This is a genomic window from Zobellella taiwanensis (genome assembly GCF_003012795.1).
GTDB classification, from domain to species: domain Bacteria; phylum Pseudomonadota; class Gammaproteobacteria; order Enterobacterales; family Aeromonadaceae; genus Oceanimonas; species Oceanimonas taiwanensis.
Genome location: NZ_PXYH01000024.1, coordinates 1 through 57,243, shown reverse-complemented (window position 1 = coordinate 57,243; position 57,243 = coordinate 1). Strand labels below are relative to the sequence as shown.

General features: G+C 62.5%; 48 protein-coding genes and 4 tRNA genes (1 of these 52 only partly in view). 33 read left to right on the top strand and 19 right to left on the bottom strand.

What is annotated here, in order from left to right; translation table 11 throughout:
* A protein-coding gene (locus tag C7I36_RS14730) for a PilZ domain-containing protein (RefSeq protein WP_245880132.1) crosses the window boundary here: on the bottom strand, positions 1-543 show its 5' portion. It extends 54 nt beyond the left edge of the window; 543 of the gene's 597 nt are visible here — the first part of the coding sequence; it begins with the start codon at positions 541-543; its stop codon lies off the left edge, out of view.
* A gap of 68 nt (positions 544-611) precedes the next feature.
* Between C7I36_RS14730 and C7I36_RS14725 the strand changes: the two genes are divergently transcribed.
* The 3 genes from C7I36_RS14725 to lolE are packed head-to-tail and all read left to right on the top strand — an operon-like array spanning position 612 to position 3,740.
* A complete protein-coding gene (locus C7I36_RS14725) occupies positions 612-1,823 on the top strand; it encodes a lipoprotein-releasing ABC transporter permease subunit (protein ID WP_106454451.1) in 1,212 nt (403 codons plus the stop codon).
* Positions 1,816-2,499: a lipoprotein-releasing ABC transporter ATP-binding protein LolD gene (gene lolD / locus C7I36_RS14720; RefSeq protein ID WP_106454450.1), complete on the top strand. Its 684-nt coding sequence runs from the start codon at positions 1,816-1,818 to the stop codon at positions 2,497-2,499. The genes C7I36_RS14725 and lolD overlap by 8 nt, the downstream gene beginning before the upstream one ends.
* Positions 2,499-3,740: a lipoprotein-releasing ABC transporter permease subunit LolE gene (gene lolE, locus C7I36_RS14715; RefSeq protein ID WP_106454449.1), complete on the top strand. Its 1,242-nt coding sequence runs from the start codon at positions 2,499-2,501 to the stop codon at positions 3,738-3,740. The genes lolD and lolE overlap by 1 nt, the downstream gene beginning before the upstream one ends.
* A 45-nt stretch (positions 3,741-3,785) precedes the next feature.
* Here the strand turns inward: lolE and C7I36_RS14710 are convergent, their stop codons facing one another.
* Together C7I36_RS14710 and C7I36_RS14705 are read right to left on the bottom strand one after the other, a co-directional pair.
* Positions 3,786-4,340, bottom strand: coding sequence for a DUF2062 domain-containing protein (locus C7I36_RS14710; RefSeq protein ID WP_245880131.1), 555 nt, complete (start codon positions 4,338-4,340; stop codon positions 3,786-3,788).
* Entirely contained in the window at positions 4,289-4,801 is a 513-nt protein-coding gene (locus tag C7I36_RS14705; protein ID WP_106454448.1) for a DUF2062 domain-containing protein, read from the bottom strand. Before C7I36_RS14705 ends, C7I36_RS14710 begins: the two co-directional genes overlap by 52 nt.
* A gap of 27 nt (positions 4,802-4,828) precedes the next feature.
* On the opposite strand from C7I36_RS14705, the gene C7I36_RS14700 reads away from it, so the two are divergent.
* The 8 genes from C7I36_RS14700 to C7I36_RS14665 all read left to right on the top strand — a co-directional run bounded on the left by C7I36_RS14700 (position 4,829) and on the right by C7I36_RS14665 (position 12,500).
* Positions 4,829-7,018, top strand: coding sequence for a DNA internalization-related competence protein ComEC/Rec2 (locus C7I36_RS14700; RefSeq protein WP_106454447.1), 2,190 nt, complete (start codon positions 4,829-4,831; stop codon positions 7,016-7,018).
* A gap of 27 nt (positions 7,019-7,045) precedes the next feature.
* On the top strand, positions 7,046-8,797 hold the full coding sequence (gene msbA, locus C7I36_RS14695) for a lipid A ABC transporter ATP-binding protein/permease MsbA (protein ID WP_106454446.1): 1,752 nt from the start codon (positions 7,046-7,048) through the stop codon (positions 8,795-8,797).
* Positions 8,797-9,759 carry a tetraacyldisaccharide 4'-kinase gene (gene lpxK / locus C7I36_RS14690; RefSeq protein ID WP_106454445.1) on the top strand — a complete coding sequence of 321 codons (963 nt, stop codon included), beginning with the start codon at positions 8,797-8,799 and terminating at the stop codon, positions 9,757-9,759. The genes msbA and lpxK overlap by 1 nt, the downstream gene beginning before the upstream one ends.
* Positions 9,749-9,937: a Trm112 family protein gene (locus C7I36_RS14685; RefSeq protein WP_106454444.1), complete on the top strand. Its 189-nt coding sequence runs from the start codon at positions 9,749-9,751 to the stop codon at positions 9,935-9,937. The genes lpxK and C7I36_RS14685 overlap by 11 nt, the downstream gene beginning before the upstream one ends.
* Positions 9,934-10,695 (top strand): 3-deoxy-manno-octulosonate cytidylyltransferase, encoded by a 762-nt coding sequence (gene kdsB, locus C7I36_RS14680; RefSeq protein ID WP_106454443.1) that lies wholly within the window; start codon positions 9,934-9,936, stop codon positions 10,693-10,695. The genes C7I36_RS14685 and kdsB overlap by 4 nt, the downstream gene beginning before the upstream one ends.
* 81 nt (positions 10,696-10,776) lie before the next feature.
* Complete coding sequence (gene fbp, locus C7I36_RS14675) at positions 10,777-11,799, top strand: class 1 fructose-bisphosphatase (RefSeq protein WP_181256389.1); 1,023 nt, start codon at positions 10,777-10,779, stop codon at positions 11,797-11,799.
* A gap of 164 nt (positions 11,800-11,963) precedes the next feature.
* Positions 11,964-12,149, top strand: coding sequence for a hypothetical protein (locus C7I36_RS14670; RefSeq protein WP_106454441.1), 186 nt, complete (start codon positions 11,964-11,966; stop codon positions 12,147-12,149).
* A gap of 33 nt (positions 12,150-12,182) precedes the next feature.
* Positions 12,183-12,500 carry an Hsp20/alpha crystallin family protein gene (locus tag C7I36_RS14665; protein WP_342749491.1) on the top strand — a complete coding sequence of 106 codons (318 nt, stop codon included), beginning with the start codon at positions 12,183-12,185 and terminating at the stop codon, positions 12,498-12,500.
* 72 nt (positions 12,501-12,572) lie between these two features.
* On the opposite strand, the gene C7I36_RS14660 is transcribed toward C7I36_RS14665, so the two are convergent.
* Positions 12,573-13,859, bottom strand: a complete 1,287-nt coding sequence (locus C7I36_RS14660; RefSeq protein WP_106454439.1) for a citrate synthase — start codon at positions 13,857-13,859, stop codon at positions 12,573-12,575.
* A gap of 407 nt (positions 13,860-14,266) precedes the next feature.
* On the opposite strand from C7I36_RS14660, the gene sdhC reads away from it, so the two are divergent.
* The 8 genes from sdhC (at position 14,267) to sucD (ending at position 23,739) form a co-directional block, all read left to right on the top strand.
* The gene (gene sdhC / locus C7I36_RS14655; protein ID WP_245880130.1) at positions 14,267-14,656 is read left to right on the top strand and encodes a succinate dehydrogenase cytochrome b556 subunit; all 390 of its coding nucleotides are present in this window, start codon (positions 14,267-14,269) and stop codon (positions 14,654-14,656) included.
* The gene (sdhD, locus tag C7I36_RS14650; protein WP_106454437.1) at positions 14,650-14,994 is read left to right on the top strand and encodes a succinate dehydrogenase, hydrophobic membrane anchor protein; all 345 of its coding nucleotides are present in this window, start codon (positions 14,650-14,652) and stop codon (positions 14,992-14,994) included. Before sdhC ends, sdhD begins: the two co-directional genes overlap by 7 nt.
* A 1-nt stretch (position 14,995) precedes the next feature.
* Positions 14,996-16,762, top strand: a complete 1,767-nt coding sequence (sdhA, locus tag C7I36_RS14645) for a succinate dehydrogenase flavoprotein subunit (protein WP_106454436.1) — start codon at positions 14,996-14,998, stop codon at positions 16,760-16,762.
* A gap of 14 nt (positions 16,763-16,776) precedes the next feature.
* Entirely contained in the window at positions 16,777-17,493 is a 717-nt protein-coding gene (locus C7I36_RS14640; protein ID WP_106454435.1) for a succinate dehydrogenase iron-sulfur subunit, read from the top strand.
* Positions 17,494-17,589: 96 nt separating this feature from the next.
* Positions 17,590-20,397 (top strand): 2-oxoglutarate dehydrogenase E1 component, encoded by a 2,808-nt coding sequence (gene sucA, locus C7I36_RS14635; protein ID WP_106454434.1) that lies wholly within the window; start codon positions 17,590-17,592, stop codon positions 20,395-20,397.
* Between the two features lie 18 nt (positions 20,398-20,415).
* A complete protein-coding gene (odhB, locus tag C7I36_RS14630; protein ID WP_106454433.1) occupies positions 20,416-21,615 on the top strand; it encodes a 2-oxoglutarate dehydrogenase complex dihydrolipoyllysine-residue succinyltransferase in 1,200 nt (399 codons plus the stop codon).
* 80 nt (positions 21,616-21,695) lie between these two features.
* Positions 21,696-22,862, top strand: a complete 1,167-nt coding sequence (sucC, locus tag C7I36_RS14625) for an ADP-forming succinate--CoA ligase subunit beta (RefSeq protein WP_106454432.1) — start codon at positions 21,696-21,698, stop codon at positions 22,860-22,862.
* A 4-nt stretch (positions 22,863-22,866) separates the two neighbouring features.
* The gene (gene sucD / locus C7I36_RS14620) at positions 22,867-23,739 is read left to right on the top strand and encodes a succinate--CoA ligase subunit alpha (RefSeq protein ID WP_106454431.1); all 873 of its coding nucleotides are present in this window, start codon (positions 22,867-22,869) and stop codon (positions 23,737-23,739) included.
* A 95-nt stretch (positions 23,740-23,834) separates the two neighbouring features.
* On the opposite strand, the gene C7I36_RS14615 is transcribed toward sucD, so the two are convergent.
* Positions 23,835-24,335: an aminoacyl-tRNA deacylase gene (locus C7I36_RS14615; protein ID WP_106454430.1), complete on the bottom strand. Its 501-nt coding sequence runs from the start codon at positions 24,333-24,335 to the stop codon at positions 23,835-23,837.
* 197 nt (positions 24,336-24,532) lie between these two features.
* On the opposite strand from C7I36_RS14615, the gene C7I36_RS14610 reads away from it, so the two are divergent.
* Positions 24,533-26,200, top strand: a complete 1,668-nt coding sequence (locus tag C7I36_RS14610; protein WP_106454429.1) for a methyl-accepting chemotaxis protein — start codon at positions 24,533-24,535, stop codon at positions 26,198-26,200.
* A 15-nt stretch (positions 26,201-26,215) separates the two neighbouring features.
* Here the strand turns inward: C7I36_RS14610 and xseA are convergent, their stop codons facing one another.
* Complete coding sequence (gene xseA, locus C7I36_RS14605) at positions 26,216-27,562, bottom strand: exodeoxyribonuclease VII large subunit (protein ID WP_106454428.1); 1,347 nt, start codon at positions 27,560-27,562, stop codon at positions 26,216-26,218.
* Positions 27,563-27,719: 157 nt separating this feature from the next.
* Here xseA and guaB point away from each other — a divergent pair, with 157 nt between their 5' ends.
* Complete coding sequence (guaB, locus tag C7I36_RS14600) at positions 27,720-29,183, top strand: IMP dehydrogenase (protein ID WP_106454427.1); 1,464 nt, start codon at positions 27,720-27,722, stop codon at positions 29,181-29,183.
* A 92-nt stretch (positions 29,184-29,275) separates the two neighbouring features.
* On the top strand, positions 29,276-30,853 hold the full coding sequence (guaA, locus tag C7I36_RS14595) for a glutamine-hydrolyzing GMP synthase (protein WP_106454426.1): 1,578 nt from the start codon (positions 29,276-29,278) through the stop codon (positions 30,851-30,853).
* Between the two features lie 85 nt (positions 30,854-30,938).
* On the opposite strand, the gene C7I36_RS14590 is transcribed toward guaA, so the two are convergent.
* Positions 30,939-33,284 (bottom strand): fatty acid cis/trans isomerase, encoded by a 2,346-nt coding sequence (locus tag C7I36_RS14590; protein ID WP_106454425.1) that lies wholly within the window; start codon positions 33,282-33,284, stop codon positions 30,939-30,941.
* A 68-nt stretch (positions 33,285-33,352) separates the two neighbouring features.
* Here C7I36_RS14590 and C7I36_RS14585 point away from each other — a divergent pair, with 68 nt between their 5' ends.
* On the top strand, positions 33,353-33,613 hold the full coding sequence (locus tag C7I36_RS14585) for a DUF1496 domain-containing protein (RefSeq protein WP_106454424.1): 261 nt from the start codon (positions 33,353-33,355) through the stop codon (positions 33,611-33,613).
* On the opposite strand, the gene yfaE is transcribed toward C7I36_RS14585, so the two are convergent.
* From yfaE to ubiG, 5 genes are all read right to left on the bottom strand, one after another.
* A complete protein-coding gene (gene yfaE, locus C7I36_RS14580; protein ID WP_106454423.1) occupies positions 33,610-33,882 on the bottom strand; it encodes a class I ribonucleotide reductase maintenance protein YfaE in 273 nt (90 codons plus the stop codon). The genes C7I36_RS14585 and yfaE overlap by 4 nt on opposite strands.
* On the bottom strand, positions 33,879-35,012 hold the full coding sequence (gene nrdB / locus C7I36_RS14575) for a class Ia ribonucleoside-diphosphate reductase subunit beta (RefSeq protein WP_106454422.1): 1,134 nt from the start codon (positions 35,010-35,012) through the stop codon (positions 33,879-33,881). Before nrdB ends, yfaE begins: the two co-directional genes overlap by 4 nt.
* A 116-nt stretch (positions 35,013-35,128) precedes the next feature.
* A complete protein-coding gene (gene nrdA, locus C7I36_RS14570; protein ID WP_106454421.1) occupies positions 35,129-37,405 on the bottom strand; it encodes a class 1a ribonucleoside-diphosphate reductase subunit alpha in 2,277 nt (758 codons plus the stop codon).
* Between the two features lie 340 nt (positions 37,406-37,745).
* A complete protein-coding gene (locus tag C7I36_RS14565; protein WP_106454420.1) occupies positions 37,746-38,423 on the bottom strand; it encodes an HAD-IA family hydrolase in 678 nt (225 codons plus the stop codon).
* Between the two features lie 3 nt (positions 38,424-38,426).
* Complete coding sequence (gene ubiG, locus C7I36_RS14560) at positions 38,427-39,125, bottom strand: bifunctional 2-polyprenyl-6-hydroxyphenol methylase/3-demethylubiquinol 3-O-methyltransferase UbiG (protein WP_106454419.1); 699 nt, start codon at positions 39,123-39,125, stop codon at positions 38,427-38,429.
* 152 nt (positions 39,126-39,277) lie between these two features.
* On the opposite strand from ubiG, the gene gyrA reads away from it, so the two are divergent.
* From gyrA to aroA, 4 genes are all read left to right on the top strand, one after another.
* On the top strand, positions 39,278-41,923 hold the full coding sequence (gene gyrA / locus C7I36_RS14555; RefSeq protein ID WP_106454418.1) for a DNA topoisomerase (ATP-hydrolyzing) subunit A: 2,646 nt from the start codon (positions 39,278-39,280) through the stop codon (positions 41,921-41,923).
* Between the two features lie 181 nt (positions 41,924-42,104).
* Positions 42,105-43,193 carry a 3-phosphoserine/phosphohydroxythreonine transaminase gene (gene serC / locus C7I36_RS14550; protein ID WP_106454417.1) on the top strand — a complete coding sequence of 363 codons (1,089 nt, stop codon included), beginning with the start codon at positions 42,105-42,107 and terminating at the stop codon, positions 43,191-43,193.
* Positions 43,194-43,532: 339 nt separating this feature from the next.
* Positions 43,533-44,633, top strand: coding sequence for a histidinol-phosphate transaminase (gene hisC / locus C7I36_RS14545; protein WP_219899667.1), 1,101 nt, complete (start codon positions 43,533-43,535; stop codon positions 44,631-44,633).
* 108 nt (positions 44,634-44,741) lie between these two features.
* Complete coding sequence (aroA, locus tag C7I36_RS14540) at positions 44,742-46,028, top strand: 3-phosphoshikimate 1-carboxyvinyltransferase (RefSeq protein WP_106454416.1); 1,287 nt, start codon at positions 44,742-44,744, stop codon at positions 46,026-46,028.
* Positions 46,029-46,132: 104 nt separating this feature from the next.
* Here the strand turns inward: aroA and C7I36_RS14535 are convergent, their stop codons facing one another.
* On the bottom strand, positions 46,133-46,528 hold the full coding sequence (locus C7I36_RS14535) for a MerR family transcriptional regulator (RefSeq protein ID WP_106454415.1): 396 nt from the start codon (positions 46,526-46,528) through the stop codon (positions 46,133-46,135).
* Positions 46,529-46,622: 94 nt separating this feature from the next.
* On the opposite strand from C7I36_RS14535, the gene C7I36_RS14530 reads away from it, so the two are divergent.
* Positions 46,623-47,117: a hypothetical protein gene (locus C7I36_RS14530; protein ID WP_106454414.1), complete on the top strand. Its 495-nt coding sequence runs from the start codon at positions 46,623-46,625 to the stop codon at positions 47,115-47,117.
* On the opposite strand, the gene C7I36_RS14525 is transcribed toward C7I36_RS14530, so the two are convergent.
* The 6 genes from C7I36_RS14525 to C7I36_RS14500 form a co-directional block, all read right to left on the bottom strand.
* Complete coding sequence (locus tag C7I36_RS14525; protein ID WP_106454413.1) at positions 47,092-48,915, bottom strand: EAL domain-containing protein; 1,824 nt, start codon at positions 48,913-48,915, stop codon at positions 47,092-47,094. The two genes, C7I36_RS14530 and C7I36_RS14525, sit on opposite strands and share 26 nt — an antisense overlap.
* A 129-nt stretch (positions 48,916-49,044) precedes the next feature.
* Positions 49,045-49,719, bottom strand: a complete 675-nt coding sequence (locus tag C7I36_RS14520) for a hypothetical protein (protein ID WP_106454412.1) — start codon at positions 49,717-49,719, stop codon at positions 49,045-49,047.
* Between the two features lie 128 nt (positions 49,720-49,847).
* Positions 49,848-49,923: transfer RNA gene (locus C7I36_RS14515), tRNA-Asn, on the bottom strand.
* A 14-nt stretch (positions 49,924-49,937) separates the two neighbouring features.
* Positions 49,938-50,013 (bottom strand) — tRNA-Asn (locus C7I36_RS14510).
* A 14-nt stretch (positions 50,014-50,027) separates the two neighbouring features.
* A tRNA-Asn gene (locus C7I36_RS14505) sits at positions 50,028-50,103 on the bottom strand.
* A gap of 15 nt (positions 50,104-50,118) precedes the next feature.
* Positions 50,119-50,194, bottom strand: a tRNA-Asn gene (locus C7I36_RS14500).
* 821 nt (positions 50,195-51,015) lie between these two features.
* On the opposite strand from C7I36_RS14500, the gene phbB reads away from it, so the two are divergent.
* The 5 genes from phbB (at position 51,016) to glnS (ending at position 57,076) form a co-directional block, all read left to right on the top strand.
* Positions 51,016-51,762, top strand: coding sequence for an acetoacetyl-CoA reductase (phbB, locus tag C7I36_RS14495; protein ID WP_106454411.1), 747 nt, complete (start codon positions 51,016-51,018; stop codon positions 51,760-51,762).
* Positions 51,763-51,800: 38 nt separating this feature from the next.
* Positions 51,801-53,009 (top strand): acetyl-CoA C-acetyltransferase, encoded by a 1,209-nt coding sequence (locus tag C7I36_RS14490; RefSeq protein ID WP_106454410.1) that lies wholly within the window; start codon positions 51,801-51,803, stop codon positions 53,007-53,009.
* Between the two features lie 43 nt (positions 53,010-53,052).
* The gene (locus C7I36_RS14485) at positions 53,053-53,388 is read left to right on the top strand and encodes a phasin family protein (RefSeq protein ID WP_106454409.1); all 336 of its coding nucleotides are present in this window, start codon (positions 53,053-53,055) and stop codon (positions 53,386-53,388) included.
* A 79-nt stretch (positions 53,389-53,467) separates the two neighbouring features.
* Complete coding sequence (phaC, locus tag C7I36_RS14480; RefSeq protein WP_106454408.1) at positions 53,468-55,249, top strand: class I poly(R)-hydroxyalkanoic acid synthase; 1,782 nt, start codon at positions 53,468-53,470, stop codon at positions 55,247-55,249.
* A 165-nt stretch (positions 55,250-55,414) separates the two neighbouring features.
* Positions 55,415-57,076, top strand: a complete 1,662-nt coding sequence (glnS, locus tag C7I36_RS14475; protein ID WP_106454407.1) for a glutamine--tRNA ligase — start codon at positions 55,415-55,417, stop codon at positions 57,074-57,076.
* The last annotated feature ends 167 nt before the right edge of the window (positions 57,077-57,243 follow it).

Sequence of the window (57,243 nt, the reverse complement as noted above, 5' to 3'; positions counted from 1 at the left end):
TTGTTTGGCCTGCAGTTGCAGGCTGGCGCGGATCAGGGCGTCCCTGTCCTGCTCGCGGATGGCGATAAAGTCGCAGCGGTAGTGGCCGGGCTCGGCGTCGGCAAATATCCGGCCGTAGCAGAACACCGCCACTGACAGCTCGGGCAGGAACAGCTTGACCGCCACCGCCTGGCCGTCGGTCAGCGGCTGACGCGCCACAAAGCGAAAGCCGCCGCCGCCCAGGCTCAGGGTGTGGTGGCGCTGGTCCGGGCTGTCCTGGCCGGCGAGCACATAGCTCAGCACCAGGTCGATTTTGCGCGACTGCTGGTTGATCACCTCCACCAGCTCGGCGGCGTGCTCGTCCAGGTTGCGCAGCAGCCGGGCATTATTGGTATCGATGCGGGTCACTTCGCTGATAAGCTTGAACGGCGCCGGAATGCGGGCCTCCAGGCTGGCTTCGTCGGGAATGCTTTCACCGTCGGCCAGGGGCACCAGGTTGACCTGGGCCTGGTAATCGACGCTGAAATAAGGATCTGCCATGCTGTGCTGCTCTTGTTGCGTCATGCTCGAGCCTTTATTATTCCGCAACTTGCGGGTGACGTAAAACCCTTTGAAAAACGGATGATTAGACCATGTTTCAACCCCTGACGCTGATGCTGGGCCTGCGCTATGCGGGCGCCCGGGGGCGGCGCAGCTTTGCTTCCTTCGTGTCCGGCTTCTCGACCGTCGGCATTTTGCTGGGGGTGACCGCCCTGATCCTGGTGTCGGCGGTGATGAACGGCTTTGAGCAGCAGCTCAAGGATCGCATGCTGGGGGTGATTCCCCATGTGCTGGTGACCCAGGAGTCGCGCCGGCTGGCCGACCCCGCCGCCCAGGCGGCGCGCTTTTACGGCCACCCCCAGGTGCGGGCCTCGGCCCCCTTTATCCGTGCCGAGGCCATGCTGCAGGGGCCGGGCCATCTGACCGGCGCCGAGCTGTACGGGGTGGTGCCGCAAACCCCGGCCGATGCCCTGCTGCACAGCCTGGACCCGCGCACCCGGGAGTATTTTGAGTATCTGCCCTACGGCCTGGTGCTGGGCAGCGGCCTGGCCCGCAGCCTGGGCGTGGGGCCGGGCGACGAAGTGCGGGTAACGGTGACCGAAGGCAGCCGCTTTACGCCCCTGGGCCGGGTGCCGAGCCAGCGGGTGTTTACCGTGGTCGGTACCTTCAGCACCGGCAACGACGTGGACGGCCAGGTGGCCCTGGCCCGGCTGGAGGATGCCGCCCGCCTGCTGCGCTACGGCGAGGGCGAGGCTTCGGGCCTTCGCCTGTGGCTCGAGGATCCTTTTGCGCTGGCGCAACTGCCGGCCCTGCCCGAGGGGCTGGTGTACGACAGCTGGCAGCAGAGCCGGGGCGAGCTGTTCCAGGCGGTGGCCATGGAAAAGCGGCTGATGAGCCTGATGCTGGCGTTGATCATCCTGGTGGCGGCCTTCAACATTCTGTCTGCCATGGTGATGGTGGTGACCGACAAGGAGGCCGAAATCGCCATGCTGCAAACCCTGGGACTCAGCCGGCCCAAGGTGATGGCGGTGTTCATGATCCAGGGCGGCTTCAGCGGCGTGCTGGGCAGCCTGCTCGGCTTTGCCCTTGGGCTCTTGCTCAGCACCAACCTGGACGCCGTGCTCAATGTGCTCGGCATCAACTTTTATTCGTCCGCCGGTGGCAGCCAGTTGCCGGTGCTGCTGTTGCCCGGGCAACTGCTGACCATTCTTCTTTCCACCCTTGTCCTGTGCGTGCTGGCCAGCCTCTATCCGGCCTGGCGGGCGTCACGGGTGCAACCCGCCGAGGCGCTGCGTTATGAATAACCCCCTGTTGACGGTTGAACACCTCACCAAAACCCATCAGGACGGGGAGCGGCCGGTGCATATTCTGGACGGCGTCAGCCTGTCCCTGAACGCCGGCGAAAGCCTGGCGGTGGTGGGCAGTTCGGGCTCGGGCAAGAGTACCCTGTTGCACCTGCTGGGCAGCCTGGACACGCCGAGCGGCGGCCGGGTGCTGGTGGAAGGGGAAGACCTGCACCGGCTGCCGGGCCGGGCCCAGGCCCGTTTTCGCAACCGGAAGCTGGGCTTTGTTTACCAGTTCCATCACCTGCTGGGGGAGTTCAGCGCCCTGGAAAACGCCGCCATTCCGCTGCTGATCGCCGGCCGGCCGGTGGCCGAGGCAAAGGCGCGGGCCGAGGCCCTGCTGGGCCGGGTGGGCCTGGGCCACCGGCTGGAGCACAGGCCCTCGGCCCTGTCCGGCGGCGAGCGCCAGCGGGTGGCCATCGCCCGCGCCCTGGTCAACAATCCCCGCCTGGTGCTGGCGGACGAGCCCACCGGCAACCTGGACGCCCACAGCGCCGCCGAGGTGTTTGCCCTGCTGGCCGAGCTGCAGAGCGAGCTCGGCACCGGCCTGGTGGTGGTGACCCACGATCTGGCCCTGGCCGCCCGGCTCGATCGCCAGGCCCGGCTGGTGGACGGCAAACTGCGGGAGCAAGGCTGATGTTCCGTCCCCTGAGCGTTTACCTGGGCTGGCGCTTCAGCCGGTCCAAGCGGCGCAACCGCTTTATTTCCTTTATTTCGGTGGCGTCCATCCTCGGCATCGCCATCGGGGTGGGCGCCCTGATCCTGGGGCTGTCGGCCATGAACGGCTTCCAGCGCGAGCTGGAAAACCGCATCCTGTCGGTGCTGCCCCACGGCCAGCTCCACGCCGCCGAGGCGCCGGTGTCCGGTTGGCGCGATATGCTCGATGCCCTGGAAGCGGCTCCCGGCATCGAGGCGGCGGCACCCTTTGTGCCGCTGGAAGGGCTGCTCAGCAAGGGCGCCAAGCTCAAGGCGGTGCAATTGCAGGGCGTACTGCCCGAGCGGGAGTCGCGGATTTCGGCGCTGGCGCCGTTTCTGGACGGCGCCGGGCTGGCCGCCCTGCGCCCCGGCGAGCAGGGGCTTATCCTGGGCCAGGCCATAGTGAAGCAGCTGGGGCTGAGGCTGGGCGACAGCGTCTCGCTGCTGTTGCCCGCGCCCGGAAGCCAGGGTTTTGGCTCGCCCCGCCGGCACAGCTTTACCCTGGTGGGCATATTGCGCCTGGGTGGCCAGCTCGACACCGTGCTCGGCTATACCCACCTGGCGGATGCCCAGGCCCTGCGCGGGCTGGAGGACAGGGTGAGCGGTTTCCACCTGCGGGTGGATCAGGTGCTGGCCGCCGATACCCTGACCATGAACGCCGCCATGCCGCTGCCGGCGCCTTTCTATGTGAGCAGCTGGATGCACAGCCAGGGCAACATCTACCGGGACATCCAGCTGGTGCGCACCCTGATGATAGTGGTGCTGCTGCTGGTGATGGCGGTGGCCAGCTTCAATATCGTGTCCACCCTGGTGATGGCGGTCAACGAGAAGAAGGGCGACATCGCCATCCTCAAGACCATGGGTGCCGGTCCCTGGCAGATCCGCGGCGCCTTTGTGGTGCAGGGCATGCTCAACGGGGTGGCCGGCGTGGTGGTGGGCGGCCTGCTCGGCGGTGTGCTGGCGAGCCGGCTGTCGGACATGGTGGCGGGTTATGAGCGGCTCACCGGGCACCGGCTGCTCAACCCCGAGGTGTACTTTATCGATTTTATCCCCACCGAGTTCCACTGGGCGGATCTCTGGCTGGTCACCGGCTCGGCCCTGGTGCTGATCTTCATCGCCACCCTCTACCCCGCCTGGCGCGCCGGCCGGCTGCTGCCGAGGCAACTGCTGGGAGAAGCTTAATTTGGAGCGCAGGCGGCCCGCCTGCGCTCCATGTTGGGCAAGCCCTTACGGTTTTCTGCTCTGCCGCCGCAGCCACCAGGAGAACAGCACCTTGGCGCGCCAGCCCAGTTGCACCAGCAGCCAGCCGAGCAGGGCCGAGGCCAGGCCCAGCAGCAGGGCGCCGGTGAGCAGGGGCAGGGCGGCGGCGAGGGCTTCCTGCTCCAGCGGCCCGTCCAGGTCCAGCTCGGGCGAGCCCAGCAGGTGGGCGCCGAAGCGGTAGGCCAGGTAATACATGGGCGCCAGGGTCACCGGGTTATTGACCCAGACCATGGCGATGGCCAGCGGCAGGTAGCCGCGCAGGCCCAGCGCCAGGGCCACCGCCGCCAGGGTGTGCATGGGCAATGGCAGCCAGGCGGCGAACAGGCCGGCACCCACCGCGACGGCGGCGGAATGACGGTTGCAGAACCAGCAGTCGGGATCGAGCAGGCGTTCGCCAAACAGCGCCAGCACCTTGTGCTGGCGCAGGGTGTCCTGGCTCGGCATCTTGCTGCGCAGCCAGTGGCGCAGCATCACCGGCTCCGGCGCCGGTGTTTCCACTGGCGGGAAATCGACCAGCGCCACAGGCCGTGGATGGTCATGAAACCGGTGGCGGCGCTGACCAGCCCCAGCACCAGGCAGCCGAGCAAAAAGGGCGGCCCGGCGGTGCTCATGGCCCCGGCCAGCCAGCTCAGGCTGACCTCGAAATGTTCGTAGTGGTGGGGCTTGCCCAGCAGAAAGGAACCCAGCCGGTAGGCAAAGTAGAACATGGGCGGCATGGTCAGGGGATTGGTGAACCACACCAGCACCACCGACAGCGGCAGGTTGACCCGGAACAGCATGGCGCCGAGGGCCGACACCACCATCTGGAAGGGGATCGGCAGCCAGGCGCAGAACAGGCCCACGGCAAAGGCACCGGCCGCCGAGTGGCGGTTCAGGTGCCAGAGGTTGGTGTCGTGCAGCCGGCTGCCGAGCCGGCTCAGGTATTTGTGGTTCTTGATGGTCCCGGGGTCGGGCATCAGGCGTTTAAGGGTCTTTTTTGGCATCTGCTCCAGGTCCGCAATACTTATCGGATGGACAAGCGGCTGTTCTTCTTTTGCGCCGGCGTTTCCAGCCTCCTGATCTGGCCCTGGTTGCCCGCCCGGGAGTGGTGGCTGGCGCTGGCCCTGCTGAGTGTCGTGGGCTGGCGCTCGCGGCCGGCCCTGGCCTGTTTTCTGGCGGGCCTGGCCTGGGCTTTATGCTTTACTCACTGGCAGCTCGGCTGGCTGCAGCAACCCGGGCTGGTGGGGCATAATCAACTGGTGGTGGGCCGGGTGGCCGAACTTCAGCAGCGTCAGGATGGCTCCAATCGGCTGATTGTCAGTCTGAAAAGCCTTGATGGTCAAGAACTTTCACCCCGGCCCCAGGTGCTGCTGAGCTGGTATGGGGACGCGCCGCCACCCGCCCGGGGCGAAGGTTTCAGCGCCATTACCAGGCTGTATCCGCCCCACAGCCTGGCCAATCCGGGCACCTTCAACAGCGCCCGCTGGCTGCTGGGCCAGGGGATCAGCGCCCGGGGCTACCTGTCCGCCACCCTGTCGCGTCAGCCGGTGCCGGTGGCGCCCCGGGAGCGGCTGCTCGAGCGTTTTCGGCGGGCCACGGAGGGCCTGGCCTCGGCGCCCTGGCTGCTAGCCCTGAGCTTTGGCGAGCGCGGCGGCTTGTCGGCGACGGACTGGGAGATGCTGCGCGCGCTCGGCATCAGCCACCTGTTCGCCATTTCGGGCCTGCACATCGGCCTGGTGGCAGGGCTCGGCGTACTGGCGGGACGGTTGCTCGGCGGGCGGCGCGGCGGCTGGCTGGCGGGGGCGCTGCTGGCCTTCGGCTATGCCTGGCTGGCGGGGTTTGCGGTGCCGACCCAGCGCGCCCTGGTAATGCTGTTGTTGTGGCTGGGCCTGGCCGCCTGGGGCCGGTTCTGGACCGGCCGGCGCATCCTGTTGCTGGCCATGGCGCTGTTGCTGCTGGGAATGCCCTGGCTGGTGCTGAACCAGGGTTTCTGGCTGTCGGTGCTGGCGGTGGCGGCCCTGCTGTTGCTGGCCGGCGGCGGCGGATGGCGGCTGCTGCGCCTGCAACTGGGGCTGACCCTGCTGTTGCTGCCTCCGGTGATGCTGTTGTTCGGCGGCGTCAGCTGGCTGTCGTTGCTGGCCAATCTGGTGTTGATACCGCTGTTTTCGCTGCTGCTGATCCCCCTGTTGCTGCTCGCCTGTGTCTTGCTGGTGCTCTGGCCCGCCCTGGTCGGGCCGCCCCTGGCGCTGCTGGATCTGATTTTCAGCCGGCTGATGGCGCTGCTGCACGCGCTGGCATCGGGCTGGTCGCCCTGGCTGGCGCTGTCGGCCACCAGCCAGGGATTGGTACTGCTCGTCCTGTTGCTGGGTCTGTGCCGGCTGTTGCCGGGCGCCGACCGGTTGCTGCCGGCGGCGGGTTACCTGCTGCTGCTGGCGCTCTGGCCCGGGCCGTCCTGGGAGGTGCGGGTACTGGATGTGGGCCAGGGATTGTCGGTGCTGGTGACCCAGGGCCAGCGGGCGCTGCTGTACGACACCGGCAACCGTTTTCCCTCCGGCTTCAATATGGCCGACGCCGTGGTCCTGCCGCTGCTGACCCGGCTCGGCCTGGAACGGCTCGATTACCTGGTGATCAGCCACGAGGACAGCGACCACAGCGCCAACCGGGATTACCTGGCCGAGCGGCTGGCGCCCGCCCATCGTTGGGGCGCCTGGCAGGGCAGCCAGCATTGCCGCGCCGGCCAGCAGGCCCGCTGGGGAGCCCTTACCCTCAGGGTGCTCTGGCCGCGGCAGCCGGGCGGACATCGCAACAACGACTCCTGCGTGCTGCACATCAGCGACGGCCGCCGCAGCCTGCTGCTCACCGGCGACATCGAGGCCGGCGCCGAGCGGGCGCTGCTCTCGAGCGGCCAGGCGCTGGCCGCCGACCTGCTGATAAGCCCCCATCACGGCAGCCGCAGCTCTTCCACCGTCGCCTTTATCCGGGCGGTGGACCCGGCGCTGGTGGTGCATACCGCCGGTTTTGCCAACCGCTGGGGCTTTCCGTCGGCCGAGGTGAGCGCCCGCTTCAGGCGAGCGGGTGTGACCCAACTGGTCACCGGCGAGGAGGGCATGATCCACCTGGTGGCCGGCCCCGATGGCTGGCGCCGGCAGGGGCGGGGACGGCCCGGCCCCTGGTATCATCGGCTCAACGCTTGGTTGAACGAGGCGAAGCCGCTAGAATAGCGCCTTGTTTTTCAAGGCAGAGACCTTATGTCCCAAGATGCACACTCCTCTTCCTGGCCGGTGCTCAAGCGCCTGCTGGGCTATGTCAGGGAGCGCAAGCTCGGCCTGGTGGCGGCCATCATCGGCATGGCCGGCTATGCCGCCGTCGACACCACCTTTGTCTATTCCATCAAGCCGCTGATCGACGAGGGCCTGACCGGCCAGGATCCGAACGTCCTGAAGTGGATGCCGGTATTTGTGATCGGTATCGTCTTTTTGCGGGGGATCTGTACCTTTCTTTCCGGCTATTGCATGGCCTGGGTCGGCAACCACGTGGTGCTGTCCCTGCAACAACAGGTGTTCAACAAGCTGATGGCGATGCCGGTGGCGTTTTTTGATCGGCATAACACCGGCAACCTGCTGTCGAAGGTGACCTACGACGCCTCTCAGGTGTCGTCCGCCGCCAGCTCCACCCTGGTGACCCTGGTGCGCGAGGGGGCCACCGTCATCGGCCTGCTGGGGCTGATGTTCTACCATTCCTGGCAACTGTCGCTCATCTTCTTTATCGTCGGCCCGGTGGTGGGGGTGATGATAGCGGTGATCAGCCGGCGCTTTCGCCGCATCAGCAAGGGCATGCAGGCGGCCATGGGCAACATCACCAGCAGCACCGAGCAGATGCTCAAGGGCCACAAGGAAGTGCTGATGTTCAACGGCCAGGAGGTCGAGGCCCGGCGCTTTTTCAAGGTCAGCAACAAGGTGCGCCAGCAGAACATGAAGATGGTGGCGGCGGATTCCATCGGCACCCCATTGGTGCAGGTGATCGCCTCCACCGCCCTGGCCATCTTGCTGTTTGTGGCTACCTTCGAGGACATTCAGCAGGAGCTGACCCCGGGCACCTTTACCGTGATCGTCACCTCCATGATGATGCTGATGCGCCCGCTCAAGAGCCTGACCCAGGTCAACGGTCCCTACCAGCGCGGCATTGCCGCCAGCCAGAGCCTGTTCGAGCTGCTCGACAGCGAGGCGGAGCAGGACAATGGCCGGCGCGAGCTGGGCCGCGCCCGGGGCGACATCGAGTTTCGCGGGGTGACCTTCTGCTATCCCACCAAGGATCAGCCGGCCCTGCGCGACGTCAGTTTCAGCCTGTCCCCGGGCAAGACCATCGCCCTGGTGGGCCGCTCCGGCTCCGGCAAGAGCACCATCGCCAGCCTGCTGACCCGGTTCTACGATATCGACCAGGGCGAGATTCTGCTCGACGGCGTGGATATCCGCGAATACCGGCTGAGCGACCTGCGCCGCCAGTTCGCCCTGGTGTCCCAGCATGTGCACCTGTTCAACGACACCATTGCCAACAATATCGCCTATGCGGCCCAGGGCGAGTACAGCCGCGAGCAGATCATGGCGGCGGCCAGGGTGGCCTATGCCGACGAGTTCATCCAGAAGCTGGATCAGGGCTACGATACCGTGATCGGCGAAAACGGCGCCAATCTCTCCGGCGGCCAGCGCCAGCGCATCGCCATCGCCCGGGCCCTGCTGCGCAATGCGCCGCTGCTGATCCTGGACGAGGCCACCTCGGCGCTGGATACCGAGTCGGAGCGCCATATCCAGGCGGCGCTGGAAGAGTTGCGCAAGGACAGGACCGCCCTGGTCATCGCCCACCGCCTCTCGACCATCGAAAGCGCCGATGAAATCCTGGTGATCGACGAGGGCCGGGTGGTGGAACGGGGCAGCCACGCCGAGCTGCTGGCGTGCCAGGGCGCCTACGCCCAGCTGCGCAGTATCCAGTACGGCGAGCCCTGATGCGGGCCTGGTATCGCCGGTCCGCCTGGCTGTGGCTGCTGGCGCCCTTCAGCCTGCTGTTTGCCCTGGCCAGCGGGCTGCGCCGCCGGCTCTACCGTTACGGTTGCCAGGCCCGGTACCGGGCGCCGGTGCCGGTGATCGTGGTGGGCAACCTCACCGTGGGTGGCAACGGCAAGACGCCGCTGGTGGTCTGGCTGGTGGAATGGCTGCGCGGCCAGGGCTACCGCCCCGGGGTGATCAGCCGGGGCTACGGTGGCAAGGCCGCCGCCTATCCCCTGGTGCTGAACGAGACGACCTCCGCCGCCGAGGCCGGCGACGAGCCGGTGCTGATATACCGGCGCACCGGCTGCCCGGTGGTGGTGGGGCCCAACCGGCGCGAGGCCGCGGCCCGCCTGGCGGCGCTGGGCGCCGACATCATCGTCAGCGACGACGGCCTGCAGCATTATGCCCTGGCCCGGGATATCGAACTGGTGGTGGTGGATGGCAAGCGCCGTTTCGGCAACGGTTTTCTGCTGCCCATGGGGCCGCTGCGGGAAGGTCGCTGGCGGCTGGAGACGGTGGCCGCGGTCATTAACAATGGCGGCCCCTGCGCTCCCGGTGAATACCTGATGACGCTGGCCCCCGGCCCCCTGCAGCCGGTGAGCGGTAAAGGAAAGCCCCCGAAGCCGGGTAGCCGGGTGCACGCCCTGGCCGGCATCGGCCATCCGCCCCGTTTTTTTACCACCCTGGCGGAACAGGGTTTTATACTGGAGCGGCAGCTGGCGCTGGGGGATCATCAGGCGGTTACGCCCGCGCAACTGGCCGGGCTTGGCCAGGCCCCGCTGCTGGTGACCGAAAAGGATGCGGTCAAGTGGCCTGGCGGCCACGACGACTGCTGGTATTTACCGGTGGACGCCCGTCTGCCGACCGAATTTGAACATCTGTTGCTTAGCCGACTTAAGGAGCTCAACCATGGCGATTGACGCCAAGCTGGTGGAAATTATTGCCTGCCCGGTATGCAAGGGCAAACTGCAGCTGGACCGGGAACACAACGAGCTGGTCTGTCGTTTCGACCGGCTGGCTTACCCCATTACCGAAAACATCCCGGTGCTGCTGGAAAGCCGGGCCCGCAAACTGGACCTGGACGAGTTGCCCGGATGAACTTCGTGGTGGTGATCCCCGCCCGCTACGGCTCCAGCCGGCTGCCGGGCAAGCCCCTGGCCGATATCCACGGCAAGCCGATGATACTGCGGGTGGCCGAACAGGCCCGGCTCAGTGCCGCCAGCCGGGTGGTGGTGGCCACCGACGACGGGCGCATCCGCGATGCCCTGGCCGGCAGCGGGGTGGAGGTGTGCATGACCCGGGCCGATCACGAATCCGGCACCGAGCGGCTGGCGGAAGTGGTGGAGCAACTGGGGCTGGCGCCGGACGAGATAGTGGTCAACGTGCAGGGTGACGAACCCCTGTTGCCGCCCGAGCTGGTGGATCAGGTGGCGGGCCTGCTGGCGGCCAGCGATGCGCCCATGGCAACCCTGGCCACGCCGCTGACAACGGCGGCCCAGTGGCAGGATCCCAACGTGGTCAAGGTGGTGCACAGCCTGGCGGGCAAGGCCCTGTACTTCAGCCGCGCGCCCATTCCCTGGGACAGGGACGGCGCGGCGGCGGGGGCCCCCGGGCTCGGCGCCTGCCTGCGCCATATCGGCATTTACGCCTACCGGGCAGGGTTTGTCCGCCGCTACCTGGAATTACCGGCCAGCCCGTTGGAGCAGCTGGAAAAACTGGAGCAGCTGCGGGTGCTCTGGCACGGCGAGGCCATTGCTCTGGCCCGGGCTTGTGTCGAGCCGCCTCCCGGGGTCGATACCCCCGAGGATCTGGACGCGGTACGGCGCCTGCTGGCCGGCCAGGGCCGACAAAATTAACTGCAAGAAAAAAGATAACGGGGTACATTCCCCGCCACAGGGCGGCCCGGCCGCCACAAAAGGAAACGTCTGAGGAACCATATGATTACCCTGGGTGAATACATCGTCAAGAAACAAGCTGAATACCCCAGCGCCACCGGCGAGCTGTCGTCTCTGCTGTCTTCCATCCGCCGCGCGGCCAAGGTGGTCAACCGGGAGATCAACCGGGCCGGCCTGGTGTCCGACATCATCGGCGGCAGCAGCGGCAGCGAGAATGTGCAGGGGGAAGTGCAGCAGAAGCTGGATGTGTTCGCCAACGATCGCTTCAAGGCGGCGCTGGAAGCCCGGGGCGAGGTGTGCGGTATCGCCTCGGAGGAAGAGGACGACTTCGTCGCCTTCGACAGCGAAAACCACTCCAACGCCAAGTATGTGGTGTTGATGGACCCCCTCGACGGCTCTTCGAACATCGACGTAAACGTTTCCGTAGGGACCATCTTCTCCATTTACCGGCGTATCAGCGAGCCGGGCCAGCCGGTGACGCTGGAGGACTTCCTGCAGCCGGGCATCAACCAGATTGCCGCCGGCTACGTGGTGTACGGCTCCTCCACCATGCTGGTATACACCACCGGCCACGGGGTGCACGGTTTTACCTATGATCCTTCCCTCGGCTCCTTCTGCCTGTCCCACGAGAATATCCGCATTCCCGAGGAAGGCACCATCTACTCCATCAACGAAGGCAACTACATCAAGTTTCCCGATGGCGTGAAAAAGTACCTCAAGTATTGCCAGGAGAAGGACGACGCCAGCAAGCGCCCCTATACCTCCCGCTATATCGGTTCATTGGTGTCCGACTTCCACCGCAACATGCTCAAGGGCGGTATTTATATCTATCCGTCCGGCACCAGCGCCCCCAACGGCAAGCTGCGCCTGTTGTACGAGTGCAACCCCCTGGCGTTCCTGGCCGAGCAGGCGGGCGGCAAGGCGTCCGACGGCTTTCGCCGGATTATGGAAATCAAGCCCACTTCCCTGCACCAGCGTACGCCCTATTTCATCGGCTCCACCCGCATGGTGGACAAGGCCGAAGAGTTTATGGCCCAGTATTCGGCGCCGGACAACGACCGCTAACGGACGACCATGATGTTCAGGGCGCTGCGGCGCCCTTTTTGATGCCTGCAACCCGATGAAGAGCGCTTTGATCGGGATCAGGATCCGGCCCTTGAAAGGTCCGGCGGGCGGTCAATACTTATTACCTGGAGGCGGCGACGGCGCCGTCATCAAGGAGCAAGGTTATGGCACCGAAAGAACTTACTTCATCCCGGCTGGCCCCCTGGAACTGGTTCCGCCACGAGCAGGACGACGCCATGCCCATGGTCGGCAACGATCAGGACGCCCATCCCATACTGCGCCTGCAGCGGGAAATGGATCGGCTGTTCGAACACAGCCTGCGCCGCTTCGGCAGCGATCCCCTGCTCTAGGACTGGCCCTCGCCGGCCCAGTTCAAGCCCAGCCTGGACATCAGCGAGCGCAACGACAGCTACCTGATCAGCATGGAGATACCCGGCACCCGCAAGGAAGACATCAGCCTGGTGCGCGAGGGCGACAAGCTCATCATTCGCGGCGAAAAAAAACATGAACATGAAGAAAAAAGCGACAAGCTGCACCGTATCGAGCGCAGTTACGGCCACTTCCAGCGGGTGCTCACCCTGCCGGCCGACGCCGAGGACGAAGGCATAGACGCCGAATTCAAGGACGGCGTGCTGAAGATAAGGGTACCGCGCAAGCCCCAGAGCACGAGCAAGAGTAAAAACATCAACATCGCCGGCTGAGGCCCGCCACCATAGGCCACAAAAAAGGCCGGCATAATGCCGGCCTTGTGGGTTCTGAATCGCGCTGTGCGCTTACTTCTCGACCTGGGTCCTGAAGTCGCGCTGGGCGGCGCCGGTATACAGCTGGCGCGGACGACCGATCTTCTGCTTGGGATCGGAGATCATTTCGTTCCAGTGGGACATCCAGCCGACGGTGCGGGCCAGGGCGAAGATCACGGTAAACATGGACGTGGGAATACCGATGGCCTTGAGGATGATGCCGGAGTAGAAGTCCACGTTCGGGTACAGCTGGCGATCGATAAAGTACTGGTCGGACAGGGCGATGCGCTCCAGCTCCATGGCCACGTCGAGCAGCGGATCCTGGATTTTCAGGTCGTCCAGCACTTCGTGGCAGGTTTCGCGCATGACCTTGGCTCGGGGGTCGAAGTTCTTGTACACCCGGTGGCCGAAGCCCATCAGGCGGAAGGGGTCGTCCTTGTCCTTGGCCTTGTCGATGTACTCGGGGATGCGATCGACCGAGCCGATTTCTTCCAGCATCATCAGGCAGGCTTCGTTGGCGCCGCCGTGGGCGGGTCCCCACAGGGAGGCGATGCCGGCGGCGATACAGGCGAAGGGGTTGGCGCCGCTGGAGCCGGCCAGGCGTACCGTGCTGGTGGAGGCGTTCTGTTCATGGTCCGCGTGCAGGGTGAAGATGCGGTCCATGGCGCGCTCGACGATGGGGTTGACCTTGTAGTCTTCGCAGGGCACGGCAAACATCATCTGCAGGAAGTTGCCGGCATAGCTCAGGTCGTTGCGCGGATAGACGAACGGCTGGCCGACGGAATATTTGTAGGCCATGGCGGCGATGGTCGGCATCTTGGCGATCAGGCGGTGGGCCGCGATTTCCCGGTGGCGGGGATTGTTGATGTCCATGGGATCATGGTAGAAGGCCGACAGGCCGGCGATTACGCCGCAGACGATAGCCATGGGGTGGGCATCGCGACGGTAACCCTTGAAGAAGGACGACAACTGCTCGTGCACCATGGTGTGGCGCATGATGTTGCGGTGGAATTCTTCGTACTGCTTGGCGGTGGGGGCTTCGCCGTAGAGCAGCAGGTAGCAGACTTCCAGGTAGCTGGCATCCTGGGCCAGTTGTTCGATAGGGTAGCCGCGGTGCAGCAGTATGCCCTTGTCCCCGTCGATATAGGTGATTTCGGAGCGGCAGGAGGCCGTCGCCAGGAATCCGGGGTCGAAGGTGAAGTAACCGTGTGAGCCGAGGGAACTGATATCGATCACATCGTAACCAGCAGTGCCGGAGGCGATAGGAAGCTCGATGGGTTCCTTGCCGGGCAGATGCAGTGTGGCCTTTTGGTCAGCCATAGCACGTCTCCTTTGCTTTTATAATTAGGTCCACGGGTAAGGATTTTTATGCAGTCAAAGTGCATGTGCACTCATCATCACCTCCCATGGTGCGGGCATATTGAAAACAGAAGCGGGGGGCAATGTCAATTTTCGTCGGCCGGGCCTACAGGCCGTTAACCCGGTTGTGCGATCGACTTTACATATTTGGCAATTGTTTCAGGGCCTTCATTGTAATTATTTTCCCCCCTCCTTATACTGGCCGCCGAGGGTATAGGATGCAGTTGTGGCCATGCTGCAGATGCAGACCTCCGCTCCCGGGCAGCAGTCGGGCAGGGGTGGCGGACCATGCATTTTCGGCCATGTCCTCATTTCATATACCCGGGCAATATCTGTTAAAACAATAACTAACGTGCTCAATGGAGCTAGTGGGCAAGACCGTGACTAAAAAACAGAGACCTGTAAACCTCGACCTACGGACTATTCGCCAACCTGTCACCGCTATCGCATCCATCCTCCACCGGGTTGCCGGTGTCATCACGCTGTTTGCACTCGCCATCCTGATGTGGCTGCTCAGTGAATCCCTCTCTTCCGAGCAGGGCTTCCAGGCGGTCGTGGACATCCTTGACGGTTTCTTCGTCGGGCTGATCCTCTGGGGTGTGCTGACTGCGCTGGCCTATCACATAGTGGGCGGCATTCGCCACCTCATTATGGACCTGGGCTACTGTGAGGAGCTGGAGTCGGGTGCGCTGAGCGCCAAAGTGGCGTTCGGTGTGACAATCTTTTTGTCACTGCTGGCGGGGGTACTGGTATGGTAACCAATTCTGCAACCTTTGGCCGCAGCGGCGTGCACGACTTCATGTTGATCCGTGCGACTGCTGTAATTCTTACCTTATACACCATCTACCTGGTGGGGTTCATCGCCTTCAACGACATCACCTATGATGTCTGGACCGGCTTCTTCGACAGGACCTTCACCAAGGTGTTCACCCTGCTGGCCCTGTTCAGCGTGCTGATGCACGGCTGGATCGGTGCCTGGCAGGTGCTGTCCGACTACGTCAAGCCCGCCTTCTGGCGTGGCCTGGCCCAGTTCGGCGTGGTGGTGTTGCTGCTGGTGTATCTGCTGACCGGCATCGTTGTCCTGTGGGGTGTATAAGGTGACTATTGCAATCCGTGAATTCGACGCCGTGGTAATCGGCGCCGGCGGCGCCGGCATGCGCGCCGCCCTTCAAATCGCTGAATCCGGCAAGAGCTGCGCGCTGTTGTCGAAGGTATTCCCGACCCGTTCCCATACCGTGTCCGCCCAGGGCGGCATCACGGTCGCGCTGGGCAACGCCCACGACGACAACTGGGAATGGCACATGTACGATACCGTCAAGGGCTCCGACTACATCGGTGACCAGGACGCCATCGAGTTTATGTGCCAGACCGGTCCCGAGGCCATCCTCGAGCTGGAAAAAATGGGCCTGCCCTTCTCCCGTTTCGATAACGGCAAGGTGTACCAGCGTCCCTTCGGCGGCCAGTCCAAGGCCTTCGGCGGCGAGCAGGCGGCCCGTACCGCGGCCGCCTCCGACCGTACCGGCCACGCCCTGCTGCATACTCTGTACCAGCAGAACGTCAAGCACCAGACCACGGTGTTCTCCGAGTGGTATGCCCTGGATCTGGTGAAAAACCAGGACGGCGATGTGGTGGGCTGTACCGCCATCGACATCGAAACCGGTGAAGTAGTCTACTTCAAGGCCAAGGCCACCATACTGGCCACCGGCGGCGCCGGTCGTATCTTCCAGTCCACCACCAACGCCCACATCAACACCGGCGACGGTGTCGGCATGGCGCTGCGCGCCGGCGTGCCGGTGCAGGACATGGAAATGTGGCAGTTCCACCCCACCGGCATCGCCGGCGCCGGCGTGCTGGTGACCGAAGGTTGCCGGGGCGAGGGCGGTTACCTGCTGAACAAGGACGGCGAGCGCTTTATGGAGCGTTATGCCCCCAACGCCAAGGACCTGGCCGGTCGTGACGTGGTGGCCCGTTCCATGATGATCGAGATCCGCGAAGGCCGCGGTTGTGATGGTCCCTGGGGCCCGCACATCAAGCTGAAGCTGGATCACCTGGGCAAGGAAGTACTGGAAAGCCGTCTGCCCGGCATTTGCGAGCTGTCCCGTACCTTCGCCCACGTGGATCCGGTGAAAGAGCCGATCCCCGTTATCCCCACCTGTCACTACATGATGGGCGGTATCCCCACCAACGTGCACGGCCAGGCCCTGAAACAGGACGCCAACGGCAACGACGTGCCGGTGAAGGGCCTGTTCGCGGTAGGCGAGATCGCCTGTGTGTCGGTGCATGGCGCCAACCGCCTGGGCGGCAACTCCCTGCTCGACCTGGTGGTGTTCGGTCGTGCCGTGGGTCGTCACCTGACCGAGGCCCTGAACGAGCTGGACGATGTGCGCGGTGCGTCCGAGTCCGACCTCGAGGCCTCCCTGGCCCGCTATCACCGCTGGGAAAATACCCGCAGCGGCGAGGACCCGGTTCAGATCAAGAAGGATCTGCAGCGCTGCATGCAGAACAACTTCTCCGTGTTCCGGGAAGGCGATGCCATGGCCGAAGGCCTGGCCGAGCTCAAGGTCATTCGCGAGCGCCTGAAGTCCGCCCGTCTGGACGATACCAGCCGCGACTTCAACACCCAGCGCATCGAGTGCCTGGAACTGGACAACCTGATGGAAACCGCCTACGCCACTGCCGTGGCCGCGAACTTCCGCACCGAGTCCCGTGGCGCCCACTCCCGCTTCGACTATCCGGAGCGTGACGACGAGAACTGGCTGTGCCACTCACTGTACAGCCCGGAAACCGAGTCCATGACCAAGCGCTCCGTGAACATGTCGCCGAAGACCCGTGACGCTTTCCCGCCGAAGGCGCGGACTTACTGAGGGGAGGGGATAACATGCAAGTTACCATTTCTGTTTACCGCTACAACCCGGAAACCGATTCTGCACCGCACATGAAGGACTATCGGCTGGAGGTCCCCCAGGGCTCCGACATGATGGTGCTGGATGCCCTGCTGCTGCTGAAGGAGCAGGATCCCGGCCTGGCGTTCCGCCGCTCCTGCCGCGAAGGCGTGTGTGGCTCCGACGGCCTGAACATGAACGGCAAGAACGGCCTGGCCTGTATCACCCCGCTGTCCGACCTGCTGGGCAAGGACAACAAGGTGGTGATCCGCCCGCTGCCCGGCCTGCCGGTGGTGCGCGATCTGGTGGTCGACATGAGCCAGTTCTACACCCAGTGGGAGAAGGTCAAGCCCTTCCTCATCGCCGAAGACAAGCAGCCGCCCGCCCGCGAGCGCCTGCAGTCGCCGGAAGACAGGGCCAAGCTGGACGGGCTGTATGAGTGCATCCTGTGCGCCTGCTGCTCGACCTCCTGCCCCTCCTTCTGGTGGAATCCGGACAAGTTCATCGGTCCGGCCGGCCTGCTGGCCGCCTATCGCTGGCTGGCCGACAGCCGCGATACCGCCACCGACGAGCGCTTGTCCAACCTGGATGACGCCTTCAGCGTGTTCCGCTGCCACGGCATCATGAACTGTGTCAACGTATGTCCGAAGGGCCTGAACCCCACCAAGGCCATCGGTCATATCAAGTCCATGCTGCTGAAGCGGGCCGTGTAAATAGTCCCAAACAGATAATCCGCCGCCCGCAAGGGCGGCTTTGACTCGACGACCAGAACGACAGTAGCCCTGTCGAGAAGTTACAAAGGGATAAAGATGCACAATGGCGTAATGCAAGCCTGGCTGGAATCCTCTCACCTGGCCGGTGCCAATGCGACCTATGTAGAAGACCTGTATGAGGCCTACCTTGCTGACCCTGAATCCGTGTCGGAAGAATGGCGGAGCGTATTTGATGCGCTGCCACCGGCCGAATCCCAGGAGCAACCCCATTCGCAAGTCAGAGATTATTTTCGCCGCCTCGCCAAAGACAATTCCCGTTATGCCACCCCGGTCAGTGACCCCCAGACCGACGCCAAGCAAGTCAAAGTCCTTCAGCTGATCAACGCCTACCGTTTCCGTGGCCACCAGAATGCCAACCTGGATCCGCTGGGGCTGTGGAAGCGGGAGACGGTGGCCGAGCTGGACCCGGCGTTCCACAACCTGACCGGCGCCGATCTGGACGCCACCTTCAACGTGGGTTCCTATGCCATCGGCAAGGAAACCATGAAGCTGAAGGAACTGGTGGACGCCCTGAAGAAAACCTACTGCGGCTCCGTGGGTGCGGAATACATGCACATCACCAGCACCGAGGAAAAGCGCTGGATCCAGAGCCGCCTCGAACCGGTGGTCGGCGCGCCCCAGTTCAGCAAGGAAGACAAGCTGCGCTTCCTCGACAGCCTGACCGCGGCCGAAGGCCTGGAAAAATACCTGGGTGCCAAGTTCCCCGGCGCCAAGCGCTTCTCCCTGGAAGGGGGCGATGCGCTGATCCCCATGACCAAGGAACTGATCCGCCGTTTCGGCGAGAAGGGCGGCCGTGAAGTGGTGATCGGCATGGCCCACCGGGGCCGTCTGAACATGCTGGTCAACGTGTTGGGCAAGCGTCCGCAGGATTTGTTCGACGCCTTCGCCGGCAAGTACGACACCCAGAGTTCCGGTGACGTCAAATACCACATGGGCTTCAGCTCCGACTTCGACACCCCCGGTGGCGTGGTGCACCTGGCGCTGGCGTTCAACCCCTCCCACCTGGAAATCGTCAACCCGGTGGTCATCGGTTCGGTGCGCGCGCGGATGGACCGGCTGGAGAACCCGGACGGTCGCCAGGTGCTGCCGATCACCATCCACGGCGACTCGGCTTTCGCCGGCCAGGGCGTGGTGGCGGAAACCTTCAACATGTCCCTGACCCGCGGCTATGGCGTGGGCGGCACCGTGCGCATCGTGGTCAACAACCAGGTGGGTTTCACCACCTCCAACCCACGCGACACCCGCTCCACCGAATACTGCACCGACATCGCCAAGATGGTGCAGGCGCCCATTTTCCACGTCAATGCCGACGATCCGGAAGCCGTGGTGCAGGTCACCCAACTGGCCCTGGACTTCCGCAACGAGTTTGGCCGCGACGTGGTGATCGATCTGGTGTGCTACCGCCGTCACGGCCACAACGAGGCCGATGAACCGAGCGCCACCCAGCCGCTGATGTACCAGAAGATCAAAAAGCACCCGACTCCGCGCAAGATCTATGCCGATCGCCTGATCGAGGATAAGGCCGTCTCCACCGAAGACGTCACCTCAATGATCAACGAGTACCGGGATGCGCTGGATCACGGCGAGTGTGTGGTCAAGGAATGGCGGCCGATGGAGAAGCATTCCGTCGACTGGTCGCCCTACCTGGGTCACGAGTGGGACATGCCCTACGACTCCACCTATCCGCTGGACAAGCTGAAGGAACTGGGCGATCGGGTGACCAGCTACCCCGAGACCCACACCCTGCAGCGCCAGGTGGCCAAGATCTACGAAGACCGCAAGCTGATGGCCAAGGGCGAGAAGCTGGCGGACTGGGGCTTTGCCGAAGTACTGGCCTACGCCACCCTGTGCGACAGCGGCTACGAAGTGCGCCTCACCGGCCAGGACTCCGGCCGCGGCACCTTCTTCCACCGCCACGCCGTGCTGCACAACCAGAACGACGCCAGCACCTATACCCCGCTGTGCCACCTGTCCGACAGCCAGGGCCAGTTCCAGGTATACGACTCGGTACTGAGCGAAGAGGCGGTGATGGCGTTCGAATACGGCTACGCCACCGCCGAGCCGGAAGGCCTGACCGTCTGGGAAGCCCAGTTCGGTGACTTCGCCAACGGCGCCCAGGTGGTGATCGACCAGTTCCTGAGCTCCGGCGAGCAGAAGTGGGGCCGGATGTGCGGCCTGACCCTGCTGCTGCCCCACGGCTACGAAGGCCAGGGCCCCGAGCACTCCAGTGCCCGCCTGGAACGCTACCTGCAATTGTGCGCCGAGCACAACATGCAGGTGTGCGTGCCCACCACCCCGGCCCAGGTGTTCCACATGCTGCGTCGCCAGGTGCTGCGCCCCATGCGCCGGCCGCTGGTGGTGATGACGCCCAAATCCCTGCTGCGCCACCCGCTGGCGGTGTCCGAGCTGGAGACCCTGGCGAGCGGTACCTTCCAGAACGCCATCGGCGAGATCGATGACCTGGATCCCAAGGGCGTCAAGCGCGTTGTGCTGTGCTCCGGCAAGGTCTATTACGACCTGCTGGACGCCCGCCGCAAGAATGAACAAACGGATGTGGCCATTATCCGGATCGAGCAATTGTATCCGTTCCCTCAGGAAGAGGTTGCCGCGATTCTTGCCGACTACCAGCACGTGAACGATTTCGTCTGGTGTCAGGAAGAGCCGCAAAACCAGGGGGCCTGGTACTGCAGCCAGCACCACTTCTGGGCTGCGATACCGGCGGGTGCCAACCTGCGTTATGCCGGTCGTGCCGCTTCGGCGTCCCCGGCCGTGGGTTACACCTCTGTTCACTTACAACAACAAAAAGCGTTGGTTGAAGACGCACTGACGTTGACTGAAGCATAACGCACTAAGGACATATTGATGACCATCGAAATCAAGGTTCCCGACCTACCAGAATCCGTTGCCGACGCCACTATCGCCACCTGGCACAAGCAACCCGGCGACCGGGTTGAGCGCGACGAAGTGATCGTCGACATCGAAACCGACAAGGTGGTGCTGGAAGTACCGGCCCCCGAAGCGGGCGTACTGGAAGCCATCCTCGAAGACGCCGGCGCCACCGTGCTGGGTCAGCAGGTGATTGGCAAGCTCAAGCCGGGTGCCGTGGCCGGTGAAGAAACCAAGGACAAGCCGGCTGCCGCCAACGGCGAAGCCAAGGACGATGCCAAGGCCGAGGGCGACGACGCCCTGAGCCCGGCGGTACGCCGCCTGGTGGCCGAACACGGCATCGACGTGAGCAAGCTGTCCGGCTCCGGCAAGGGTGGCCGTATCACCAAGGAAGACGTGGAAGCCTTTATCAAGGGCGGCAACAAGGCTGCCGCACCGGCCGCCGAAGCCAAGGCGCCTGTGGTGCCGCTGGGCGAGCGTACCGAAAAGCGCGTGCCCATGACCCGTCTGCGCAAGCGCGTGGCCGAGCGTCTGCTGGAGGCCAAAAACACCACCGCCATGCTGACCACCTTCAACGAGGTCAACATGGGCCCCATCATGAGCCTGCGCAAGCAGTATCAGGAGGTGTTCGAGAAGCGCCACGGCATCCGTCTGGGCTTTATGTCCTTCTATGTGAAGGCGGTGGTGGAGTCGCTCAAGCGCTATCCCGAGGTGAACGCTTCCATCGACGGTGACGATATCGTCTACCACAACTATTTCGACGTCAGCATCGCCGTGTCCACCCCCCGTGGCCTGGTGACCCCGGTACTGCGCGACTGTGATCGCCTGAGCCTGGCCGACATCGAAAAGAGCATCAAGGAACTGGCCATCAAGGGCCGTGACGGCAAGCTGACCGTGGACGACATGACCGGCGGCAACTTCACCATCACCAACGGCGGCGTGTTCGGCTCCCTGATGTCCACCCCTATCATCAATCCGCCGCAGAGCGCCATCCTGGGTATGCACAAGATCCAGGACAGACCCATGGCGGTGAACGGCAAGGTGGAAATCCAGCCGATGATGTACCTGGCGCTGTCCTACGACCACCGCCTGATCGACGGTCGCGAGTCCGTGGGTTACCTGGTGTCCATCAAGGAACTGCTGGAAGATCCGACCCGTCTGCTGCTGGACGTGTAAATCGATAATAACAAGAGGTCGGGTTGCGGCCCGACCCGTTTTTACGCCCTGAACCCAAACACAACAACGGAAAACGCAACATGAATTTGCATGAATATCAGGCAAAACAGCTGTTTGCCGAATACGGCCTGCCCGTATCCGAAGGCTACGCATGTGACAACCCGCAAGAAGCGGTAGAAGCGGCCAGCAAGATTGGCGGCGACATGTGGGTAGTCAAGTGCCAGGTCCACGCCGGTGGCCGTGGCAAGGCGGGCGGCGTCAAGCTGGCCAAGACCAAGGAAGAAATCCGCGAGTTCGCCGAGAACTGGCTGGGCAAGAACCTGGTGACCTACCAGACCGACGCCAAGGGCCAGCCGGTCGCCAAGATCCTGGTTGAGTCCTGCACCGACATCGACAAGGAACTCTACCTGGGCGCCGTGGTTGATCGTGGCACTCGTCGCGTGGTGTTCATGGCCTCCACCGAGGGCGGTGTGGAAATCGAGAAAGTCGCCGAAGAAACCCCCGAACTGATCCACAAGGCCGCCATTGATCCGCTGGTGGGCCCGCAGCCCTACCAGGGCCGTGAGCTGGCGTTCAAACTGGGCCTGAAAGGCGACCAGATCAAGCAGTTCACCAAGATCTTCCTGGGCCTGGGCCAGATGTTCCTGGACTACGATTTCGCCCTGCTCGAAATCAACCCCCTGGTGATCACCACCGCCGGCAACCTGCACTGCCTGGACGGCAAGATCAACATCGACTCCAACGCCCTGTTCCGCCAGCCCAAGCTGCGCGACATGCACGATCCCAGCCAGGACGACGCCCGTGAGGCCCACGCCGCCAAGTGGGAGCTGAACTACGTGGCCCTGGACGGCAACATCGGCTGCATGGTCAACGGTGCCGGCCTGGCCATGGGCACCATGGACATCGTCAACCTGCACGGCGGCAAGCCGGCCAACTTCCTCGACGTGGGCGGTGGCGCCACCAAGGAACGGGTGACCGAAGCGTTCAAGATCATTCTCTCCGACAGCAATGTACAAGCGGTGCTGGTGAACATCTTCGGCGGCATCGTCCGCTGCGACATGATCGCCGAAGGCATCATTGGTGCGGTGAAGGAAGTGGGCGTCAAGGTGCCCGTGGTGGTGCGCCTGGAAGGCAACAATGCCGAAGCCGGTGCCCAGAAGCTGGCCGAGTCCGGCCTGAACATCATTGCCGCCACCAGCCTGACCGACGCTGCCGTTCAGGTCGTCAACGCCGCACAGGGGAAATAAGAGAATGAGCATTCTGATCAATAAAGACACCAAGGTTATCTGTCAGGGCTTTACCGGTGGCCAGGGGACCTTCCACTCCGAACAGGCCATCGCCTACGGCACCCAGATGGTCGGCGGCGTGTCCCCGGGCAAGGGCGGCACCACCCACCTGGGCCTGCCGGTGTTCAACACCGTGCGTGAAGCGGTCGAAGCCACCGGCGCCACCGCTACCGTGATCTATGTGCCGGCGGCCTTCTGCAAGGACGCCATCCTGGAAGCCATCGACGCGGGCATCCAGCTTATCGTCACCATCACCGAAGGCATTCCGACCCTGGACATGCTGGACGTGAAAGTGAAGCTGGACGAAGCCGGCGTGCGCATGATCGGCCCCAACTGCCCGGGTGTGATCACTCCGGACGAGTGCAAGATCGGCATCATGCCCGGCCATATCCACAAGAAAGGCAAGGTGGGCATCGTGTCCCGCTCCGGCACCCTGACCTACGAAGCGGTCAAGCAGACCACCGACGAAGGCTTCGGCCAGTCCAGCTGCGTGGGCATCGGCGGCGACCCCATCCCGGGCTCCAACTTCATCGACATCCTGAAGCTGTTCCAGGACGATCCGGAGACCGAGGCCATCGTGATGATCGGTGAAATCGGCGGTACCGCCGAGGAAGAAGCCGCCGCCTTCATCAAGGCCAACGTGACCAAGCCGGTGGTGTCCTACATCGCCGGTGTGACCGCGCCTCCCGGCAAGCGCATGGGCCACGCCGGCGCCATCATCTCCGGTGGCAAGGGCACTGCGGACGAGAAGTTCGCCGCCCTGCAGGATGCCGGTGTCAAGACAGTGCGCTCCCTGGCCGACATCGGCAAGGCACTGCGCGAAGTGACCGGCTGGTAAGATAAAGCCGGAAGCTTGAAGCTAGAAGCTGAAAGCCAACCGCATAAAAAAGGAGCCTGTAACGGCTCCTTTTTTCTTCCAGCTTTCGGCTTCAGTCACATGCGCTCCGTCCTGCTCCAGGGATCCGGCTTGATGCTGAACTGGCCGTGTTGCCAGTGGCTGGCCAGACGACGGAAGTCGTCGCCGCTGATATGGAGCAGATCCCGGTGATCGCCGCTTTCCAGGTAGACATCCGCCATGGCGAGCAGGGCGTCGTCGACCAGGGTGTCGAGCTGGTAGGCATCCCCCAGGGCGGGGATGGCGCCGGGATCGCAGTCATCGAACCAGCGTTGCAGAGCCTGTTCCCTTGCCAATTGGACTTCTCCCTGGACCAGATAGCCGAGCCGCTGCAGGTCCAGCTTGTCGGCGGCGGGGATCACCGCCATCAGGGAATGACCGTCCTCGTCTTCCAGCATCACCGCCTTGGCCATTTGCGCCAGCGGCACATGGCCGGCAATGGCGCTTTGGGCGGCGCCCTCGGCGTAGGGGTGATGCACCAGATCGAACGGTACCTGGTGCCGTTCGAGGTGTGCTTTCAGTCTGTGTGACATACCCATGGTTACCTCCCGGAGGCCGGACAGGTGCCTTGCCTCCTGTTGCTGCATAACCAGTATAGCCGTGACCCGGCCGGCTGGTTGAAGAGGGCTTCGTTTGTAACCATTGATCCAGATCAAGGACAGCGCCGATTGTCATTCTCTCGTCAGACAATTCCCTTAGAATGGCTTTTTACGGAGTCATACGAGATCCCAAAGGAATGCGCAACCTCTCTCTCAACTGGAAGATATTTCTGCCGCTGCTGGTTATTTTTGTGCTGGTGTTTGTGCTCTGCTATGTGGTATCGACCCAGCTGCAGCGCTCCCTGGCACTCCGCCTGGCCGAGGAAAAAATCGAAACCACCGCCAACCTCTATATGGATCAGCTCAACGTGCTGATGGTCAACGGCGCCATCCACCAGCGCCAGCTGGTGCAGACCAAGGTGCAGGAAGAAGTGGGTATCCAGCAGGCGAGGGTGATACGGGCGCCGGCGGTAACCGAGCTGTTCGGCCCGGGCGCACCGGATCAGGGCATCGAGGACGAGCTGGATCGGCGCGCCATAGAGCAGGGCGAAACCGTGCTCGAGCTGCACCTGGACGACAACATCCCCAACCTGACCCTGGTCAAGCCCTACAAGGCCTATCAGGAATATCGCGGTACCGCCTGCCTGCAGTGCCATCAGGTTGCCGAGGGCACCGTCATGGGAGCGGTGCGTATCAGCTATGACCTGAGTGACACCTTCGGCCGGATCCACGACAACAACCTGCGCCTGGGCGGCGTGCTGCTGGCGGTATTCGGTGCTGCCTTCGTGCTGCTATGGCTGGTGCAAAACCATTACCTCAAGCGGCCCATACTGCACATCAGCCAGCGGTTGCAGCAGCTGGCCAACGAGCGGGACCTGACCTCCCGGCTGGTGCCCCTGGGCAAGGACGAGCTGGGCGGCCTGGTTGTGGCCATCAATGGCCTGCTGGGCAGTTTTCAGAAAAGCCTGCAGGAGGTGCGCCAGGTCACCGGGCGCATCTACCAGGCGGCGGATCAGATCCAGCAGGGGGCCCAGCAGACCGACAGCTCGGTCAAGGCCCAGGACGGGGAAACCGCGCTCATCGCCACCGCCGTCAACGAGATGGAGGCCTCCGCACGGGAAGTGCGGGAAAATGCCCGCCTGACCGCCGAAACCTCGGAACAAAGCCATGCCTTTGCCCTTACCGCCAGCGATCAGGCCCAGGTGGCGGTGTCCGGCATTCAGGCACTGAGCGGGGAAATCGGCCGCATCGACAAGGTGATCCGTGAACTGGACGGGCGTTGTGACCAGGTCGATAAGGTGCTGGACATGATCAAGGGCATTGCCGAGCAGACCAACCTGCTGGCGCTCAATGCCGCCATTGAAGCGGCCCGGGCCGGTGAGTCGGGGCGGGGCTTTGCGGTGGTGGCGGACGAGGTACGCACCCTGTCGCTACGTACCCAACAGTCGGCGGAGGAGATCACCGGCATGATCCGACTGCTGCAGAACGAGGCCAAGGATGCGGTGTCCGCCATCGAGAAGGCGGAGGGGCAGGCGGTGGACAGCGTGGAGCGTACCCAGGCGGCGATGGGCTCGCTGCAGTCGATCATCGAGCAGGTGGCGCGCATCAACGAACTCAATGCCCAGGTGGCCGCCTCGGCGGATGAGCAGAGCGCGGTCTGCTCCGAGGTGAGCCGCAACATCACCCGGGTGCGGGATGCCTCCGGTGAAACCCTTACCCAGTCCCACTCCGCCGCCACCGCCAGCCTGCAACTGGTGGCTGAATGCAAGGTACTGGAGCAGATGATCGCCCACTACCGGCTGCAGGGACGGGACGAGGGCGATGACGAGGCCTTGCCGGCAGGAGTGCCGGCGGTGGCCATCTGAGACGAAAGGGGACGCTTAGGCGCCCCCGTTGATTTCCAGTACCCGGCTTAATATTTCGCCCCGGGCCAGGCGGGTGCGCAGCTTGTCCCCGGGCGCCAGTTGGCCGGCGTCGGTAACCACCTGGTCGTTGCAGAGGCTGATGCTGTACCCTCGCGCCAGGGTAGCCAGTGGGCTCATGGCATCAAGACGGGAGGCGGCCAGCGCCAGCCGGTGCCGGTGCTGCTCAAGATGGTGCTGCAGCAGGCGAATGAGCTGGCGCTGCTGCTCGCACAACCGTGCCCGCCCGTCTTGCAGGCGGCGGTCAGGGTGCTGGTATTGCAGCCTCAGGCGCAACGCCGCCAGTTGTTGGCCGGCCTGCTCCAGCCGGCGGCGGCTGGCCCGCGAGAGGCGCAGCTGCAGCTGGTCCAGGCCTTGGGCCTGTTGCTGCAGCCGGCGCTCGGGATGCTGTCGGGCGAGGCGCTGTTCCAGCTGTTGCAGCCGCCGGCGCCGTTCCTGCAGATGGCGCTCCTGGGCGGCAGCCAGCCGTTGGCCCCACTGCCGCCATTGCACAAGGTGCGCCTGGCCGTCCCGGCTGACCAGCTCGGCGGCAGCGGAGGGCGTGGGCGCGCGCAGGTCGGCCACCAGGTCGCTCAGGGTCAGGTCCACCTCATGACCGACGGCGCTGACCACCGGCAGCCCTGAGGCGGCGATGGCCCGCACCAGCCGTTCATCGTTGAAGCACCACAAGTCTTCCAGCGAGCCGCCGCCCCGGGCCAGGACCAGCAGGTCGGCCTCGGCCCGCCGGTTGGCGGTGTCGAGGGCGGCCAGCAACTGGGGGACGGCGGTATCGCCCTGGACCTGGCTGGGGTAGAGGATCACCTCCAGCCAGGGCGCGCGCCGGGCCAGCACGGTCAGAATGTCGTGCACCGCCGCGCCGGAAGGCGAGCTGATGATGCCGATCCGGCGCGGATGGGCGGGCAGGGGACGTTTGTGTGCCGCGTCGAACAGGCCTTCGGCGCCGAGCCGCTGCTTGAGGGCCTCGAACTGCTGCTTGAGCAGGCCTTCGCCGGCGGGGGCCAGGGTTTGCGCCACCAGCTGGTAATCGCCCCTGGGCTCATACAGGGTGACGTTGCCGAAGATCAGCACCTGATCGCCGTTTTTAGGCCTGAAGCCGACACTGCGGTTGTTGCCCCTGAACATGGCGCAGCGCAGCTGGGACTGGCTGTCCTTGAGCGAAAAATACCAGTGGCCCGAGGCCGGCATAGCCAGGTTGGAGATTTCCCCGGTCAGCCAGATCGCGCCCATTTCACCTTCCAGCAACAGCCGGGCGTGGCGGTTGAGCCTGGTGACGGTGTAAACATCGCTTAACTTTTCTTGCTGCAAAATGACCTCTGGAGGGTATTTTTATTTAAAAATAAACGGCTTTGACGACTATTTTGCGCTTAATTTGCCAAAATCACAAAAATCGCTTTACCGAAGGAGGACAGATGCCTACAATTTGTCGGCAATATTTTTCCCCCAACCTATGGTGAATATTGCGATGCTTAGGATTGCCCAAGACGCCCTGACCTTTGATGATGTACTGCTGGTCCCTGCCCATTCCACCGTGCTGCCCAATACGGCGGATCTTCGTACCCGCCTGACCCGGGAAATCAATCTTAACATTCCTATCGTTTCCGCCGCCATGGACACGGTGACCGAGGCCGATCTGGCCATCGCCCTGGCCCAGGAAGGGGGCATTGGCTTCATCCACAAGAACATGTCCATCGAGGCCCAGGCGGCCCAGGTGCGCAAGGTCAAGAAGTTTGAGAGCGGCGTGGTGTCCGATCCGGTGACCGTGGATCCCCAGATGACCATCGCCGATATTCACGAGCTGACGCGCCAGAACGGATTCGCCGGTTATCCGGTAATTACCGCCGAGGGGGAACTGGTGGGCATCATTACCGGCCGGGACGTACGTTTCGTGCAGGATCTGAGCAAAAAGGTGCATGAGGTGATGACCGACAAGTCGCGCCTGGTCACCGTGCAGGCAGGCGCCTCCCGCGAAGCGGTCGAGGCCCTGATGCAGCAGCATCGCATCGAAAAGGTGCTGGTGGTGGGGGCCAATGGCCGCCTGACCGGCATGATCACCTCCAAGGACTTCCAGAAAGCCGAAAGCAAGCCCAACGCCTGCAAGGACGACCAGGGCCGGCTGCGAGTGGGAGCTGCCGTGGGGGCCGCGCCGGGCAACGAAGAGCGCATTGCCGCCCTGGTGGCCGCCGGCCTTGACGTATTGCTGATCGATTCCTCCCACGGCCATTCGGAAGGGGTGCTGCAGCGCATCCGCGAAACCCGCCAGGCCTATCCGAACCTGCCCATCATCGGCGGCAACGTGGCCACCGCCGCCGGCGCCCGTGCCCTGGCCGAGGCCGGTGTGAGCGCGGTGAAGGTGGGCATTGGCCCCGGCTCCATCTGCACCACCCGCATCGTGACCGGCTGTGGGGTTCCCCAGATCACCGCTGTTGGCAATGCCGTTGAGGCGCTGAAGGATCTCGATATCCCCGTGATCGCCGACGGCGGTATCCGCTTCTCCGGCGATATTGCCAAGGCACTGGCCGCCGGCGCCCACTGCGTGATGATGGGCTCCATGTTTGCCGGTACCGAGGAATCGCCGGGAGAAATCGAGCTGTTCCAGGGCCGCTCCTTCAAGTCTTACCGGGGCATGGGCTCGCTCGGCGCCATGACCAAGGGCTCCAGCGACCGCTACTTCCAGACCGACAACGCCGCCGACAAGCTGGTGCCTGAAGGCATTGAAGGCCGGGTGCCCTACAAGGGCAAACTCAAGGAAATCATCCACCAGCAGATGGGCGGCCTGCGCAGTGCCATGGGGCTGACCGGCAGCGCCACCATTGACGACCTGCGCACCAAGGCGGAATTTGTTAAAATCTCCGGCGCCGGCATCCAGGAGTCCCATGTGCATGACGTGACCATTACCAAGGAAGCGCCCAACTATCGCATGGGGTAAGCCCGCACATTGAACAACGGGGGGCATGGTCCCCCGTTTTATATTGCCGTCTGTTCCCCCCGCAGCCGGCCTTTGTAACGAGTAGGAAGACAATGACCAAAAATATCCATGATAACCGGATCCTGATCCTGGACTTCGGCTCCCAATACACCCAGCTCATCGCGCGCCGGGTGCGCGAGCTGGGCGTGTATTGCGAGCTGTGGGCCTGGGACGTGACCGAGGAGCAGATCCGCGACTTCAATCCGAACGGTATCATCTTGTCCGGGGGGCCCGAGTCCGTTACCGAGGCCGGCAGCCCGCGGGCGCCGGAATATGTGTTTAACGCCGGGGTGCCGGTGTTCGGCATTTGCTATGGTATGCAGACCATGGCCGAGCAGTTGGGTGGTGCCGTGGCCGGCTCCAGTGAGCGGGAATTCGGCTATGCCAAGGTACAGCGGGTGGCCGATTGCGCCTTGTTTGCCAACATTGAAGACGCCATCGACGACAACGGCAATGCCCTGCTCGACGTGTGGATGAGCCATGGCGACAAGGTAGTGGCCCTGCCCGAAGGCTTCACCAAGGTAGCCCAGACCGGCAGCTGCGCTTTTGCCGCCATGGCCGACGAAAGCCGCCGTTTCTACGGCGTGCAGTTCCACCCGGAAGTGACCCACACCCGCCAGGGCGCGCGCATGCTGGAGCACTTCGTGCGTGATATCTGCCAGTGTGAGGCCCTGTGGACCCCGGCCTCCATCATTGAAGACGCCATTGCCCGCATTCGCGAGCAGGTAGGCGAGGACGAAGTGATTCTGGGTCTGTCCGGTGGGGTGGACTCCTCCGTGGTGGCCATGCTGGTGCACCGCGCCATTGGCGACAAGCTCACCTGTGTGTTCGTGGACAACGGCCTGCTGCGCCTGAACGAAGGCGAGCAGGTAATGGAAATGTTCGGCGACCACTTTGGTCTGAACATCATCAAGGCCGACGCCGAGGAGCGCTTCCTCTCCGCCCTGAAAGGCATCGACGAGCCGGAAGCCAAGCGCAAGGCCATTGGCCGGGTGTTTGTGGAAGTGTTCGACGAAGAAGCTAAGAAACTCAAAAACGCCAAGTGGCTGGCTCAGGGTACCATCTATCCGGATGTGATTGAGTCCGCTGCTTCTGCCACCGGCAAGGCCCATGTGATCAAGTCCCACCACAACGTGGGCGGTCTGCCCGACGACATGAAGATGGGGCTGGTGGAGCCGTTGCGTGAACTGTTCAAGGACGAAGTCCGCCGTGTTGGCCTGGAGCTGGGCCTGCCCTACGACATGCTCTACCGTCACCCCTTCCCGGGCCCGGGCCTGGGCGTGCGGGTGCTGGGTGAAGTGAAGAAGGAATACTGCGACCTGCTGCGCCGGGCCGATGCCATCTTTATCGAAGAGCTGCGCAAGCATGACCTGTACAACAAGGTGAGCCAGGCGTTCACCGTGTTCCTGCCGGTCCGCTCCGTGGGCGTGATGGGCGATGGCCGCAAATACGACTGGGTTGTCTCCCTGCGCGCGGTGGAAACCATCGACTTCATGACCGCCCACTGGGCGCACCTGCCCTACGACTTCCTGGGGCATGTGTCCAACCGCATCATCAATGAGATCGACGGCATCAGCCGGGTAGTCTACGACATTTCCGGCAAGCCGCCCGCGACCATTGAGTGGGAATAAACCCAAGCTTGTCAGACTGAACAAGGGGCGCCACGGCGCCCCTTCCTTTTGTCCAGCCAATCATCAACATTCCCTGCCTGCACCATCAAAGATTCAGATAACGATTCATATCCAGCAGGCCGGCTTCCAGAGGTGTGGTTTCCTGCTGGTAGCGGTGCATGTCGTGGAAATAGAACCAGAACCTGGGATGGGTGCGGCGGATGCCGAAGTGGCGCGCCAGGGTGTGGATGTCTTCGGCCCGGGCCATGGCGGTCAGCGCTGCCACAAAGTCGTCCAGCTGTTCCAGTTTGACGTTGAAGATAAAGTTGGGATAGCTGCCCACCACGCCGGGCAATACCGTCAGGGTGTCGTTGCGGGGCCGCAGGCGTAAGTCCTCCCCCAGCATAAAGGCGACATTGGAGTGATCCCGGTTGTGCAGCAGGCTGTACACCAGGCGCCGGTCGCCGGCCTCGACGCGCAGCAGACTGACTTCCGGCAGCCACTGGATGGCGGGCAGGGTGGCGGCGGTGATGCCGGTCAGGCGGCGCAGCAGGGCTTCGGTTTCGTGCTCGGAGGTGTTGTCGGAGCTGGCGCAGGCTTGCCGGCGGCAGCGGTTGAGCCGCTCCGGCGGGCCGGCGACCGGGGCCAGGGTGGTGAGCACCTGGCGGCTAAAGTCGGCCAGGGGGGCTTTAGCGTCGACTTCGATACGGCTGGGGGTGCTTTCGTCCACGTCCGCATAGGTGGTGAACAGCTTGATGCGGGCGCTGTTGTCATACCATTTGTGCAGCAGTTCGTTTCGCTGGGACGAAGGTAAAAAGCGCAGCAGGTTTGTTTCCGAGCCGTTGCGGATCAGATCGAAGTAGAGCCGGGTCTGGGCCTGGTGGGCCACGCTGCCGTAGACGTTGAAGTTGGCCACCAGGGCGTAGTAGGTGCGCTCCAGCAGAGGATAATCCATGACCCACAGAGTGGTGGGCACGTCTCCCTGCCAGCCGCGCACCACGCTGGCGCTGTCGTGGTGGCGGAAAATGGTGAGCAGGGCGTCCCGGTTGTGGCCGTCCCCGTTCCACAGGTGATCAAGAGACGGTCCCTGGGGATAGGTGCGGGCATAGTCCTGCTGGCGGGCGGCCAGGTAGCGGTTGCGGGCGTCCCGGTGGGCTATCCAGTCCGGGCCCAGGCTCAGCAGGTCCGACCTCAGCCCGGGCAGGGCCAGCCAGTCGCGCACTTGTCCTCGATGGCGGGCATCGGTGACAAAGAGGTCGTGATCCGGATGCTGGAAACTGACCCAGAACTGATCGCGGATCACGTCGGTGGCGATAGGCCCCCGGCACACCGGGCCGCGGATAAAGGTGCGCACGAAGTATTCGGCGTTGTCCAGCAGGTACTGGTAGCGGGCCCGGGCGGGGATGGCAGCGTAGGTGGTGAAGGGATTGGCAGCGGCTTCAGGGCTGTAGCCGGGCAAGGTGGCGACCGCCCAGTCCGGAGTGAAAAACAGTTGCTCCAGCCGGGCCATCTTGGCCTCGCTCAGGGGATAGATGATATGGGTCTTGTGCACCCGGCTTTCCAGCCGGGGGCGCAGCCGGTAATAGAAGTCACCCGCCACACCGTCGGTGGGGCGCTCGGTCGGGATGATCACGATGGGCTCCCCGGGCGGGGTACGGGAGCGCACCAGCTCGAACAGCATTTGATCCGGGTCGCCCTCGAAGTGCAGGTGGGCCAGGAACCAGTGCTCGTACAGGTAGCGGGCCACTAGCCGGTGGCGCCGTTCACCCCGGTTGAGCCAATACTCCCACTGGTCGCGCTGGTGCTCCTGGGCGGCAGACAGGGGGCGGGTTTGCTCGGGCACCCTGGCTCCCTGGGCCAGCCAGTCCACCAGCAACTGATATTCTTCGTCGCTCAGCCCGGTCACGGCAAAGGGCATGCCGGCCTGGGGGTGCTTGGCGGCGAAGGCGTCGAACTCGTCGGCGTTTACGCACTGGTTGCTGCGCTTGATGGAGATATCCAGGCTGTCCGGCAACCGTTCGTTGGCCGCCCAGGGGGCCTGCCGGCCCAGGGCCAGCATCCGGGCCATCAGGGCGGCGTTGCCATCCTGGCTGTCCAGCACGCTGAAAAAGCCGCGCTGCCGCCAGGCCGGCTCACCTTCGGCATCCACATGCAGGCGGTTGGGCGGCGCATCCTGAGTGCGGGTGCCGTCGTACACCAGCTGCTTGCTGGCTCCTCTTTGCACGCCTTCATGGCTGGTCAGTTTGAGCTGGCAGGGCGCGTCGTAGCAGGCATGGCAGGCAATGCACTTTTGCTCGAAGATGGGCCTGATGTGAGTGAGGTAGTCCACGTCGCGACCGCTCGGGGGCGGCAGGGTCAGGCCGGGTGAGGAGGCGGTTTTGGAAGCACCGACAAAGGGCAGGGCGGTGGCGGCCGCCACCAGGATGAACAGCAGCCAGCATGCTTTTTTCATTGGTGGGCCTTAACAGGAGGACATGACAGGGTGTTACCATGGGTTGTCATTCGGGTAAAGGGAAAATCATGATGAGAAACCTGTTGTGGGGACTGCTGCTGGCCGTTGGCCTGGCGCAGGGCAATACGTTGAGCACCCGGCCGCCGGTAGAACTGAATATTTCCTCCGGGCTGGAGCCGGTGTGCTTTTACGAGGACAAGCGTTATTCGAAGGGAGCCGTGATTTCGGTCGGTGACAGGCTGCTGGTGTGCGAGCGGGAAAAATCCTTCGAGCAGAACGGCCGGTTGAGCTGGCATCCCTTTCCGCTGAAGGAGGGCAGCAAGCCTTAGGCCTGTTGTTTCATTTCCAGCAGCGGGATATCCAGGCTGACCGGCTCGGCCGGCCGGCAGCAGCAGGGCAGTATTTCCCCCTCGGCCACATAGGCAAGGGGGGGCTCATGGTAGGTCACCCGGCCGGCCAGCAGGGGAGTACGGCAGGCGCCGCAGTAGCCGCTGCGGCACTGGTATTCCACCGCGTGGCCGGTACGCTCCAGGCCCTCGAGCAGGGTTTCCCCCGCCCGCAGCTCGAAGCTGAGATCCCGGGTGCGGACGCGGCTCACAGCTCGAAGTCACCCAGATCATCGTGGCTCATCTGGGAGTCAATCTGGCCGACCAGGTAGGAGCTGACTTCCACCTCCTGGGGTGCGACCTGGACGTTGTCGGACGACAGCCAGGCGTTGATCCAGGGAATGGGGTTTTGCTTGGCACCCTCAAAGGCGGGCGCCAGCCCCACTGCCTGCATGCGCAGGTTGGTGATGTATTCCACGTACTGGCACAGGATGTCCTTGTTCAGGCCGATCATGGAGCCGTCCTTGAACAGGTATTCGGCCCATTCCTTCTCCTGGATGGCGGCGGCCTTGAACAGCTCGAAGCACTGCTGCTCGCACTCGCGAGCCACCTGGGCCATCTCCGGGTCGTCCTCGCCGGCGCGCAGGATATTGAGCATGTGCTGGGTGCCGGTCAGATGCAGGGCCTCGTCCCGGGCGATGAGCTTGATGATCTTGGCGTTGCCTTCCATCAGCTCGCGCTCGGCAAAGGCGAAGGAGCAGGCGAAGCTCACGTAGAAGCGGATGGCCTCCAGGGCGTTGACACACATCAGGCACAGGTAGAGCTTTTTCTTCAGCTCGTAGCGGTTGACGGTGACCTTGCGGCCCTTGATCTCGTGCTCGCCCTCGCCGTAGAGATGGTAAAAGCTGGTGTACTCGATAAGCTCATCGTAATAACCGGCGATGTCCCTGGCGCGCTTCTGGATATGTTCGTTCGCTACTATGTCGTCGAACACCTTGGAAGGATCGTTGACGATATTACGGATGATGTGGGTGTAGGAGCGCGAGTGAATGGTCTCGGAAAAGGCCCAGGTTTCAATCCAGGTTTCCAGCTCGGGGATGGACACCAGCGGCAGCAGTGCCACGTTGGGGCTACGGCCCTGAATGGAGTCGAGCAGGGTCTGGTACTTGAGGTTGCTGATGAAAATGTGCTTTTCGTGATCTGGCAGGGCTTGGTAGTCGATACGGTCCTGGGACACGTCCACTTCTTCCGGGCGCCAGAAAAAGGACAGCTGTTTTTCGATCAGCTTTTCAAAAATCTCGTATTTCTGCTGGTCGTAACGGGCCACGTTCACCGGATTGCCGAGGAACATGGGCTCTTTCATGTGATCGTTCTGAACTTGACTGAAAGTGGTGTAAGACATTTTTCTCGTTCCGCAAAACAATGAGCGCAGTGCCGCTTTACCGCCTTGGACGGGGTTAAGCAACGCTGCGCACGGCGGCGGGAAAAACCCGCCGCGGATTATTTCAGAGTGGCGCCTTAAATCTTGCAGGCGCCGCCGGCGCAGCCGTCATCTTCCTGCAGGTCGTTCTGGGCGTCTGCCGCACCGTCACGGGTGTTGTGATAATACAGGGTCTTGAGCCCGAACTTGTAGGCGGTGAGCAGGTCTTTCAGCAGCTGCTTCATCGGTACCCGGCCGCCCTCGAAGCGGGCGGGGTCATAGTTGGTGTTGGCGGAGATGGCCTGATCCACGAACTTCTGCATCACCCCCACCAGTTGCAGGTAGCCGTCGTTGGAGGGCATCTGCCACAGCAGCTCGTACTGGCCCTTGAGGCGCTCGTACTCGGGCACCACCTGCTTGAGGATGCCGTCCTTGGAGGCCTTGACCGACACCAGGCCACGGGGCGGCTCTATGCCGTTGGTGGCGTTGGAGATCTGGCTCGAGGTCTCGGAGGGCATTAGCGCGGTCAGGGTGCTGTTGCGCAGGCCCGTGGTCTTGATCTCCTCGCGCAGGCTTTCCCAGTCCAGGTGCAGCGGCTCCTGGCAGATGGCATCGAGATCCTTTTTATAGGTGTCGATGGGCAGAATGCCTTGGGCGTAGGTGGTTTCGTTGAACGCCGGACAGGCACCGAATTCCTTCGCCAGTTGCACCGAGGCCTTTAGCAGATAGTACTGGATGGCCTCGAAGGTCTTGTGGGTCAGGCCGATGGCGCTGCCGTCGGAGTACTTGACGCCGTGCTTGGCCAGGTAGTAGGCGTAGTTGATGACACCAATGCCCAGGGTACGGCGGTTCATGGAGCCCTTGTGGGCAGCCAGCAGCGGGTAGTCCTGGTAGTCGAGCAGGGCGTCGAGGGCGCGTACCGCCAGATCCGCCAGGCCTTCCAGATCGTCCAGCTTGTCGATGGCGCCCAGGTTGAAGGCCGACAGGGTGCACAGGGCAATTTCGCCGTTCTCGTCGTTGATATCCATCAGCGGTTTGGTGGGCAGGGCGATCTCCAGGCACAGGTTGCTCTGGCGCACCGGGGCTACCGATGGGTCGAAGGGGCTGTGGGTGTTGCAGTGATCCACGTTCTGCACATAGATGCGACCGGTACCGGCGCGCTCCTGCATCATCAGCGAGAACAGCTCCAGTGCCTTGACGGTGCGCTTGCGGATGCTGTCGTCGGCCTCGTACTTGACGTACAGCTCCTCGAATTTCGCCTGATCCTCAAAGAAGGCATCGTACAGGCCGGGCACGTCGGACGGGCTGAACAGGGTGATGTCGCCGCCCTTGATCAGGCGCTGGTACATCAGCCGGTTGATCTGCACGCCGTAGTCCATGTGCCGCACGCGGTTTTCTTCCACGCCCCGGTTGTTCTTGAGCACCAGCAAAGATTCCACTTCCAGGTGCCACATGGGGTAGAACAGGGTGGCGGCACCGCCGCGCACGCCGCCCTGGGAGCAGCATTTAACCGCGGTCTGAAAGTGCTTGTAGAAGGGAATACAGCCGGTGTGAAAGGCCTCACCGCCACGGATGGGGCTGCCGAGGGCGCGAATGCGGCCGGCGTTGATGCCGATGCCGGCGCGCTGGGACACATAACGCACAATGGCGCCGGAGGTGGCGTTGATGGAATCCAGGCTGTCGCCGCACTCGATCAGCACACAGGAGCTGAACTGGCGGGTGGGAGTGCGCACGCCGGACATGATGGGCGTGGGCAGGGAGATCTTGAACTGGGACACAGCGTCATAGAAGCGGGTCACATAGTCCAGCCGGGTTTCCTTCGGATACTTGGAGAACAGGCAGGCGGCCACCAGCATGTACAGGAACTGGGGGCTTTCGTAGATGGCGCCGGTCACCCGGTTCTGCACCAGGTACTTGCCTTCGAGCTGTTTGACCGCGGCGTAGGAGAAATCCATGTCGCGCTCATGGTGCAGGCGGTCGTTCAGGGTCTCGAATTCTTCACGGCTGTAGTCGGCCAGGATATGCTGGTCGTACTTGCCCATCTCGGTTAGGCGTACTACGTGATCATAAAAGTGGGGCGGTTCGAATTCGCCGTAGGCCTTCTTGCGCAGGTGGAACATGGCCAGGCGGGCGGCCAGATACTGGTAGTCCGGAGTCTGTTCGGAGATCAGATCGGCGGCGGCCTTGATGATGGTCTCGTGAATGTCTTCGGTGCGGATGCCGTCGTAGAACTGGATATGGGAGCGCAGCTCCACCTGGGAGACGGAGACATTGTCCAGGCCTTCGGCGGCCCAGGTGATGACCCTGTGGATCTTGTCCAGATCGATGGGCTCCTTGGCGCCGGAGCGTTTGGTAACCAGCAGATGTTTGTTCATAAGACGGACCTTCTCCCAGTGGTGTTGTGTCTGCTCCGGCAAAACCCGTGCGGCCGGCCACCCTATATAGTGTGGTCAGCAGCCGGAGGAAGCACAACATCTAGTTGTGATATTGAGGATGGGCACAATATAGTGGGTTGGCCCCGGTTTCTCAAGCTGACCTTCGGTCAGTAACCTTGTGGATAATCTGTGATCTGGGGGCTTGGGTTTGTACTCACTAACTTCTGCTCCTGCGGGAGTCTGGCGCTGGCCCAGGCCTGCCGCTTTTATGGTCGCCGGGGAAACTTTTTAAAAAAATTTGGCTTGCAAAAAAAGCGGTTTGGCGATCCCGTGCGATCTTTCAGCAACCGGGGCTGAATGCATCCCGCAACCAGTGCCACAGGGCCGGCACCGAGTCCAGCACAGCGTCTGCCTGCCAGTCGCCCGGGTGTTCGCCGGCCGAGATATAGCCCCAGCCGGCGGCGATGGTCACCATGCCGGCGGCCCGTCCCGCTTCAATGTCGCGCCGGTGGTCGCCCACATAGATACACTGGGTCGCCGCCACCGCCAGCCGTTCGGCGGCGTGCAGCAGGGGGGCTGGATGGGGTTTTTTCTGGGGCAGGGTGTCGGCGCTGACGGTGACGCCACAGCTGGCGAACAGCGGCAGTCCGGCCAGCAGCGGCTCGGTCAGGGCCGCCGGCTTGTTGGTGACGATGCCCCAGGGAATGCGGCCCTGGTCCAGCCAGCCGAGCAGCTCCGCCACGCCGTCGTAGGGGCGGGTGTGGCGGCAAAGGTTTTCGCCGTAAAATTCCAGCATCCGTCCGCGCAACCGCTCCAGCCCGTGTTGCTCGAGCAGTGCCGGTGGGATGCCGGCGCGAAGCAGGGCGTAGGCGCCATCCGAGGTGGTACAGGCCAGCACCTTGTCGGGCAGGGCGGCAAGGCCCAGGCCGGTGATCACATGGTTGGCGGCCGCCCCCATGTCGCCCGCCGTATCCAGCAGGGTACCGTCGAGATCGAACAACACCGCCTTGAGCTGCATGGCTTACTCCGGCTTGATGGCGTGGACCATATAGTTGACGTCCGCGTCCCGGCCCAGCTTGAAATCACCGGAGAGGGGCCGGTAGGTCACGCCGGCGATGTCCTTCACTACCAGGCCGGCCCGCTCTATGTAGGAGCACAGCTCGGCGGGAGTGATGAACTTGCGGTGATCGTGGGTGCCCTTGGGCACCATTTTCAGCAGGTGCTCGGCCACACCTATCATCAGCAGCCAGGCCTTGGGATTACGATTGATGGTGGAAAACACCAGGTTGGCGCCGGGTTTGGCCAGCTCGGCACAGGCCTGCACCACGGAAGCGGGCTCGGGCACGTGCTCCAGCATTTCCATGCAGGTCACCAGGTCGAAGGCGGCGGTATGTTCGGCGGCCAGTTGCTCGGCGGTGCCCTGACGGTAATTGACGCTCAGCCCGGCTTCCAGGGCATGCAGGCGGGCCACCGCCAGCGGCTCGCGGCCCATGTCCACCCCGGTGACCTCGGCGCCTTCCCGGGCCATGCTCTCGCTCAGGATGCCGCCGCCACAGCCAATGTCGATTACCTGCTTGCCGAACAGGCCGCCGGCCTTGCCGGCTATCCAGTCCAGGCGCAGGGGGTTGAGTCGGTGCAGGGGCTTGAAGTCGCCCTCCGGATCCCACCAGCGGGAGGCCATGGCCTCGAATTTGTCGATTTCCTGTTGATCTACGTTCATGGTCAATGCCTTAAGCTGGCCAAACTGAGGCAGCCATTATAACCAAGGTGCCTGTCGCCGCCAGCTTAGCCGCTCCCGTCGTGCCGGAACTGTGGTAGAATGGCGCGTTTTTCAAAGCCATATAATCAATAAAACTGGGGACAAGGCTTGCTATGACCGATCTGGCCCGAGAAATCATGCCGATAAACATCGAGGAAGAGCTCAAGCGCTCCTACCTGGATTACGCCATGAGCGTGATCGTGGGACGGGCCCTTCCCGATGTGCGAGATGGTTTGAAACCGGTGCATCGCCGTGTGCTGTTCGCCATGAACGAGCTCGGCAACGACTGGAACAAGCCCTACAAGAAATCAGCCCGTGTGGTGGGTGACGTAATAGGTAAATACCACCCCCACGGCGACAGCGCAGTGTATGACACCATAGTGCGGATGGCGCAGGACTTTTCCATGCGCTACACCCTGGTCGACGGCCAGGGCAACTTCGGCTCGGTGGACGGCGACTCCGCCGCCGCCATGCGTTACACCGAAGTGCGCATGGACAAGATTGCCCACGAGCTGCTGGCGGATCTGGACAAGGATACCGTCGACTGGGTGCCCAACTACGACGGCACCGAAATGATTCCGGCGGTGATGCCGACCAAGGTGCCCAACCTGCTGGTCAACGGCTCTTCCGGCATCGCCGTGGGCATGGCCACCAATATTCCGCCCCACAACCTCAACGAGGTGGTGGACGGCTGCCTGGCGCTGATCGACGACGAGCACATCAGCATCGATCAGCTGATTGAGCTGATTCCCGGTCCGGATTTTCCCACCGGCGGCATCATCAACGGCAAGTCCGGCATCATCGACGCCTACCGCACCGGTCGCGGCAAGATCTATGTGCGCGCCCTGGCCGAGATCGAGACCGACGAGAAAACCGGTCGCGAGACCATCATCGTCTCCGAGCTGCCCTACCAGGTGAACAAGGCGCGGTTGATTGAAAAGATTGCCGAGCTGGTCAAGGAAAAACGGATTGAAGGCATTTCCGCCCTGCGTGACGAGTCCGACAAGGACGGCATGCGCATCGTGATCGAAATCCGCCGTGGCGAGGTGGGGGAGGTGATCCTCAACAACCTCTACGCCCAGACCCAGATGCAAACCGTGTTCGGCATCAACATGGTGGCGCTGGACAACAACCAGCCGCGCACCTTCAACCTGAAGGACATGCTGGAATGCTTTATCCAGCACCGGCGCGAAGTGGTCACCCGCCGTACCATTTTCGAGCTGCGCAAGGCGCGGGATCGGGCCCACATCCTGGAAGGCCTGGCCATCGCCCTGGCCAATATCGATCCGGTGATCGAGCTTATCCGCCGCTCACCGAGCCCTGCGGAGGCCAAGGCCGGGCTGCTGGCCCAGGGCTGGGCGCTCGGCAACGTGGCCGGCATGCTGGAGCGGGCCGGTGATGACGCCGCCCGCCCGGAATGGCTGGAGCCGGAATATGGCATCCGCGACGGCCACTATTACCTGACCGAACAGCAGGCTCAGGCCATCCTGGATCTGCGCCTGCACCGCCTGACCGGTCTTGAGCACGAGAAGATCCTGGAAGAATACAAGGCGCTGCTGGAGCAGATCGCCGAGCTGCTGCATATTCTCAACAGTTCCGTCCGCCTGATGGAGGTGATCCGCGAGGAGCTGGAAGCGCTCAAGGAACAGTTCGGCGATGTCCGCCGCACCGAGATCACCACCTCCAGCGCCGAGATCAATATCGAAGACCTGATCACCCAGGAAGACGTGGTGGTGACCCTGTCCCACCAGGGCTATGTGAAGTACCAGCCGCTGACCGATTACGAGGCCCAGCGCCGGGGCGGGCGCGGCAAGTCGGCGACCAGCATCAAGGAAGAGGATTTCGTCGAGCGGTTGCTGGTGGCCAACACCCACGACACCATTCTGTGCTTCTCTACCGCCGGCAAGGTGTACTGGCTCAAGGTGTACCAGTTGCCCGAAGCCAGCCGCGCCGCCCGCGGCCGGCCCATCGTCAACCTGCTGCCGCTGGATCAGGGTGAGCGCATCACCGCCATACTGCCGGTCAAGGAATACGCCGACGACAAGTACGTGTTCTTTGCCACCGCCGACGGCACCGTCAAGAAGACCAGCCTGTCTGCCTTCAGCCGGCCGCTGGCCTCTGGTATTCGCGCCATCAACCTGAAGGAAGGGGATGAACTGATCGGCGTCGATATTACCGACGGCAGCAACGAGATCATGCTGTTCTCCGCCGCCGGCAAGGTGGTGCGTTTCGCCGAGGGGGGCGCTCGTGCCGAGGCAGAAGGCGCTGACGAGGGCGAGGAGCCGGCCGACGAGGCCGCCGGTGGCTCCAAGGGGGTACGCCCCATGGGCCGCACCGCTTCCGGGGTACGCGGCATCAAGCTTGCCGACGGTGACCAGGTGGTGTCCCTTATCGTGCCCCGTGGCGATGGCGCCATCCTGACCGCCACCGCCAATGGCTATGGCAAGCGTACCGCGCTTGAGGAGTATCCGACCAAGAGCCGGGCTACCCAGGGCGTGATGTCCATCAAGGTGAGCGAGCGCAACGGCGAGGTGGTGGGCGCCATCCAGGTGGATGAAGGCAATGAAATCATGCTGATCACCAACGGCGGCACCCTGGTGCGCACCCGGGTGTCCGAAGTCAGCCTGATCAGCCGCAACACCGCCGGCGTTCGCCTGATCCGCACCGGCGAGGACGAACAGGTGGTGGGCCTGCAGCGTATCGAGGAAACCGAGGGCGACGAACTGGTCGAAGACCAGGACGGTATCGCCGAAGAGTAGGCGTGAAAAGGGGCCCCCGGGCCCCTTTTGTTCGGGTAAAAACCTGACCCGAAAATCATTTTGACTCGGCGGTACACCGCCGTGTAAAAGCTAGTAATTCATGGCAGACGTCATGGCGGGGAGGCCCTCTTCCCGCCGGGCGCTATTGTAGTTTGCTTCACACTAGGGTAACTCAGGGAAAATGGAGAAGATGGTTTATAACTTCAGCGCAGGCCCGGCCATGCTGCCGGTAGAGGTAATGAAACAGGCCCAGGCCGAGTTCCGTGACTTTCACGGCCTGGGCGTATCGGTGATGGAGCTGAGCCATCGCGGGGCCGACTATATGGCGGTGGCGGCCGAGGCGGAGCAGGATTTGCGGGATCTGATGCAGATCCCCGACAACTACAAGGTGCTGTTCCTGCAGGGCGGCGGCCGGGGCCAGTTTGCCGCCGTGCCGCTCAACCTGATGGGCATCAACGCCAAGGCCGATTATATTGTCACCGGCCAGTGGTCCAAGTCCGCCGTGGCCGAAGCCGAGAAGGTAGGGGATGTGCGGGTACTGGAAGGCCTGCAAACCGCCGAAGACGGCCGCCAGGGCCTGGCCACCGGCTGGGCGCTGGACTCTACCGCCGCCTATGTGCACTACTGCCCGAATGAAACCATCGAAGGCATCGAGTACGGCTTTATTCCCGACACCGGCGATGTGCCCCTGGTGGCGGACATGTCCTCCACCATCCTCTCCCGCCCCATCGACGTGACCAGGTTCGGCATCATCTATGCCGGCGCCCAGAAGAACATCGGCCCTTCCGGGCTGGCGGTGGTCATCGTGCGCGAGGACCTGCTCAGCCAGGCCTGCCCCCAGGTGCCGGCCATACTGGACTACGCTGCCATGGCCAAGGCCGATTCCATGCTCAACACCCCGCCCACCTATGCCTGGTACCTGGCCGGCCTGGTGTTCAAGTGGCTGAAGGCCCAGGGCGGGCTGGAGGCCATGGGTGAGCGCAACAAGGCCAAGGCCGAACTGCTGTACAACTATGTGGATGCCAGCGACTTCTACCGCAACGAGGTGCATCCCAGCGCCCGCTCCTGGATGAACATCCCCTTCCAGCTGAAGGACGACAGCCTGAACGACGCCTTCCTGAAGGGGGCCAAGGCCGAGGGTCTGCTGGCGCTCAAGGGGCACCGCATCGTGGGCGGTATGCGCGCCAGCCTGTACAACGCCATGCCCATCGAAGGGGTGCAGGCGCTGGTCGACTATATGGACAAGTTTGCCAAGCAGCACGCGAAATAAGCATTAAGCCTGCCTGTGTGCCAGGCATTCGTGTCGTCAGCGGTATCGTGCAAGCTCGTCGGCCAAAGCGCACTGCTTCTCCGACATGCCGTGAATACCTCCCTGTAGGCTCCACTGCGCCATCCTTGGCGCAGAGGGCGCGGCGAAGCAGACACCCTTTGGCCTCCTGGTGCTAGCACAGAGCTGCCTGCACTCAAACAGGCGGCGCTGCGACGGCACGAAGCGTGTCGGCGGAGTGTAACCGCGCTGCTGCTTCGCATTGCGGAGTCATCGACAAAAGCGAGCTTCAGGCTGGCTTCATGTTTTAAACATTACTCAAAACAGTATCAAGGAGCCATTGTGAGTATTGATTTTCTGGCCCTGGCCAACCCGGGAGTACCGGGTCTGCATCCTTATCAGCCGGGCAAGCCGGTGGAAGAGCTGGAGCGCGAGCTCGGTATCAGCAACAGCGTAAAACTGGCCTCCAACGAAAACCCCCTGGGGCTGGGGCCAAAGGCCCGGGCCGCCATCGAGCGCGCCCTGCCGGAACTGGCCCGTTACCCGGACGCCAACGGTTTCGCCCTTAAAGCCAAACTGGCAGCCAAGCTCGGCGTAAGCCACGAGCAACTGATCCTCGGCAACGGCTCCAACGAGCTGATCGATCTGCTGTTTCACACCTTCGTGGGGCCGCAGCAGGAGGTGGTGTATTCCCAGTACACCTTTATCGTCTATGCCCTGGCCACCCAGGCCCATGGCGCCAAGGCGGTGGTGGTGCCGGCCAGGGATTTCGGCCACGATCTCGACGCCATGGCGGCGGCCATCACCCCAGCGACCCGGCTGGTGTGCATCACCAATCCCAACAACCCGACCGGCACCTTTGTCGGCGCGGCCGAGCTTGAAGCCTTTATGGACAAGGTGCCGGCCCAGGTACTGGTGGTGCTGGACGAGGCCTATACCGAATATGTGGCGGAAGACGAGCGGATCCCGTCCATCGACTGGCTGGCCCGTTATCCCAACCTGATCGTGTCGCGCACCTTCTCCAAGGCCTATGGCCTGGCGGGGCTGCGGGTGGGCTACATGGTTTGTCATCCGCAGCTGGTGGCGGTGCTCAACCGGGTGCGTGAACCCTTCAACTGTAACAGCCTGGCTCTGGCGGCGGCGGAAGCGGCGCTGGACGACGAGGACTACCTCAACCAGGCGGTGGAACTGAACCGGCGGGAGATGGCGCGCTACGAGGCGTTCTTCCGGGAGAAGGGCCTGAAATATATCCCGTCCCGCGCCAACTTCATTACCCTGGACCTTGAGCGCGATGCGGCGCCCGTGTACCAGGCGCTGCTGCGCGAAGGCGTTATCGTAAGACCCATTGCCGGCTATGGCCTGCCGACCTGCCTGCGTATCAGCATTGGTCTCGAGCACGAAAACCAGCGTTGCCTGGACGCCCTGGCCAGGGTGCTGGGCTGAGGGAAGGCCGGTGCAAACCGGCCTTTTGTTTATCTTGCCCTGGTGCAACAGCCCTGTTAACGTCTAGACAGCTTCAGTTGTTGTTTACCCCGAATCTCCAGGAATCATATGGAAAGCCTCAAACTATCCCCAATCGCCCGGGTGGAGGGCACCGTCAATCTGCCCGGATCCAAGTCCGTGTCCAACCGGGCCTTGCTGCTTGCTGCCCTGGCCCAGGGCACCACCCGCCTGACCAACCTGCTCGACAGCGATGATATCCGTCACATGCTGGATGCCCTCAAGATCCTGGGGGTGCAGTACGAGCTGTCGGACGACAAGACCGAATGCGTGGTGCATGGTCTGGGCCGGGCGTTCAGCGTGAGGGAGCCGGTTTCCCTGTTCCTCGGCAATGCCGGCACCGCCATGCGCCCCCTGTGTGCCGCCCTGTGCCTGGGCACCGGCGAGTTTACCCTGACCGGCGAGCCGCGCATGTGGGAGCGGCCCATCGGCCACCTGGTGGATGCCCTGCGCGAAGCGGGTGCCGACATCAGCTACCTCAAGACCGACGGCTATCCGCCGGTGTTCATCAACGGCAAGGGCCTGTGGGGCGGCGATGTGCATATCGACGGCTCCGTTTCCAGCCAGTTTCTCACCGCCTTCCTGATGGCGGCTCCCATGGCGTCGGGCGATACCCGCATCCATATCAAGGGCGAGCTGGTGTCCAAACCCTATATCGACATCACCCTGCACATCATGAAGCAGTTCGGGGTGACCATAGAGCACGACAACTACCAGGTGTTCTATGTGCAGGGCAATCAGGGCTATGTGTCGCCGGGTACCTTTCTGGTGGAAGGGGACGCCTCCTCCGCCTCCTACTTTCTGGCGGCGGGCGCCATCAAGGGCAAGGTTCGGGTGACCGGCATCGGCCGCCACAGCATTCAGGGCGATATCCGTTTCGCCGATGTGCTGGAAGCCATGGGCGCGCGCATCACCTGGGGCGATGACTTTATCGAGGCCGAGCACGTGGCACCGCTCAAGGCGGTGGACATGGACATGAACCATATCCCCGACGCCGCCATGACCATCGCCACCACTGCCCTGTTCGCCGAGGGCACCACCCGTATCCGCAATATCTACAACTGGCGGGTGAAGGAAACCGACCGGCTGTTCGCCATGGCCACCGAGCTGCGCAAGCTCGGGATCGAGGTGGAGGAAGGGGAGGATTACCTGGTGGTGACGCCGGCTGCCAAGCTGCAGGAGGCGGAAATCGCCACCTACAACGATCACCGTATCGCCATGTGCTTCTCGCTGGTGGCCCTGAGCGACACCCCAGTGGTGATCCTGGATCCCAGGTGCACCTCCAAGACCTTCCCGGACTATTTCGACAAGCTGGCCAGCATCAGCCAGGCCGAGTAAGCCGGTTTCTTGCCCCGCTGCGGCGGGGCTTTATCATTGCTTCCCGCTTCCCGCTTCCCGCTTCCCGCTTCCCGCTTCCCGCTTCCCGCTTCCCGCTTCCCGCTTTAGTGATGCTTCATCTTTTCCAGTGCTTCCCGCGCCTTGATGTCGGCGGCGTCCAGCTCCGCCAGCACCTTTTGGATATCGTCCTGCTGCTGCTGCAGGCTGGCGCGCTTTTCGGCGATCATCGCTATCATGGAGTGCAGTTGGGGACGCGAGCTGTGCTCGGCGTCGTACAGATCGAACAGTTCGCGGATTTCCACCAGGCTGAACCCGAGCCGCTTGCCTCTCAGGGTCAGGGCCAGGCGGATCCTGTCCTTATGGCTGTAAATACGGGCGTTGCCCCGTCGTCGCGGGCTGAGTAGGCCCAGCTCTTCATAGTGGCGCAGGGTACGGGGGGTGATGTCGAACTCGTCGGCCAGCTCGGAAATGGTATAGGTAACTTCCTTATTGGGCATCATTGCTTACTCCTGCGAAGGTTGCGGGGGAGTGCGGCTTTGACTCGCACTCCCTATTACGCCAAGATAAATCCTTTGTGACAACGGCGGAGACGGCGTGTTTATTTTCAAGATCCATGACGACCGGGGCGGCCGGGCGGAAATCCGTATCCAGGCACTGGACTGGGGCGAGCAGGGCGAAACCGGTTTTTCCTGCAACAGCGATCGGCTGGCGGTCAACCTGTTGTCCGACTGCCGCTGCGGCAAGGGACGTTTCGAGCTGCTGCCCGGCACCAAGCCCATGTATGTGGAGCAGTGGCTCGACTACCTGCAGGAGCAGGGAAACATAGCCGGAGCCGAGGTGGCCATTCACAGCCCGCTTGACGATGACTATGCCGCCCTGTGCGGGCTGGACGAAGCCCGGTTGAAAACCCTGCTGGAACTGGTGTATAAGGTGGGCGGATTCAATCGGCTGCAGATCATGCGCTATCTCAAGCACCGCCACAATCCGTCCACCATGTCCACCCGCTACAGCCCGGACGAAATCGCCCGCTACCGCCACCTGGGCGAACTCATCAATTACTTGCTCAAACTGAAAGCGCCAGCCCCTTGAACTCGGCCAGTGGCAGTGGCTTGCTGATCAGGTAGCCCTGAATACCGTCGATATACATGGTTTCGAGCAACTGTTTCTGGGCGTCGGTTTCCACCCCTTCCGCCACCACGTGGCAGCCGAGGCGCTGGGCCAGATCGATAATCATGCGCACGAACTGCTGGTTGGCGCTGTCGTCTTCCAGGTGGCGAACCAGCTGGGCGTCCAGCTTGATGTAGTCGGGTTTGAGCTCCTTGAGCAGGCGGAACGAGCCATAGCCGTGGCCGAACTTGCTCACTGCCGAGCGCGCGCCGCAGCGGCGGATCATGTCCAGCAACCGCTTGCCGGCCACCAACTGGTGCTCGAGCACATGTTCGTCGAGCTCGAATACCAGGCAGGAGGTGATATTCACGTCGCGCAGCAGCACCCGCTCGAGCCAGATCAGAAAGGAGTTTTGCTGCAGGCTGGCAGGCGTGAGGTTGATGGCCCAGCGTTGGGCCGGCATGTCCCGGCTCGCGATCTGGCGCAGTGTGGTCTCGATGATTTTTTGCTCGAACAGCATCGACATATCGAGCCGTTGCAGCATGGCGAAGACGGTGGTGGCCGGGTAGCTGCCGCCCTTGCCATTGGGAAAATGGGAGAAGATTTCGTTGTAGCCAGGCATGGCCGGCTTGAGCAATCGGGCCGGCTGTACCATCAGCTGGATGCCGTCCTGCTCCAGCATGGACTGCAGCCGTTGTCGCCACTGGCTCTCGCCCATATCCTCGTCATCATTGTGCCGGAGCACCATGCGCCAGCCGTTGGGCTCGCCACCCTGAGCCTGGGCGAGGGCCGAGTCGGCGCGGATCAGCACCGTTTCCGGCGACTGGCCGGGCAACAGCTGGGTGAACCCGATATAGGCGGCGCAGTCCAGCTCATGCACATGCTGGTAATGGTGCAGCGCTTGCTGCAACTGAGTGCCGAGGGACTGGGCCAGGGGCTCGCACTGGCCCTTGGCCAGCACCGCGATGTCGGTGCCGCTGATACGATAGGCGCGGGCTCCGAGCTGGGGCTGGATCACCTTGCGTACCAGCCGGGCGATATCCTGCAGGTACTGATCCCCGGCCTGAAAACCGAGCCGGCTGTTGATGTTCTGCAGTGAGCTGGCGCGCACTATCATCAGGGTGGCGGTGGCGAGCTTGTTTTCGTCGGTCAGCATCAGGGTCAGATCCCGGCGAAAAGCGTAGCGGTTGCCTAGGGCGGTGAGGCTGTCCTGATGGCTTTGCTGATGAGCCTCGCTCAATTGCCGCTGCAATTCGTCGAGTTGTTCCCGATAGCGTTGGTGCAGGCCGATAATACCCTGTTCAACCGGGTCCCGTCCGCCCAACTGGCCCTGCTCGGGATCGAGCAGCAAGGTTTGGAAATACTGCTCCCGCTCCCGGCTTTCCCGCCGCCAGCGCCGGTAAAGGCCGGTAAACAGCAGCAGGTTGACCAGGGTCAGCGGGACCGAGGACATGAGCCACAACCGGGTGGCTGGGCGGCTGTCGAGACGGTAGAACACCGGTGTCTGCTCCAGCATCAATTGCTGGCCCGCGGCGGCCTTGCCGAACCACCAGGCCGGAGTGGTGGAGTCCAGCGGGCGCTCGCGCGACCATTCGGCGACTCCCGGCAACTCGGCCTGGGGCCGGTCGGCCGCCAGCAGTGCGGGCAACTGCCGGTGCAGCTGCAGCTGTTGCTCGGCCAGGGTGCGGTAGGCGGACCACCAGGGCAGCAGCACGCCCAGTAAAAGACAGATAAAGGCCGCCAACAACAGGGCCTGACTAAAGGGACGAGTTTCCCGCATAACCGGTATCCTTGTAAAAACGGGATAACAGGACAAGAGCCGGCATCAGCCGAAACGATGTTGTGCCATGATGGGCCAAGGCCCGGCTGATGACAAGAACATTGGTGCCAAACGGCTTTGTCTGTGTGCTCAGGCCGCATTGGCCTGCACGGAGGCGGCCGGTTCCCGGTGTGGCAGCGCCACCAGGGCGGCCTGGCGGCGCTGCAGCCAGAACGACAGGCTACCGTGGAAGATAAAACCATAACCACAGAGTTCCAGTCCTTCCTGTACCACTGTCTTGAGCAGGTGCGGCGCCTCGGCGCCCAGGCTGGCCATGACCTGATCCCAGAGCGCGCCGGTGCCGAACACCCGGCTGAAAAACAGCAGTAACGCCAGGCCGCATAAAACGTAATTGAAGGCGACCGACTGGGTGGCGCGGGCCATGGCCGGCAACAGTCCCTGCCGGTGGGGCAGTGCGGCGAGCAGCGACACCAGGGTAGTGGTCAGGGCCAGTAACTGCCACAGCCCGTCGTGCAGCCGGTCGAACAGGTAGTCCAGCTCACGAATGAACAGGCAGCAGAAAAAACCGGCCACCAGGATAAGAAAGCCGCGTCGCTCCGGCTGGACCCGGGCACCATGGGCGCACATCAGGGCCGAGCACAGTATGAGCAGGGCTTGCAGGCCTTCAGTCAGGCTGGATTCGGACAGGCCGTTATCCAGCCAGGCGAGATCGATAAAAACGGTGGCGGGCACCAACAGCAGGCCGATCACCAGCAACAGAAAACGGAGCAGGGCGCCCCGGATCACGGCAATGGGGGAATGCATGACAACACTATTACCCTTGTTGACGAAAACGGCGCATTATCGTGATTTGGGTCACATTTGTCGAGTGAGCCGGGAGCCCGGCCCCGATAAGCAGACAATAAAAAAGCCAGCTGTGCTGGCTTATAAGATGGCTCCCCCTGCTGGACTTGAACCAGCGACATACGGATTAACAGTCCGCCGTTCTACCGACTGAACTAAGGGGGAACAACTTTCAAAACTGGCTCCCCCTGCTGGACTTGAACCAGCGACATACGGATTAACAGTCCGCCGTTCTACCGACTGAACTAAGGGGGAACAACCTTCAAAACTGGCTCCCCCTGCTGGACTTGAACCAGCGACATACGGATTAACAGTCCGCCGTTCTACCGACTGAACTAAGGGGGAACAACTTTTCAAAACTGGCTCCCCCTGCTGGACTTGAACCAGCGACATACGGATTAACAGTCCGCCGTTCTACCGACTGAACTAAGGGGGAAGAGGCATCCTTGAATGCGAGGCGCATGTTAATGGCTGCCCCTGGCACTGTCAACACTGAAAATGGCTTTGCCTGTGAAATCAGGCTGTTTGCTGCAAGAGTGTGCAATGGCGGGATAATTGTGCAGCACCCGCGACCTCCGTCCGGTCTGCCATGCCCTCATGACGCCAGAATATCGCCTTGACAAGCCGGATCGATCCGGTTTGTGGCAGGTTGCGCCGCCCAGAAAACGGCTTCTTAAATAACAGATCCTAATCGTGCTACATCGACCGGGTCCCGCACACAGACACGCTGTGAATCCTCCCTGGGGGCTCTGTCGGTAGTCATTTAGCATTTGGAGTGGAGGTTTAGGATTACCGGCCTGAAAGGAGCGAAAACACTAACTTTGTTGACTAACTGTTAATTTATTGAAGGCCGCCGCTGGCCATTAATAAAAATAAATCCGAGTTGCTCTTATGATGACGATTCCCCAGGGAAAGCAGTGGTTTATACCACTGGTTGCCTGTAGAAAAGCAACGACTTATATGCTATTGGCGGCGGATAAGTAGTATATTCTGCCGCTTTCTGGTGCGGCATGCACCAGCATAAGGCATTATTTGATATAGGATGAATTTTTTAATGAAGCCGATAATTTTAATTCATTTGTCATACAGAACGGCTTATAGTGGGTTGGCTTGGTCAGGAAGAAGTTATTCAAGATAAAAATATATCTTGGACAAGCAAGAATATTATATCGGCCGATGAAATGGGTGCCGGCCGGTTAAAGGAAATTCGTGCCAACGAGTTTTCTTTAGTAGTAGAAACAAAGGAGTGGAATCTTCATGGCTGACAAGAAAATCGCTTTGGTAACCGGTGCTTCAGGTGGAATTGGAACAGAAGTGTGCCGTTTGTTGTTGAATAATGGATACAAGGTTGTGGCAACACATCGTCCGGGCAAGCAACAGCAGGCCGCGGCCTGGCTTGAGGCCGAACAGCTGGCGGGCCAGGATATCCGGCTGCTGGCCCTTGATGTCAGCGATCACGAGGCGACCAGCGAGGTACTGACCGGCTGCCTGCGAGAGCTGGGCCGGATTGATGTACTGGTCAACAATGCGGGTATTACCCGCGATACCACTTTCAAGAAAATGTCCTGGCAGCAGTGGCAGGAAGTCATGGATACCAATCTCAACAGCCTGTTCAGCGTGACCCAGCCGGTATTCAATCTAATGTGTGAGCAGGGCTGCGGCCGTATTATCAATATTTCTTCCGTCAATGGCCTCAAGGGTCAATATGGCCAGGTCAATTATTCTGCCGCCAAGGCGGGTATGATAGGGTTTACCAAAGCGCTGGCCGCCGAGGGAGCCCGCTTTGGCGTGTGTGTGAATGCGGTGGCTCCCGGCTATACTGCAACCCCCATGGTGACCGCCATTCGCGAGGATGTACTGGATTCCATCAAAGCCACCATACCGCTCAAACGGTTGGCCACAACCGAAGAAGTGGCCGGTGCCGTCTTGTATCTGGCCGGTGAATACGGCGGTTACATTACCGGAGAAACCTTGTCGGTCAACGGCGGCCTTTATATGCAATAAGACCCCAGGGTCTGTTTTCAATGGAGTGAGCATTAATTATGTCTGAACCTGTATACATTGTTGCGGCAAAACGAACTCCCATCGGCAGCTTTTGCGGTGCCCTGAAAACCGTGCCGGCCGCTGAGCTGGCCGCCGTTGCCATTCGCGGGGCCCTGGCCCAGGCCGGACTGGCTCCGGAGCAGGTTAATGAAGTTATCGTCGGCAACGTGGTGGCGGCCGGTCAGGGGATGGGGATTGGCCGCCAGGCGGCACTGGCCGCGGGCATTCCTGCCGGCGTGCCGGCCTATACCCTCAACATGGTGTGCGGCAGTGGTATGAAGACGCTGATGGACGCCTGTGCCCACATCAAAGCCGGCGATGCCGAGGTGGTAGTGGCCGCCGGCTGTGAAAACATGTCGCAAATCCCCTTCGTGGTAAAAGGCGATCTGCGGGGCGGCAACAAGATGGGTGACATGACGCTGTCTGATCTGCTGATTAACGACGGTCTGACCGATGTGTTCAACCAGTATCACATGGGGGTGACCGCCGAAAACGTGGTGGCCCAGGAAAACATCAGTCGTGCCGAGCAGGATACCCTGGCCGCCGCCAGCCAGGCCAAGGCGGTGGCGGCCATCGAGGCGGGCCACTTCAGGGCCGAAATCGTGCCGGTTGAGGTCAAGACCCGCAAGGACACCCTGGTGGTCGATACCGACGAGTACCCCAAGGCGGGCACCACGGCCGAGACCCTGGCCAAGCTGCGTCCTGCCTTCAAGGCGGACGGCTCCGTGACCGCCGGCAATGCCTCCGGTATCAATGACGGGGGCAGTGCCATCATCCTGGCCAGCCGGGCGGCGGTGGAGCAACTCGGTCTGACCCCGCTGGCGGAAGTCGTCGGCTACGGCCAGGGCGGCATCGACCCGGCCATCATGGGGCTGGGGCCCGTGCCCGCCATTGGCCAGGCCCTGCAGCGGGCGGGCCTGAGCCTGGCCGACATCGAGCGGCTGGAGCTCAACGAAGCGTTTGCCGGTCAGGCCCTGGGGGTGGTGCGCCAACTGTCCGCGCAGCACGACATCGCCGAACAGACCCTGTTGGAGCGCACCAACAAAAATGGTGGCGCTATTGCCCTTGGGCATCCGCTGGGGGCTTCCGGCAACCGGATCATGGTGACCCTGTTGCATGAACTGCATCGCAGCAATACCACCCTGGGGCTGGCGTCCCTGTGTGTGGGCGGCGGTATGGGCACGGCGGTAATCCTTAAACGGGTGTAACACCGGGTAAAGCAACGATTATCAACCAATAAGGAATTTCATTATGTATACCGATATGTTCAAGAATTTCAGCGACCAGACCGAGCAGACCTTTGGCCCCCTGCTGAAATACAACCAACTGGTGGCTCGCAATTTCACCAGTCTGACCAACCTGCAACTGGAGGCAGCCCGCCAGTATGCCGATATCGGCCTGGCCCAGCTACAGGCCAACAGCCAGATCAAGGATGTGCAGAGCCTGGTCAGCAGCGGCGCCAAGCAGCTGGAAACCATGACCAAGATCAGCCAGCAGATGATTGAGGATGGCAAGAAGCTGGCAGAGCTGGCCCAGGAGTTCAAGGCCGGCCTGGAAGCCCTGGCGGCGGACGCCCAGAAAAAGTAAGGCGCCATGCCGGATCCGGCGGGCCAGGCACCTGGTCCGCCGTACCGGCGGCGGTTGTCTTCAATCAGGGAGGAACACCATGCAGCAAGAGACTTATCAGGGCAGCGATCCCCTGCGCCAGTTTTTTCAGTGGAACGAAACCATGTGGGCCGATATGCAGCGGGCCAGCCTGGGCGACAACCCGGTTACCCGGGCGCTGTCGGAAGTCAATGCCCAGGATCTGAATACCTTTTACAACGCGGTGGCCAACAATCCGGTCCGGCTGCTCGATATCCAGATGCAGTGGTGGCAGGGGCAACTGGCTATCTGCCAGAACAGTATGGCCAAAAGCCTCGACCGCGAAGCCGGCAGCCTGATTGCGGATCCTCCGGGTGACCGGCGCTTCCAGCACAAGTCCTGGAAAGAGGATCCCCATTTCGACTTCCTGCGCCAGTCCTATCTGCATTTTGCCCAGTCGTTGACCCGCACCCTGGAAGTGGTGGAAGGCCTGCCCGAGCCGGTACGTCAGAGACTGCATTTTTTCTTTCGCCAGACCATCAACGCCTTGTCTCCGACCAATTTTATCTGGAGCAACCCGGAGTTGCTGCATCGCACCCTGGAAGAGAAGGGGGCCAACCTGGTCAAGGGGATAGAGCTGTTCCAGGAAGATCTGGCGGCCAGCGCCAACCTGCTTAAAATCCGCATGACCCGCCAGTCCGCCTTTGAGCTGGGCCGGGATCTGGCCACCACCCCGGGCGAGGTGGTATTTCGCAACGACGTCTTCGAGCTGATCCAGTATGGAGCCAGTACCGACACCGTATTCAAGACTCCCCTGCTGGTCATTCCGCCTTTTATCAACAAGTTTTATATCCTGGATCTGAAGGAACAGAACTCCCTGGTACGCTGGCTCAGGGATCAGGGCCATACGGTGTTCATCATGTCCTGGAGAAACCCGGGCAAAGAGCAGGCCAGCATCGGTTTTCAGGATCTTATCCATGCGGGCACCATGGAGGCAGTAAGGGTCATAGAGCAAATTACCGGCGAGAAGGAAGTCAATGCCATTGGTTACTGCATCGGCGGTACCCTGCTGGCGTCGACCATGGCGCTGTATGCGGCACGGCGGATGAAGCCGAGGATAAAAAGCGCGACCTTCCTGACCACGCTGCTGGACTTTACCCAGCCCGGTGAAGTGGGGGTGTTCATCAACGAGCCGGTGGTCAGTGCCATGGAGCAGATGAACGATGCCCAGGGCTTTTTCGATGGCCGGCAGATGGCTGTGACCTTCAGCCTGCTGCGGGAAAACAGCCTGTACTGGAATTATTACATCGACAACTACCTCAAGGGCGAGGAGCCGGCGGATTTCGATATCCTCTACTGGAACAGCGACAGCACCAACCTCAGTGCTACCTGTGCCAGCTTTCTGCTGCGCGAGCTGTACCTGAACAATCGTCTGAGCCAGCCGGGGGAAGTCAAGGTGGGCAACTTCGGCATCGACCTGTCCAAGGTCAAGACGCCAAGCTATTTCCTGTCTACCCGGGAAGACCATATTGCCCTGTGGGACGCGACTTTCAAGGGCTCGCGCCTGCTGGGCTGCGAGACCACTCTGGTGCTTGGGGAGTCCGGCCATGTGGCCGGTGTGGTCAACCCGCCGGCCAAAAATAAGTATGGCTACTGGTTGAGTGAGCAACCCTTTGAGTCTGCCGAGCAATGGCTGGCCGCGGCGCGCCGGGAAGCGGGCTCCTGGTGGACCCACTGGCAGCAATGGGTGTCGCCCCATGTGGGGGACAGCATACCCGCCCGCACCATCGGCAGCGAGGAATGCCCGGCGCTGATGCCGGCGCCCGGGCGTTATGTGCGCCAGACCTTGCCGGTGGAGGAATAACGGCCGCCGCCATCCTGGTGCCTGTTTTCCGGCAGTCTGAAGCCGCCCGCGGGCGGCTTCTTTTTTGGCGGTAAAACACCATATTGTCCCGCCGGCTATTGAGCCCCGCACGGAGATCATGGATCATGGGGGATTGTTTACGCCATCCCATACTGAGGTGCATGAATGAGTCAGGCGGACCACAGTCCCAGCAATTTTATTCGCCAGATCATCGACGAAGATTTGGCCAGCGGCAAGCACTCGGCAGTGCAGACCCGGTTTCCGCCGGAGCCGAACGGCTACTTGCATATCGGACATGCCAAGTCCATCTGCCTGAATTTCGGTATCGCCGCCGACTACCAGGGCCGCTGCAATCTGCGCTTTGACGATACCAACCCGGAAAAGGAAAGCGTCGAGTACGTCGAGTCCATCAAGCGTGACGTGCAGTGGCTGGGATTCAACTGGAGTGGTGATGTCCATTACTCCTCCGATTATTTCGAGCAGCTCTATGGCTTTGCGGTCGAACTGATCGAAAAGGGGCTGGCCTATGTAGACGAACTTAGCCCCGAACAGATCCGCGAATACCGGGGCACCCTGACCAGTCCGGGCCGCAACAGCCCCTACCGGGATCGGCCGGTGGCAGAGAATCTCGAACTCTTTGCCCGCATGCGCAAGGGCGAGTTTGCCGAGGGGAGCGCCTGCCTGCGCGCCAAGATCGACATGGCATCCTCCTTTATGGTGATGCGGGATCCAGTACTGTACCGGGTGCGTTTCGCCCACCATCACCAGACCGGTGATCAGTGGTGCATCTATCCCATGTACGACTTTACCCACTGTATCTCCGATGCTCTGGAAGGCATCACCCATTCGCTCTGTACTCTGGAATTCCAGGACAACCGCCGTCTTTACGACTGGGTGCTGGACAACATCAGCATTGGTTGCCATCCGCGCCAGTACGAGTTTTCCCGGCTCAACCTGGAATACACCGTGATGTCCAAGCGCAAGCTGAATCAGCTGGTCACCGATGGCCATGTGGAAGGCTGGGACGATCCGCGTATGCCGACCATTTCCGGCCTGCGCCGCCGGGGCTATACTCCGGCCTCCATCCGCGAATTCTGCCGCCGTATCGGGGTAACCAAACAGGACAACACTGTCGAGATGAGCATGCTCGAGGCCTGTATCCGCGATGATCTCAATGACAATGCGCCGCGGGCCATGGCGGTGCTGCGTCCGCTGCGGCTGGTAATTGAAAACCTGGCCGAGGATCACCTGGAAATCCTGGCCGCGCCCAATCATCCTAACCAGCCCGAGATGGGCAATCGCGAGCTGCCTTTCACCCGCGAGATTTATATCGACGAGGCAGATTTCCGGGAAGAGGCCAACAAGAAGTACAAGCGGTTGGTGCTGGGCAAGGAAGTGCGCCTGCGCAATGCCTATGTCGTCAAGGCAGAGCGGGTCGAAAAGGATGCCGAAGGCAATATTACCACCCTTTATTGCAGCTACGACCCCGATACCCTGGGCAAGGATCCGGCGGATGGCCGCAAGGTCAAGGGGGTTATTCACTGGGTTTCCGCCAGCCGGGGGGTGCCGGCCGAAGTCCGCCTGTACGACCGTTTGTTCGCCGTGCCCAACCCGGGAGCGGCGGAGTCCTTTGAGTCGGCGCTCAATCCCGAGTCGCTGACGGTGTTGAGCGGTGCCGTGGTCGAGCCCTCGCTGTCGGCGGCGCCGGCAGAGCGGGCCTATCAGTTTGAGCGGGAAGGCTATTTCTGCCGCGACAGCAAAGCCGATGGCCTGGTGTTCAACCTGACCGTCGCCCTGCGCGATTCCTGGGGCAAGGAAGAGGCCTGATATCACCACCATATAAAGCCGCGCTGGTCGCGGCTTTTTGTTGTTTGCCCGGCGAAGCCGGCAAACCCGGCCATCTGAAAGAAGATGGCGTCACCCCGACTGAGGGGAAGACAATCCGACTGGCAAGGGCGCCACTGGCCAACGGTGGGGTCTGAAGGAAGCCATAG

Bases quoted from the DNA above. Each gene is read 5' to 3' on its own strand.
- C7I36_RS14615 (WP_106454430.1), bottom strand. From the start codon at position 24,335: ATGGGTATGTCACACAGACTGAAAGCACACCTCGAACGGCACCAGGTA.
- nrdB (WP_106454422.1), bottom strand. From the start codon at position 35,012: ATGTCTTACACCACTTTCAGTCAAGTTCAGAACGATCACATGAAAGAG.
- C7I36_RS14565 (WP_106454420.1), bottom strand. From the start codon at position 38,423: ATGCAGCTCAAGGCGGTGTTGTTCGATCTCGACGGTACCCTGCTGGAT.
- C7I36_RS14700 (WP_106454447.1), top strand. From the start codon at position 4,829: ATGGACAAGCGGCTGTTCTTCTTTTGCGCCGGCGTTTCCAGCCTCCTG.
- C7I36_RS14590 (WP_106454425.1), bottom strand. From the start codon at position 33,284: ATGAAAAAAGCATGCTGGCTGCTGTTCATCCTGGTGGCGGCCGCCACC.
- C7I36_RS14535 (WP_106454415.1), bottom strand. From the start codon at position 46,528: ATGATGCCCAATAAGGAAGTTACCTATACCATTTCCGAGCTGGCCGAC.
- C7I36_RS14660 (WP_106454439.1), bottom strand. From the start codon at position 13,859: ATGGCTGACCAAAAGGCCACACTGCATCTGCCCGGCAAGGAACCCATC.
- C7I36_RS14640 (WP_106454435.1), top strand. From the start codon at position 16,777: ATGCAAGTTACCATTTCTGTTTACCGCTACAACCCGGAAACCGATTCT.
- C7I36_RS14705 (WP_106454448.1), bottom strand. From the start codon at position 4,801: ATGCCAAAAAAGACCCTTAAACGCCTGATGCCCGACCCCGGGACCATC.
- gyrA (WP_106454418.1), top strand. From the start codon at position 39,278: ATGACCGATCTGGCCCGAGAAATCATGCCGATAAACATCGAGGAAGAG.
- C7I36_RS14490 (WP_106454410.1), top strand. From the start codon at position 51,801: ATGTCTGAACCTGTATACATTGTTGCGGCAAAACGAACTCCCATCGGC.
- nrdA (WP_106454421.1), bottom strand. From the start codon at position 37,405: ATGAACAAACATCTGCTGGTTACCAAACGCTCCGGCGCCAAGGAGCCC.
- lolD (WP_106454450.1), top strand. From the start codon at position 1,816: ATGAATAACCCCCTGTTGACGGTTGAACACCTCACCAAAACCCATCAG.
- lpxK (WP_106454445.1), top strand. From the start codon at position 8,797: ATGCGGGCCTGGTATCGCCGGTCCGCCTGGCTGTGGCTGCTGGCGCCC.
- C7I36_RS14525 (WP_106454413.1), bottom strand. From the start codon at position 48,915: ATGCGGGAAACTCGTCCCTTTAGTCAGGCCCTGTTGTTGGCGGCCTTT.
- C7I36_RS14485 (WP_106454409.1), top strand. From the start codon at position 53,053: ATGTATACCGATATGTTCAAGAATTTCAGCGACCAGACCGAGCAGACC.
- ubiG (WP_106454419.1), bottom strand. From the start codon at position 39,125: ATGAACGTAGATCAACAGGAAATCGACAAATTCGAGGCCATGGCCTCC.
- sucA (WP_106454434.1), top strand. From the start codon at position 17,590: ATGCACAATGGCGTAATGCAAGCCTGGCTGGAATCCTCTCACCTGGCC.
- C7I36_RS14585 (WP_106454424.1), top strand. From the start codon at position 33,353: ATGATGAGAAACCTGTTGTGGGGACTGCTGCTGGCCGTTGGCCTGGCG.
- sdhD (WP_106454437.1), top strand. From the start codon at position 14,650: ATGGTAACCAATTCTGCAACCTTTGGCCGCAGCGGCGTGCACGACTTC.
- glnS (WP_106454407.1), top strand. From the start codon at position 55,415: ATGAGTCAGGCGGACCACAGTCCCAGCAATTTTATTCGCCAGATCATC.
- fbp (WP_181256389.1), top strand. From the start codon at position 10,777: ATGATTACCCTGGGTGAATACATCGTCAAGAAACAAGCTGAATACCCC.
- odhB (WP_106454433.1), top strand. From the start codon at position 20,416: ATGACCATCGAAATCAAGGTTCCCGACCTACCAGAATCCGTTGCCGAC.
- serC (WP_106454417.1), top strand. From the start codon at position 42,105: ATGGAGAAGATGGTTTATAACTTCAGCGCAGGCCCGGCCATGCTGCCG.
- aroA (WP_106454416.1), top strand. From the start codon at position 44,742: ATGGAAAGCCTCAAACTATCCCCAATCGCCCGGGTGGAGGGCACCGTC.
- sucD (WP_106454431.1), top strand. From the start codon at position 22,867: ATGAGCATTCTGATCAATAAAGACACCAAGGTTATCTGTCAGGGCTTT.
- C7I36_RS14685 (WP_106454444.1), top strand. From the start codon at position 9,749: ATGGCGATTGACGCCAAGCTGGTGGAAATTATTGCCTGCCCGGTATGC.
- C7I36_RS14670 (WP_106454441.1), top strand. From the start codon at position 11,964: ATGGCACCGAAAGAACTTACTTCATCCCGGCTGGCCCCCTGGAACTGG.
- lolE (WP_106454449.1), top strand. From the start codon at position 2,499: ATGTTCCGTCCCCTGAGCGTTTACCTGGGCTGGCGCTTCAGCCGGTCC.
- C7I36_RS14610 (WP_106454429.1), top strand. From the start codon at position 24,533: ATGCGCAACCTCTCTCTCAACTGGAAGATATTTCTGCCGCTGCTGGTT.
- guaB (WP_106454427.1), top strand. From the start codon at position 27,720: ATGCTTAGGATTGCCCAAGACGCCCTGACCTTTGATGATGTACTGCTG.
- phbB (WP_106454411.1), top strand. From the start codon at position 51,016: ATGGCTGACAAGAAAATCGCTTTGGTAACCGGTGCTTCAGGTGGAATT.
- phaC (WP_106454408.1), top strand. From the start codon at position 53,468: ATGCAGCAAGAGACTTATCAGGGCAGCGATCCCCTGCGCCAGTTTTTT.
- C7I36_RS14520 (WP_106454412.1), bottom strand. From the start codon at position 49,719: ATGCATTCCCCCATTGCCGTGATCCGGGGCGCCCTGCTCCGTTTTCTG.
- msbA (WP_106454446.1), top strand. From the start codon at position 7,046: ATGTCCCAAGATGCACACTCCTCTTCCTGGCCGGTGCTCAAGCGCCTG.
- kdsB (WP_106454443.1), top strand. From the start codon at position 9,934: ATGAACTTCGTGGTGGTGATCCCCGCCCGCTACGGCTCCAGCCGGCTG.
- guaA (WP_106454426.1), top strand. From the start codon at position 29,276: ATGACCAAAAATATCCATGATAACCGGATCCTGATCCTGGACTTCGGC.
- sucC (WP_106454432.1), top strand. From the start codon at position 21,696: ATGAATTTGCATGAATATCAGGCAAAACAGCTGTTTGCCGAATACGGC.
- C7I36_RS14725 (WP_106454451.1), top strand. From the start codon at position 612: ATGTTTCAACCCCTGACGCTGATGCTGGGCCTGCGCTATGCGGGCGCC.